The organism is Erwinia aphidicola (assembly GCF_014773485.1).
Taxonomy (GTDB): domain Bacteria; phylum Pseudomonadota; class Gammaproteobacteria; order Enterobacterales; family Enterobacteriaceae; genus Erwinia; species Erwinia aphidicola.
The window spans coordinates 685,155-742,334 of record NZ_JACXBP010000001.1; the positions used below are offsets into that span (position 1 = coordinate 685,155).

At 56.8% G+C, this 57,180-nt stretch carries 53 protein-coding genes (2 of these 53 running past the window's edge); 28 read left to right on the forward strand and 25 right to left on the reverse strand.

Features of this window, described 5'->3' with window-relative positions; translation table 11 throughout:
- On the forward strand, window positions 1–207 hold the end of the coding sequence (gene ycjG, locus ID864_RS03225; protein WP_191149384.1) for an L-Ala-D/L-Glu epimerase. Its footprint begins 777 nt before the window's first position; the window shows 207 of its 984 coding nt (coding positions 778–984); its start codon lies beyond the left edge, outside the window; it ends in the stop codon at window positions 205–207.
- Here the strand turns inward: ycjG and mpaA are convergent.
- Window positions 187–894 (reverse strand): murein tripeptide amidase MpaA, encoded by a 708-nt coding sequence (gene mpaA, locus ID864_RS03230; protein WP_099754192.1) that lies wholly within the window; start codon window positions 892–894, stop codon window positions 187–189. The two genes, ycjG and mpaA, sit on opposite strands and share 21 nt — an antisense overlap.
- Before the next feature lie 170 nt (window positions 895–1,064).
- Here mpaA and ID864_RS03235 point away from each other — a divergent pair, with 170 nt between their 5' ends.
- From ID864_RS03235 to licT, 3 genes are all read left to right on the forward strand, one after another.
- Window positions 1,065–2,681 (forward strand): ABC transporter substrate-binding protein, encoded by a 1,617-nt coding sequence (locus ID864_RS03235; RefSeq protein ID WP_099754191.1) that lies wholly within the window; start codon window positions 1,065–1,067, stop codon window positions 2,679–2,681.
- Window positions 2,682–2,778: 97 nt separating this feature from the next.
- Entirely contained in the window at window positions 2,779–3,099 is a 321-nt protein-coding gene (locus ID864_RS03240; protein WP_187498032.1) for a hypothetical protein, read from the forward strand.
- A 173-nt stretch (window positions 3,100–3,272) separates the two neighbouring features.
- Entirely contained in the window at window positions 3,273–4,136 is an 864-nt protein-coding gene (gene licT, locus ID864_RS03245; protein WP_191149385.1) for a BglG family transcription antiterminator LicT, read from the forward strand.
- Between the two features lie 30 nt (window positions 4,137–4,166).
- Here the strand turns inward: licT and ID864_RS03250 are convergent, their stop codons facing one another.
- Together ID864_RS03250 and bglF are read right to left on the reverse strand one after the other, a co-directional pair.
- Window positions 4,167–5,561, reverse strand: a complete 1,395-nt coding sequence (locus tag ID864_RS03250; protein ID WP_187498030.1) for a glycoside hydrolase family 1 protein — start codon at window positions 5,559–5,561, stop codon at window positions 4,167–4,169.
- A 20-nt stretch (window positions 5,562–5,581) separates the two neighbouring features.
- Window positions 5,582–7,465 (reverse strand): PTS beta-glucoside transporter subunit IIABC, encoded by a 1,884-nt coding sequence (gene bglF / locus ID864_RS03255; protein ID WP_191149386.1) that lies wholly within the window; start codon window positions 7,463–7,465, stop codon window positions 5,582–5,584.
- Between the two features lie 350 nt (window positions 7,466–7,815).
- On the opposite strand from bglF, the gene zntB reads away from it, so the two are divergent.
- The 6 genes from zntB to dbpA all read left to right on the forward strand — a co-directional run bounded on the left by zntB (window position 7,816) and on the right by dbpA (window position 12,295).
- Window positions 7,816–8,799: a zinc transporter ZntB gene (gene zntB, locus ID864_RS03260; RefSeq protein WP_048916001.1), complete on the forward strand. Its 984-nt coding sequence runs from the start codon at window positions 7,816–7,818 to the stop codon at window positions 8,797–8,799.
- Between the two features lie 279 nt (window positions 8,800–9,078).
- The gene (locus tag ID864_RS03265) at window positions 9,079–9,234 is read left to right on the forward strand and encodes a hypothetical protein (RefSeq protein WP_180276807.1); all 156 of its coding nucleotides are present in this window, start codon (window positions 9,079–9,081) and stop codon (window positions 9,232–9,234) included.
- 142 nt (window positions 9,235–9,376) lie between these two features.
- Window positions 9,377–10,270, forward strand: a complete 894-nt coding sequence (ttcA, locus tag ID864_RS03270) for a tRNA 2-thiocytidine(32) synthetase TtcA (RefSeq protein WP_048915995.1) — start codon at window positions 9,377–9,379, stop codon at window positions 10,268–10,270.
- Between the two features lie 53 nt (window positions 10,271–10,323).
- Entirely contained in the window at window positions 10,324–10,464 is a 141-nt protein-coding gene (locus ID864_RS03275; protein WP_166643181.1) for a hypothetical protein, read from the forward strand.
- A gap of 41 nt (window positions 10,465–10,505) precedes the next feature.
- Window positions 10,506–10,802, forward strand: coding sequence for a hypothetical protein (locus ID864_RS03280; RefSeq protein ID WP_191149387.1), 297 nt, complete (start codon window positions 10,506–10,508; stop codon window positions 10,800–10,802).
- A gap of 113 nt (window positions 10,803–10,915) precedes the next feature.
- Window positions 10,916–12,295 (forward strand): ATP-dependent RNA helicase DbpA, encoded by a 1,380-nt coding sequence (dbpA, locus tag ID864_RS03285; protein ID WP_048915997.1) that lies wholly within the window; start codon window positions 10,916–10,918, stop codon window positions 12,293–12,295.
- A gap of 109 nt (window positions 12,296–12,404) precedes the next feature.
- Here the strand turns inward: dbpA and ID864_RS03290 are convergent, their stop codons facing one another.
- Window positions 12,405–12,692, reverse strand: coding sequence for a putative quinol monooxygenase (locus ID864_RS03290; RefSeq protein WP_048915998.1), 288 nt, complete (start codon window positions 12,690–12,692; stop codon window positions 12,405–12,407).
- Window positions 12,693–12,810: 118 nt separating this feature from the next.
- On the reverse strand, window positions 12,811–13,467 hold the full coding sequence (locus ID864_RS03295) for an MgtC/SapB family protein (protein ID WP_062818256.1): 657 nt from the start codon (window positions 13,465–13,467) through the stop codon (window positions 12,811–12,813).
- A 187-nt stretch (window positions 13,468–13,654) separates the two neighbouring features.
- Between ID864_RS03295 and ID864_RS03300 the strand changes: the two genes are divergently transcribed.
- The gene (locus ID864_RS03300; RefSeq protein ID WP_048916002.1) at window positions 13,655–13,927 is read left to right on the forward strand and encodes a putative hemolysin; all 273 of its coding nucleotides are present in this window, start codon (window positions 13,655–13,657) and stop codon (window positions 13,925–13,927) included.
- 59 nt (window positions 13,928–13,986) lie between these two features.
- Here the strand turns inward: ID864_RS03300 and ID864_RS03305 are convergent, their stop codons facing one another.
- Window positions 13,987–14,979, reverse strand: coding sequence for a 2-hydroxyacid dehydrogenase (locus tag ID864_RS03305; protein ID WP_191149388.1), 993 nt, complete (start codon window positions 14,977–14,979; stop codon window positions 13,987–13,989).
- Window positions 14,980–15,168: 189 nt separating this feature from the next.
- Here ID864_RS03305 and ID864_RS03310 point away from each other — a divergent pair, with 189 nt between their 5' ends.
- The 3 genes from ID864_RS03310 to ID864_RS03320 are packed head-to-tail and all read left to right on the forward strand — an operon-like array spanning window position 15,169 to window position 18,308.
- On the forward strand, window positions 15,169–17,799 hold the full coding sequence (locus ID864_RS03310; protein ID WP_191149389.1) for a YdbH family protein: 2,631 nt from the start codon (window positions 15,169–15,171) through the stop codon (window positions 17,797–17,799).
- The gene (locus tag ID864_RS03315; RefSeq protein WP_048916005.1) at window positions 17,783–17,974 is read left to right on the forward strand and encodes a YnbE family lipoprotein; all 192 of its coding nucleotides are present in this window, start codon (window positions 17,783–17,785) and stop codon (window positions 17,972–17,974) included. Before ID864_RS03310 ends, ID864_RS03315 begins: the two co-directional genes overlap by 17 nt.
- A gap of 10 nt (window positions 17,975–17,984) precedes the next feature.
- Entirely contained in the window at window positions 17,985–18,308 is a 324-nt protein-coding gene (locus ID864_RS03320) for a YdbL family protein (RefSeq protein ID WP_099754098.1), read from the forward strand.
- 46 nt (window positions 18,309–18,354) lie between these two features.
- Here the strand turns inward: ID864_RS03320 and ID864_RS03325 are convergent, their stop codons facing one another.
- Window positions 18,355–18,960 (reverse strand): FMN-dependent NADH-azoreductase, encoded by a 606-nt coding sequence (locus tag ID864_RS03325; RefSeq protein ID WP_048916007.1) that lies wholly within the window; start codon window positions 18,958–18,960, stop codon window positions 18,355–18,357.
- Window positions 18,961–19,193: 233 nt separating this feature from the next.
- On the opposite strand from ID864_RS03325, the gene hrpA reads away from it, so the two are divergent.
- Window positions 19,194–23,093 carry an ATP-dependent RNA helicase HrpA gene (hrpA, locus tag ID864_RS03330; RefSeq protein WP_191149390.1) on the forward strand — a complete coding sequence of 1,300 codons (3,900 nt, stop codon included), beginning with the start codon at window positions 19,194–19,196 and terminating at the stop codon, window positions 23,091–23,093.
- A gap of 48 nt (window positions 23,094–23,141) precedes the next feature.
- Here hrpA and ID864_RS03335 read toward each other — a convergent pair whose 3' ends face one another.
- From ID864_RS03335 to rstA, 7 genes are all read right to left on the reverse strand, one after another.
- Window positions 23,142–24,002 (reverse strand): N-acetylmuramoyl-L-alanine amidase, encoded by an 861-nt coding sequence (locus ID864_RS03335; RefSeq protein ID WP_191149391.1) that lies wholly within the window; start codon window positions 24,000–24,002, stop codon window positions 23,142–23,144.
- A gap of 100 nt (window positions 24,003–24,102) precedes the next feature.
- Entirely contained in the window at window positions 24,103–24,909 is an 807-nt protein-coding gene (locus ID864_RS03340; protein ID WP_048916010.1) for a trypsin-like serine peptidase, read from the reverse strand.
- Window positions 24,910–25,028: 119 nt separating this feature from the next.
- Window positions 25,029–25,112, reverse strand: a complete 84-nt coding sequence (ydgU, locus tag ID864_RS23990; protein WP_455709044.1) for a small membrane protein YdgU — start codon at window positions 25,110–25,112, stop codon at window positions 25,029–25,031.
- Window positions 25,113–25,235: 123 nt separating this feature from the next.
- A complete protein-coding gene (gene asr / locus ID864_RS03345; RefSeq protein WP_099754096.1) occupies window positions 25,236–25,688 on the reverse strand; it encodes an acid resistance repetitive basic protein Asr in 453 nt (150 codons plus the stop codon).
- 228 nt (window positions 25,689–25,916) lie between these two features.
- Complete coding sequence (locus tag ID864_RS03350; RefSeq protein WP_191149392.1) at window positions 25,917–27,401, reverse strand: carboxypeptidase M32; 1,485 nt, start codon at window positions 27,399–27,401, stop codon at window positions 25,917–25,919.
- 20 nt (window positions 27,402–27,421) lie between these two features.
- Window positions 27,422–28,714, reverse strand: coding sequence for a two-component system sensor histidine kinase RstB (gene rstB, locus ID864_RS03355; protein ID WP_048916013.1), 1,293 nt, complete (start codon window positions 28,712–28,714; stop codon window positions 27,422–27,424).
- Entirely contained in the window at window positions 28,715–29,443 is a 729-nt protein-coding gene (rstA, locus tag ID864_RS03360; RefSeq protein ID WP_048916014.1) for a two-component system response regulator RstA, read from the reverse strand.
- Window positions 29,444–29,596: 153 nt separating this feature from the next.
- Here rstA and ID864_RS03365 point away from each other — a divergent pair, with 153 nt between their 5' ends.
- Window positions 29,597–30,031, forward strand: a complete 435-nt coding sequence (locus ID864_RS03365) for a hypothetical protein (protein ID WP_099754092.1) — start codon at window positions 29,597–29,599, stop codon at window positions 30,029–30,031.
- Between the two features lie 3 nt (window positions 30,032–30,034).
- Here ID864_RS03365 and ID864_RS03370 read toward each other — a convergent pair whose 3' ends face one another.
- Together ID864_RS03370 and ydgH are read right to left on the reverse strand one after the other, a co-directional pair.
- Window positions 30,035–31,426: a basic amino acid/polyamine antiporter gene (locus tag ID864_RS03370; RefSeq protein ID WP_048916016.1), complete on the reverse strand. Its 1,392-nt coding sequence runs from the start codon at window positions 31,424–31,426 to the stop codon at window positions 30,035–30,037.
- 215 nt (window positions 31,427–31,641) lie between these two features.
- On the reverse strand, window positions 31,642–32,592 hold the full coding sequence (gene ydgH, locus ID864_RS03375) for a DUF1471 family protein YdgH (protein WP_048916017.1): 951 nt from the start codon (window positions 32,590–32,592) through the stop codon (window positions 31,642–31,644).
- Window positions 32,593–33,110: 518 nt separating this feature from the next.
- On the opposite strand from ydgH, the gene pntA reads away from it, so the two are divergent.
- Together pntA and pntB are read left to right on the forward strand one after the other, a co-directional pair.
- Window positions 33,111–34,640, forward strand: coding sequence for a Re/Si-specific NAD(P)(+) transhydrogenase subunit alpha (gene pntA, locus ID864_RS03380; RefSeq protein ID WP_048916018.1), 1,530 nt, complete (start codon window positions 33,111–33,113; stop codon window positions 34,638–34,640).
- A 10-nt stretch (window positions 34,641–34,650) separates the two neighbouring features.
- Entirely contained in the window at window positions 34,651–36,039 is a 1,389-nt protein-coding gene (gene pntB / locus ID864_RS03385) for a Re/Si-specific NAD(P)(+) transhydrogenase subunit beta (protein ID WP_191149393.1), read from the forward strand.
- Window positions 36,040–36,219: 180 nt separating this feature from the next.
- On the opposite strand, the gene ID864_RS03390 is transcribed toward pntB, so the two are convergent.
- From ID864_RS03390 to ID864_RS03400, 3 genes are all read right to left on the reverse strand, one after another.
- Window positions 36,220–36,483: a DUF2534 family protein gene (locus tag ID864_RS03390; RefSeq protein WP_099754091.1), complete on the reverse strand. Its 264-nt coding sequence runs from the start codon at window positions 36,481–36,483 to the stop codon at window positions 36,220–36,222.
- Between the two features lie 23 nt (window positions 36,484–36,506).
- On the reverse strand, window positions 36,507–38,507 hold the full coding sequence (locus ID864_RS03395) for a TonB-dependent copper receptor (RefSeq protein WP_099754090.1): 2,001 nt from the start codon (window positions 38,505–38,507) through the stop codon (window positions 36,507–36,509).
- 162 nt (window positions 38,508–38,669) lie between these two features.
- On the reverse strand, window positions 38,670–39,122 hold the full coding sequence (locus ID864_RS03400) for a DUF2946 domain-containing protein (protein WP_224750365.1): 453 nt from the start codon (window positions 39,120–39,122) through the stop codon (window positions 38,670–38,672).
- 241 nt (window positions 39,123–39,363) lie between these two features.
- Here ID864_RS03400 and ID864_RS03405 point away from each other — a divergent pair, with 241 nt between their 5' ends.
- On the forward strand, window positions 39,364–40,758 hold the full coding sequence (locus ID864_RS03405) for a PTS fructose transporter subunit IIC (protein ID WP_191149394.1): 1,395 nt from the start codon (window positions 39,364–39,366) through the stop codon (window positions 40,756–40,758).
- A 41-nt stretch (window positions 40,759–40,799) separates the two neighbouring features.
- Here ID864_RS03405 and uspE read toward each other — a convergent pair whose 3' ends face one another.
- Together uspE and ID864_RS03415 are read right to left on the reverse strand one after the other, a co-directional pair.
- A complete protein-coding gene (gene uspE / locus ID864_RS03410; protein ID WP_191149395.1) occupies window positions 40,800–41,750 on the reverse strand; it encodes a universal stress protein UspE in 951 nt (316 codons plus the stop codon).
- A gap of 116 nt (window positions 41,751–41,866) precedes the next feature.
- Window positions 41,867–42,622 carry an FNR family transcription factor gene (locus tag ID864_RS03415; RefSeq protein ID WP_048916025.1) on the reverse strand — a complete coding sequence of 252 codons (756 nt, stop codon included), beginning with the start codon at window positions 42,620–42,622 and terminating at the stop codon, window positions 41,867–41,869.
- A gap of 303 nt (window positions 42,623–42,925) precedes the next feature.
- Between ID864_RS03415 and smrA the strand changes: the two genes are divergently transcribed.
- Window positions 42,926–43,486: a DNA endonuclease SmrA gene (smrA, locus tag ID864_RS03420; RefSeq protein ID WP_048916030.1), complete on the forward strand. Its 561-nt coding sequence runs from the start codon at window positions 42,926–42,928 to the stop codon at window positions 43,484–43,486.
- Here the strand turns inward: smrA and ID864_RS03425 are convergent.
- On the reverse strand, window positions 43,483–44,406 hold the full coding sequence (locus ID864_RS03425) for a LysR substrate-binding domain-containing protein (protein WP_048916026.1): 924 nt from the start codon (window positions 44,404–44,406) through the stop codon (window positions 43,483–43,485). The two genes, smrA and ID864_RS03425, sit on opposite strands and share 4 nt — an antisense overlap.
- 350 nt (window positions 44,407–44,756) lie before the next feature.
- Between ID864_RS03425 and ID864_RS03430 the strand changes: the two genes are divergently transcribed.
- A complete protein-coding gene (locus ID864_RS03430) occupies window positions 44,757–46,082 on the forward strand; it encodes an MFS transporter (RefSeq protein ID WP_048916027.1) in 1,326 nt (441 codons plus the stop codon).
- 61 nt (window positions 46,083–46,143) lie between these two features.
- Here ID864_RS03430 and ID864_RS03435 read toward each other — a convergent pair whose 3' ends face one another.
- Window positions 46,144–46,578 (reverse strand): DoxX family protein, encoded by a 435-nt coding sequence (locus tag ID864_RS03435; RefSeq protein WP_048916028.1) that lies wholly within the window; start codon window positions 46,576–46,578, stop codon window positions 46,144–46,146.
- A 164-nt stretch (window positions 46,579–46,742) separates the two neighbouring features.
- Here ID864_RS03435 and ID864_RS03440 point away from each other — a divergent pair, with 164 nt between their 5' ends.
- The gene (locus ID864_RS03440) at window positions 46,743–48,269 is read left to right on the forward strand and encodes a carboxylesterase/lipase family protein (protein ID WP_191149396.1); all 1,527 of its coding nucleotides are present in this window, start codon (window positions 46,743–46,745) and stop codon (window positions 48,267–48,269) included.
- Between the two features lie 239 nt (window positions 48,270–48,508).
- Entirely contained in the window at window positions 48,509–50,158 is a 1,650-nt protein-coding gene (locus tag ID864_RS03445; RefSeq protein WP_099754087.1) for a methyl-accepting chemotaxis protein, read from the forward strand.
- Here the strand turns inward: ID864_RS03445 and ID864_RS03450 are convergent.
- Window positions 50,155–51,006 carry a LysR family transcriptional regulator gene (locus ID864_RS03450; protein WP_191149397.1) on the reverse strand — a complete coding sequence of 284 codons (852 nt, stop codon included), beginning with the start codon at window positions 51,004–51,006 and terminating at the stop codon, window positions 50,155–50,157. The two genes, ID864_RS03445 and ID864_RS03450, sit on opposite strands and share 4 nt — an antisense overlap.
- A 116-nt stretch (window positions 51,007–51,122) precedes the next feature.
- On the opposite strand from ID864_RS03450, the gene ID864_RS03455 reads away from it, so the two are divergent.
- The 4 genes from ID864_RS03455 (at window position 51,123) to ID864_RS03470 (ending at window position 54,269) form a co-directional block, all read left to right on the forward strand.
- Window positions 51,123–52,292 (forward strand): methionine aminotransferase, encoded by a 1,170-nt coding sequence (locus ID864_RS03455; protein WP_048916033.1) that lies wholly within the window; start codon window positions 51,123–51,125, stop codon window positions 52,290–52,292.
- A 25-nt stretch (window positions 52,293–52,317) separates the two neighbouring features.
- Window positions 52,318–53,094, forward strand: coding sequence for a transporter substrate-binding domain-containing protein (locus ID864_RS03460; RefSeq protein ID WP_048916034.1), 777 nt, complete (start codon window positions 52,318–52,320; stop codon window positions 53,092–53,094).
- 43 nt (window positions 53,095–53,137) lie between these two features.
- Window positions 53,138–53,839, forward strand: a complete 702-nt coding sequence (locus ID864_RS03465; RefSeq protein WP_191149483.1) for a helix-turn-helix transcriptional regulator — start codon at window positions 53,138–53,140, stop codon at window positions 53,837–53,839.
- A gap of 61 nt (window positions 53,840–53,900) precedes the next feature.
- The gene (locus ID864_RS03470; RefSeq protein ID WP_048916035.1) at window positions 53,901–54,269 is read left to right on the forward strand and encodes a VOC family protein; all 369 of its coding nucleotides are present in this window, start codon (window positions 53,901–53,903) and stop codon (window positions 54,267–54,269) included.
- Between the two features lie 111 nt (window positions 54,270–54,380).
- On the opposite strand, the gene pepT is transcribed toward ID864_RS03470, so the two are convergent.
- A complete protein-coding gene (pepT, locus tag ID864_RS03475; RefSeq protein WP_191149398.1) occupies window positions 54,381–55,613 on the reverse strand; it encodes a peptidase T in 1,233 nt (410 codons plus the stop codon).
- Between the two features lie 128 nt (window positions 55,614–55,741).
- Between pepT and ID864_RS03480 the strand changes: the two genes are divergently transcribed.
- On the forward strand, window positions 55,742–57,180 hold the 5' portion of the coding sequence (locus tag ID864_RS03480) for an ABC transporter substrate-binding protein (protein WP_048916037.1). 154 nt of this gene lie beyond the right edge of the window; only the first 1,439 of its 1,593 coding nucleotides appear in the window; it begins with the start codon at window positions 55,742–55,744; its stop codon lies beyond the right edge, outside the window.

The window sequence follows — 57,180 nt, forward strand, 5'->3', positions numbered from 1 at the left end:
CTGGCCGCCGCCGCGCAGGCGCAGGGATTCGCCATTATGCTCGGCTGTATGCTGTGCACCTCACGTGCGATCCGCGCCGCGCTGCCGCTGGTGCCTCAGGCGCGCTTTGTCGACCTCGATGGCCCCACCTGGCTGGCGGTGGATGCCGACCCGGTATTGCCGTTCAGCTGCGGGCGCATTGAGCTGTCACGGCTGCCAGCTGAGTAAATCCACCAGGGCGCCGAGATACTGTTCGGTGGCCGCGTCGGCGGAAATCGGCGGGAACTCTGCCGTGATGCATGGCATATCCAGATCGGCGCACCAGCTGCCAAACGAACCCGGCGTGGCATAGCCCACGCTGGTGACCAGCGGCAGGCCGGTTTTGCTCGCCAGCCAGTGCCCGAGCGGGCTGCTGTCCGGGTCTTCAATACAGGCCAGCGGCTCGTGGAAGCTGACAATCCACGCCGGGGCAATCTGGTGGATCAGCTGGCACAGCGCTTTGGTTTCCGGTTCGGACGCGGCGAAATCCCCGGTCGACAGCTGGACATCGCGCTCGTCGGCCGCACTATTCCAGCGGTAAACCGTGTCACCGGGCTGCCAGTTGGCGGCAGGAAAATTACGATTCAGGTCAACCCCGTTAGCATTGGCGCGTAAGCCAAGCTGGCAGCCATCCGGATTTACCGCCAGCACCACGTGGTGACGGCGGTGGCTGTCCTGCAGCGTGCGCATAGCGCATGAGAGGGTGACCACGGCGGCGTTCTCATCGCCGTGCGTACCGGCGAGGATCAGGCCACTCTCTTCATCCGCCATGGGCGCCGGGAACCACAGCAGCGGAGCACCCAGTACCGACTGTCCATAAGGTTGCGCCACGGCATCAAGACGACCGCGCAGCGGTCTCGGGTGAAGTAACGACATCTGCAGTGCTCCAGTTATTTAGTCAGTGATTAAGCTAGCACATTGCCCGCCAGCCTTCATCGCTCACACAATGAATAAAATACTATTTACGCTGTAACAATCTGCGTTACAGTCAGCCGTGAAAATAACCCGGCCGCACATCACGTTACGTTGCTTGCAAGGATACCGTTATGAGGAAATCGTCCCCCTTTGCGCTGGCTGCTTTAGCGCTGGTTATCAGTTCTGTTACGCATGCTGCCGATGTTCCGGCGGGAACGCAGCTGGCCGCGCGCCAGGAAATTGTCCGCCACATTAAAGATGAACCGGCTTCTCTCGATCCGGTAAAAGCGGTCGGGCTGCCGGAAATTCCGGTGATCCGCGATCTGTTTGAAGGTCTGACAAATCAGGATGCCAATGGGAAAATCATTCCCGGCGTCGCCACCGACTGGCAGACCAACGATAACAAGACGTGGATTTTCACGCTGCGCAAAGATGCCCGCTGGTCAAATGGTGACACTGTCACCGCCGCCGACTTCGTTTACAGCTGGCAACGTCTGGTTGACCCAAAAAACACCTCCACCTTCGCCTGGTTTGCTGAACTGGCGGGTATCGAGAATGCCGGGGCGATTATTAAAGGGCAGATGAGCCCGGATAAGCTTGGCGTCAGCGCGATGGATGCCACCCATCTTAAAGTGACGCTCGACAAGCCGGTTCCCTATTTTGCCAGCCTGACCGCCAACTTTAGCCTGTTCCCGGTGCCGCAAAAAGTGGTCACGCAGTACGGTGACCAGTGGACCAAAGCCGGAAATCTGGTTGGCAACGGGGCCTATCAGCTGCAAAGCCGCGTGGTTAACGAGAAGCTGGAACTGGTTCGCAACCCGCACTACTGGGACAACGCCCATACGGTGCTGACTAAAGTCACCTTCCTGCCGATTAGCGAAGAGTCCAGCGCCACCAAACGCTACCGCGCCGGGGATATTGATATCACCGAATCCTTCCCAAAAGAGCTGTACGGCCTGCTGAAAAAGCAGATCCCGCATGAGGTTTACACCCCGGATCAGCTCGGCACCTATTACTATGCCTTCAATACCCAGAAAGGCCCGACCGCCGACGTGCGCGTGCGTCAGGCGCTGAGCTGGAGCATCGATCGTAAAATCATCGCCGGAAAAGTGGTGGGAACGGGGGAGAAGCCCGCCTGGCATTTCACGCCGGATGTGACGGCCGGATTCAAGCCGAAAGCCAGCTTTATTCAGCAGCACAGTCAGGAAGAGCTGAATGCCCAGGCTAAGGCGCTGCTGGCAGCGGCGGGCTATGGTCCGACGCACCCCCTCAACCTGACCCTGCTGTATAACTCTTCCGAAACGCACCAGAAGATTGCCATTGCCGTGGCCTCGATGTGGAAGAAAAACCTGGGCGTCAACGTCAAGCTGCAGAACCAGGAGTGGAAAACCTATATCGACAGCCGCAACAGCGGCAATTTCGATGTGATCCGCGCTTCCTGGGTAGGGGACTATAATGAGCCGTCTACCTTCCTCAGCCTGCTGACATCCACGCACAGCGGCAACATTGCACGTTTCAAAAGCAGCGAGTACGACGCGCTGATGGCGCAGGCCAGTCGGGAAACTGATGACAGCGCCCGCAACGATGATTACAACCGCGCCGAGCAGATGATCGCCGACCAGGCGCCGATAGCCCCGATCTATCAGTACACCAACGGCCGCCTGATCAAACCTTATGTTCAGGGCTACCCGATGACTAACCCCGAAGACGTGGCTTATAGCCGCACCCTGTATATCCTGAAACACTGACCGCCGGAAAAAGCAGCAGTTCACGCTGCTGCTTATCCCATTGGTTTACGGGTCTCACCCGCATAATTGCCCTATCGCGAACAACCCGGTATCCACGATGAAACTGATCTGCCTGCTATCCCTTACCTTGCTCCTCAGCGGCTGTGCCGTAAAACGCTATCCCGCGTCGCCACCGGTCAGTACGGTGCAGGCCGACCAGCTCGACTGCCGCGGCATTCAGCAGCAGATCGCCGCGCAGCAGCAGGTGCAGCAGAAAATCGATAAAACCGGCGAATTTGACGGCCTGACGGTGGTAGGCGCCGCGCTCGACTTTGGCATCGGTAACGGCATTGCCAAAAGCCGGGCGCAGAAAGCCGCTACCGTGCGGGCGCAGCAGCTACAGCAGCTGGCACAGGCGAAGTGCCACGCGGCGACCTGAGAAAGAGAACCCACAAATCACGAGAGCTGTATCACAGTTCCGCCGCGCCGCGCTTGAGGCGGCGGGATTATGGATTATCGTGTCATCACTGGATTGTTACTGCATTTAAGCAGGCAAAACCTGACCGCTGGAACGTCTCCGGCCGTCAGGTTTTTTTGTTTTCAGGCCGGGAAATGAAAATAGCGAAAGTACTTAATAATAATGTGGTGATCATCCACGATGCGCAGGGCCACGAACAGGTGGTGATGGGGCGCGGGCTGGCGTTTAAAAAACGCAGCGGCGACGATCTCGATCCCGCGCTGGTCGAGAAGACCTTTGCACTGAAAAGCCAGCAGCTGAGCGGGCGGCTTAGCGAACTGCTGTCCGAAATTCCGCTGGAGGTGGTGATCGCCAGCGAGTGCATTATTGTTCAGGCCCGCCAGCAGCTGAAGGCCCCGCTGCATGAGAGCCTGGCGATTGCGCTGACCGATCATGTGAACTTTGCACTGATGCGCCATCAGCAAAACTTGCCGATCCGCAACGTGTTGCAGTGGGAGATCCGCAGCCTCTATCCGCAGGAGTACGCGCTGGGGCTGGCGGCGCTGGATATTATCGAACAGCGCCTGCAGGTTCGCCTGCCGGATGATGAAGCCGGTTTTATCGCGCTGCACCTGGTTAACGCCCAGCTGGGCAGTGAGATGCCAGCGGTCATGCATATCACCAAATTTATGCAGGAGATCCTGCATATCGTGAAATATCAGCTGCAGCTCGATTATCAGACCGAGGCGCTGAGCTATAATCGGTTTGTCACCCATCTGAAGTTCTTTTCCCAGCGTATGCTGGGTAAACGCGGGGTCTACAGCGACGATGAATCACTGCACGACGTGGTGCGCGACCGTTATCCCGCCGCCTACAAGTGCGTTGAGAAGATTGACCGACACATAATGAAAAACTATCAGTACACGCTGGGCAGCGAAGAGCGGATGTTTTTGACCATCCACATTGAGCGCGTCAGGAAAGAGACGCTGTCGCTAAAGGATGAGCCGGACGAAGCGTAAAAAGGCCGGGCAGAGCTGCCCGGCGCAGCATCACTTCAGTGATTCACCGTGAGTTTTAATCACGTTCTGATACCAGTAGAAGCTTTTCTTGCGGGTGCGCGCCAGCGTGCCGTTACCCTGGTCGTCGCGGTCTACGTAGATAAAGCCGTAGCGCTTAGAGAACTCAGCTTTAGAGGCGCTCACCAGGTCGATCGGTCCCCAGCAGGTGTAGCCCAGCACCTCTACGCCATCCTCAATCGCTTCACGCACCTGCACCAGATGGTCGTTGAGATAAGCGATGCGGTAGTCATCATTGATTGAACCGTCGGCCTCCACGGTGTCGCGCGCGCCGAGACCATTTTCAACGATAAACAGCGGTTTCTGATAGCGGTCATACAGCACATTCATCAGATAGCGCAGGCCTTGCGGGTCGATCTGCCAGCCCCATTCGGAACTCGCCAGATGCGGGTTCGGCACCATATTGAGAATGTTGGCGCGCTCCTTCTGATTCTGCTCTTCGTCAGTGGTGACGCAGCCGGTCATGTAATAACTGAAGGAGATAAAGTCGATCTCGGCGCGCAGATCCAGGCGGTCCTGCTCGGTAATGTCCAGGGTGATGCCCTGTTGTTTAAAGAAACGCTGCATATAAGCCGGGTAGTAACCGCGCGTCTGCACGTCGCCAAAGAACAGCCAGTCGCGGTTCTGCTGCAGGGTTTCCATCACGTCCGCCGGGTCAGGGGTCAGCGGATAGAGCATCGCCCCCAGCAGCATATTGCCAATTTTACCCTCAGGCACAATGTCGTGGCAGGCTTTCACCGCGCGGGCGCTGGCAACCAGCTGATGGTGGATGGCCTGATATACCGCCGGTTTGCCACTCTCTTCCGGCAGACCCACCCCGGTAAACGGCGCGTGCAGCGACATATTGATCTCGTTAAAAGTCAGCCAGTATTTCACCTTGTGCTTATAGCGTTCAAACACGGTTTTGGCATAGTTGACGAAGAAATCAATGGTCTGACGACTGCCCCAGCCGCCATATTTTTGAATCAGCCCGAACGGCATCTCATAGTGGGAGAGCGTCACCAGCGGGGTGATATTGTATTTGGCCATCTCATCAAACAGGCGATCGTAAAACGCCAGGCCCGCTTCGTTTGGCTGGGTTTCATCCCCCTGCGGAAAAATGCGCGTCCAGGCGATGGACGTGCGCAGCACGGTAAAGCCCATCTCAGCGAACAGCTTGATGTCTTCCGGATAGCGGTGATAGAAATCAATAGCGAGATCCTTAATGCCAAAATCACCGTCCTTGCGCTCCACGCGCTGACCAAAGATACCCTGCGGCTGCAAATCTGAGGTGGAGATGCCTTTGCCGTCGGTCTGCCATGCGCCTTCAACCTGGTTTGCAGCGACTGCGCCGCCCCAGAGGAAATGTTGTGGGAAACGTTGTGTCATGTTGATCTCCTTATGAAAGATTATTTAATCAGCGTCAGCAGGGGTTCGCCGGCTGCGACTTCACTTTGCTGGCAGGCGGCCAGCACATCGATATAGTCATCGCTATTGCTAATCAGCACCGGCGTGGTCAGGTCATATCCGGCCGCACGAATTGCGGCAATATCAAACTCCAGCAGCAGGTCGCCGACGCGCACCGCATCGCCCTGACTGACGTGCGCGCTGAAGTGCAGACCATCGAGTTTGACCGTGTCGATACCTACGTGGATCAGCACTTCAGACCCGTCATCTGCTTCCAGCCCAATGGCATGGTGAGTGCGAAACAGCGAAGCAACGGTGCCGTTAACCGGCGAGAGTACGCGCCCCACGGTGGGCTGGATGCCGATGCCCTTACCCAGCAGGCCGCTGGCGAAGGTGGCGTCCGGCACCTTTTCCAGTGCGATTACGCTGCCGCTTATCGGGCTGACCAACAGGGATTTGTGCAGCAGCTCAGGAGTGGCAGGCGCCACCGGGACCGCCTTGCTGGCAGGTTCAGCTAGCGCTTCTTCAGGCACACCAAACAGCAGGGTGGCGACGGTGGCAAAGCTGAAAGCGATCAGCGCGCCGACCACGGCCGCCACCACGCTGGCATCAAAACCGCTAATGGGAACGACCTGGCTGAAGGTAAATATCGAGGGCAGGCCAAATGAGAAACTGGTGGTGTGGTAGAAACCGAGCACGGCAGCGCCCATTGAGCCTCCGACACAGCCGAAGATAAACGGCCGGCGCTTGGGCAGCGTGACGCCATACACCGCCGGCTCGGTAATACCAAACAGGCTGGCGCTGAAGGCGGAAGCGGCAATCCCTTTCATTCTGGCATCACGCGTGCGCAGCAGTACGCCAAGGGTAGCTCCGGCCTGGCCGAGTATGGCCGGCATCAGCAGCGGCAGCAGCGTATCGGCACCCTGTACCGCAAGGTTATTGAGCATAATCGGCACCAGGCCCCAGTGCAGGCCGAAAATAACGCACACCTGCCAGAACGCCCCCATAAACGCACCGGCAAACGTCGGGCTGAAGCTGTAAGCGTGCAGATACCCCGCTGCCAGCATCTTGCTCAGCCAGGTTGCCGCCGGGCCAATCAGCATAAAGGTCACCGGCACAACAATCGCCAGGCAGAGAAGCGGGGTGGTGAAGTTACGCACCGCCCCAGGCAGGCGATCGTGCACCAGGCGCTCAATCAGGCAGGAGAACCAGGCGGCGAAGATAATCGGGATCACCGACGAACTGTAGTTAATCAGGATCATCGGAATGCCGAAGAAGTGCAGCGGCGCCGCGCCGCTTTGTGCGGCGGTGAAAGCGGCCAGCATCTGCGGATGGACCAGGGCAGCGCCGATGATCATGGTGGTGAAGGCATTGCCGCCAAACTTTTTACCGGCGGTATACCCCAGCAGAATCGGCAGGAAATAGAATACGGCATCGCTGGCGGCGAACAGGGTTTTGTAAGTCCCGGTCGCCTCGCGGGTCAGGCCAAACGCCAGTGCCAGAGAGAGCAGCCCCTTAAGGATACCGCACGCCGCCATTACGCCGACGAACGGGGTAAAGATGCCGGAAATGATATCAATGAAGCGGGCAAACAGGGTGCTTTTCTCTGCGCTGCTATCATCACTGCGGCTCTCCTCGCCCAGTCCGGCGGCAGCGATTAACGCCTGATAGACCTCGCCGACGTGGTTACCAATCACCACCTGATACTGCCCGCCGCTCTCCACCACCATAATCACGCCGGCATTCTGCTTCAGCGCGGCGGTGTCTGCCCGGCGGCTGTCTTTCAGCTTGAAGCGCAGGCGGGTCGCGCAGTGCATCACCGAACGGATATTCTCTTTGCCGCCGACGCCCTGCAAAATTTCTTCTGATAAAACCTGGTACTTCATGGTGTGCTCCTGGTTTTGACATCTTGTCTGAGGGCCGTTGCCGAATTCAGGCCAAAAAAAAACCTAAACCGCTTCGTTAACGCCGTAGGGGCGAAAGAAGCGGTTTAGGTTTTGCCTGAGATTCAGTAACAATCCTGTTTTGCTGCGCTGATATTTCCCCAGCGGCTGGCTGTTAGCAAGGGGAGAGGGCGGGAATAACTTAATTTCGTGAGGCCGATCGCCTTTTAGCGCCCGGAGCAGGTTTGGAAATTGTCACCATTTTTAACCGCAGTCGCTAATTGTCAGATTTTGCTTAGGTGCCAGTACAGGCTAGACTGTATCGCATTGATTATGTTGAAACCGGGGTGAGCGTGGACGTTATTGCAGGTAAAGCACTACAGGTATCGGATGCCATTATTTCATGTCAGTTGGATGGTAAGGGCGGGTTAATCCCGATCAATGACAGCGAGGTGCTGGACTGTGACCGCCCATGCTGGCTGCACCTCAACTATACCCACCGTGATAGCGCCGACTGGCTGATGTCGACCCCGCTGATCCCGGACAGCGTGCGCGACGCGCTCGGCGGCGACAGCATGCGCCCGCGCGTCAATCGCCTCAGCGATGGCACAATGATCACGCTGCGCAGCGTGAATCTGAACACGGACTCACGTCCGGACCAGCTGGTGGTGATCCGCGTATTTATCAACGACAGGCTGATTGTCTCAACCCGCCGCCGCAAAGTTTTTGCCATCGATGAAGTGCTGACCGACTTAAAAAATGGCAACGGTCCAACCGATGGCGGCAGCTGGCTGGTGGACGTCTGTGATGCCCTGACCGATCACGCCAGCGAATTTATTGAAGATCTGCATGACAAAATCATTGAGCTGGAGGATGCGGTGGTGGACCAGCAAATTCCGCCGCGCGGTGAGCTCTCCCTGATCCGCAAGCAGCTGATTATCATGCGCCGCTACATGGCGCCACAGCGTGATGTCTTTTCGCGCATCGCCAGCGAGCGGCTGACGTGGATGAGCGACGACGATCGCCGCCGCATGCAGGATATCTCCGACCGGCTGGGCCGCGGGCTGGATGACCTGGATGCCAGCGTGGCGCGTACCGGCGTGCTGTCGGACGAAATCAGCACCGTTATGGCGGAAGCGATGAACCGCCGCACCTATACGATGTCGCTGATGGCGATGGTGTTTCTGCCAACGACCTTCCTGACCGGCCTGTTCGGGGTCAACCTTGGCGGCATTCCGGGCGGGGAGTGGCGTTATGGATTTGGCGCATTCTGCCTGCTGCTGGTGGTGCTGGTACTGGGCGTTGCCTGGTGGTTAAAAAAACGTAAATGGTTGTAAAAAAGCACATTGAGCCGAGAAATTGCCGGAGAAAAGGGGAATAAAGCTGATCGACGTCAATAAACGTGGTGCGCAATCGGAGCAATATCACTCCCGCAGGTGAATGCAACGTCAAGCGATGGGCGTTGCGCTCCATATTGTCTTACTTCCTTTTTTGAATTAATGCATAGCACATTTAATTCGTACGACGCCGGCATATAGCCGGCTTTTTTTTGCCCGTTTGCCAGCAGGCTGAGATGTCCTACGCTTAAGGTTCATGCAACACCTGAGGAGGAAGGTATGTTCACTGACAGCGCAAAAGCGATCCGCAGCTCGGAACCGCTGGGTGACCCGGTTCCCATTCCCGATCCCATCCCTGTTCCGCAACCGCTGCCCGATCCGCCGCCCGACAATCCCGACCCGTATCCGATTATTGACCCACCGCCACATCGTTAAAGCAGCGCAGGTCGTGTCGCGAGAGACGGCCTGCCGGACAACGGATGTTTCCTGCCTGGCAAAACTTACGTATAATGCCCGCCTTAAAATTGTTACTTAAAGCAAGTCGTTCTCAGGCTATCAGGGTCAAAATAAAGTGGTTATGAATCAAGTCGATGTAAGAAAAGAAACCCTTGAGTTTAATAAGCTCCAGAAGCGTATCCGCAGAAATGTTGGCAACGCTATCACTGATTACAACATGATCGAAGAGAACGACGTGGTGATGGCCTGCATGAGCGGCGGCAAAGATTCGTTTGCCATGCTGGATATTTTGATTGGCCTGCAAAAAGTCGCCCCGATCAAATTTGAGGTGATCGCCGTTAACCTGGACCAGAAGCAGCCCGGTTTTCCTGAGCATATCCTGCCAGCCTATCTCGATAGTCTGAATATCCCGTATTACATCGTCGACAAAGACACCTACTCGGTGGTGAAAGAGAAGATACCGGAAGGCAAAACCACCTGCGGTCTCTGCTCCCGCCTGCGTCGCGGTACGCTTTACTCCTTCGCCGAGAAAATTGGTGCCACCAAAATCGCGCTGGGCCACCATATGGATGACATCGTTGAGACGCTGTTCCTTAACATGTTCCACGGCGCGCGCATGAAGGCCATGCCGCCTAAACTGCGCTCTGACGATGGTCGTAACGTCGTGATCCGTCCGCTCACCTACTGCCGCGAGAAAGACCTGATCGCCTACGCTGAGCAGAAAGATTTCCCGATTATCCCGTGTAATCTCTGCGGCTCGCAGGAGAACTTACAGCGTCAGTCTATCAAGGCGATGCTGACCGAGTGGGATAAGAAGACTCCGGGCCGCGTGGAGAGCGTATTTAAATCGCTGCAAAACGTCAGCCCAAGCCAGCTGGCGGACCGTGAACTGTTTGACTTTGAACAGCTGCCGCTTGACCGCAGCGGTGACCGCGCCGAGTACTCGTTTACCGAAGCCACCGTCTCTTCCACCAACATCGACAAATCGCTGTATATCGACGTGGCGAATCTGTAAACATTTAACCCTCCATCTACTATGCTTAATGCACTGCACAGATGGAGGTTGTCATGTCGAAAGAGAGTCATAAAGAAGAGAGCAAGCCGCATCCGGCGAAGGATAACCCCAGCGAACACGGTGAAATACCGCGCACGCGTGACGGGAGCCAGGACGATAAAAAGGATCCTTACAAAGATCCGGCTAAGAAGTAAGCCGCGCTTAAATCATCTCAACCCTGCAAGGTTTGCACCCTGTGAACCTTGCTAATCCCCCCTTTCTGCCGTACTTTCTCCTGCGTGATGCTGAGATTAATCTGAAAATATTTGCGTTTTCGTACCTTAAAAACGCGACATTTAATACCAGCCTTGTCTATAATCCGCCTGAAGACTTCCGTCTTATACAGTTATTTAGCGATCAAATAGCTGAATCAGAACGAAAGTTCGGGAGAAGCAAAACGCATGAAATGGAATCGAAGAAATACCTGGATTGCGATGGTGGCGGGATGCCTGATCTTCTGGCTGCTGATCGCGTTGGTTTTATCTTAGTCTGACTACGCACTCCACGCGCTGTGCGGCACTGCCGCCAGCGCTTTTCTCCCTCCAGGCTCTGCTTTCTGTTACACTCTGCGCCAATTATTTTGCCGTTTTATCAGAGAACTTTCCCGTGACTGCTTTTACTACCCTGACACAACTTCCCGCCAGCCAGATTGAGAACCTCAACGAGCTGGGTTACCTCGCCATGACCCCGGTTCAGGCGGAATCTCTGCCAGCCATCCTTGCCGGGCGCGACGTGCGTGCACAGGCGAAAACAGGCAGTGGCAAAACCGCCGCATTTGGGCTGGGTGTGATGCACCGGGTGGACGCCAGCCAGTATGTGACCCAGGCGCTGGTGCTGTGTCCGACGCGTGAGCTGGCAGACCAGGTAACGAAAGAGCTGCGTCGTCTGGCCCGCTTTACCGCGAATATTAAGATTCTCACTCTGTGCGGCGGTCAGCCGTTTGCCGCGCAGCGTGATTCACTGCTGCATGCTCCGCATATCGTGGTAGGAACGCCGGGGCGCATTATGGATCACCTGCAGCGTGAAACCCTGAAGCTGGACGGCGTGAATATGCTGGTGCTGGATGAAGCCGACCGCATGCTGGAGATGGGTTTCCGTGACGATATCGACACCATTATTGGCTACTGCCCACCACAGCGCCAGACGCTGCTGTTCTCCGCGACCTGGCCGCAGGTGATTGCGCAGATCAGCCAGAATATCCAGCGCGACCCGCTGACGGTAGAAACCGGCGATGTCTCCGACCTGCCGAAAATCGAACAGTCATTCTATGAAGCCGGGGCGCGTGAAAAGCTGAGCGCGCTGATTGGCCTGCTTAGCGACCGCCAGCCATCTTCCTGCGTGGTGTTCTGCAACACCAAGCGCGAATGCGATGATATCGCCCAGGCGTTGGAGTCTGCCCAGATCAGCGCGCAGGCGCTGCATGGCGACCTGGAACAGCGCGATCGTGACCAGGTGTTGATTCGCTTTGCTAACGGCAGCTGTCGCGTGCTGGTGGCGACCGATGTGGCTGCGCGCGGGCTGGACATCAAAGCGCTGGCGATGGTGGTGAATTATCAGCTGTCGTTTGACCCGGAAGTCCACGTGCACCGCATTGGTCGTACCGCGCGCGCGGGGCAGGAGGGCTGTGCCGTCAGTCTGGTCGCGCCGGATGAGATGGTGCGTGCGCACGCGCTGGAAGATTTCCTGCAGCAGAAGCTTAACTGGCGCAGCGTGGCGGAGCTGAAGTCAGTTGCCGTGAAGCCGCTGCCGGCGGAAATGGTTACCGTGTGCCTCGACGGTGGGCGCAAGGCAAAAATTCGCCCGGGCGATATCCTCGGTGCGCTGACCGGTGACGGCGGGCTGAAGGGCGATCAGGTTGGCAAGATTGATGTTGGCCCGACTCACGCCTATGTGGCCATTCGTCGTGACCAGGCGCGCCAGGTGATGGGGCAGTTGAAGGACGTGAAGATTAAAGGCAAATCTTGCCGCGCACGCCTGCTTAAATAATCAGGCAAAACCCTGTAGGGGCCGATCTTTTATTGCGATCGGCCCGCTAAGCCGATCTTTTGTTGCGATCGGCCCGCTGTGCCGCTCTTTTCAAGAACGGCCCTGCCATTTAAATCTTGGTAATTACCGGTGGTGCTGCCAGCAGCGATTCAACCCCCGCCAGCAGAGCCTGGAAGTGTGGCTGGCTCTCGTGCAGTTCAATCGCGGCGGCGCTTTTCCAGGTTTCATGGAACAGGAAGCTGTCGCTGTTCTCTACGCTGCGGTACAGATCGTAATGCAGGTTCCCTTCCTCAAGACGGCTTGGCGCCACGCAGCGGTTTAACACCGCAAACAGCTCATCGCCTTTACCGGCTTTTGCCGTGAAAGTGGCAACAATAAGAATGGATTTATCAGACATCTGTTTCTCCTAATGAGTGGCAAAATGACGTCGTCAGCGGCGAAATACCCCTGCGGCGTGAAGTTTCGTGCTGTAAGACTAACGTGCCTGCGGCTGTTTGCCATGATCTTTTCAGGCCTCACTGAATTTCGACCGACTGCACCCCTTTGATTTGTAGCAGATCTTCATATAGCTGATGCGGTTGTATTCTGCGTGACAACGTCACCTCAACCATCATTTCACACAGGCTGTTTTCAGCATCACGGTTAACCACCGAGACATTACCCGTGCGGACATTCAGCTGCTGCAGCGTCACCAGCACCTGCGGTACGCTCTTGGCCTTGAGATGGAAGGTCAGGGTGTGGTGTCGACCGATCAGCAGGCGGCTGATGCGGCTGAAGGTCTCCAGCACCACCAGCGCCAGTACCGTGCCATAAATGCCAATTTCATACAGGCCACTGCCGATAACCAGCCCGATTGCCGCGGTCACCCACAGCCCGGCGGCGGTGGTTAACCCTTTTACAATCTGCTTTTGAATAATAATGGTCCCGGCACCGAGAAAACCCATGCCGCTCACCACCTGGGCCGCCACGCGGCTGGGGTCGAGCGCAATGTGGTTGTGCGCGAGAATATCGTCGAAACCATATTTTGAGACGATCATAAACATCGCGCTGCCGATCCCGACCAGAACGTGGGTGCGCAAACCTGCTTCTTTCGCCCGCAACTGGCGCTCAAGCCCAATCAGGCCCCCCAGCACCCCCGCCATGGCGATGCGCAGTAACATATCAGCGGTCATCACTTATCCTTTTGATTTTACATAGAGATATCATTATCTGAACGGGTAGTTATAAATTAAGAACCGGGGCTATTGATATTTCTGTTATTTTGATTTTGTAAGAATGCATGACAGCTATCGACCTGGTGTGAATCGTAGCTTATGCTGGCAAACGCACCTCAGCGCAAATCCACCCGGAGTTTACCCGATGAAAGCAGCGAGTTTTTTGCTGGTAACGGCAGCGTTACTACTGTCCGCCTGCAGCAGCGACAGTGATAATGAGCCACCTCAACAGGCTACGGCCGCCCATGCGCCAGCGCGTGTCGTGATGGGCGATTTGGCAGCCAGCAACTGCGCCAGTGCAGGTGGTACCCTGGCGTTGTCTCGTCAGTTAGATGGTAGCTCAGTGGGGATGTGCCAGCTGGCGAACGGTCGCCGCTGTGGTGAAAGTGCCTTAATGAGCGGCACCTGCGCCCGTTAACGGGCTGACCGACGAAATGTAGGGGGCGACCATTTTTTCCGGTCGCCCCGTGCCGCGAATTACACCGTTAGCACATTATCGCACTCGGCGCCGTTCTCCAGCTGACGCAGGTTATGCAGCGTGGTCTGGGAAATGCTGGTCAGGGCTTCATCAGTCAGAAACGCCTGATGGCCGGTGAACAGAACATTGTGGCAGGCGGAGAGCCGGCGGAACACATCATCCTGGATTACGTCGTTTGATTTATCTTCAAAGAACAGATCGCGCTCGTTCTCATACACGTCCATTCCCAGCGCGCCAATCTTCTGCTGCTTCAGCGCATCAATCGCCGCCTGTGAATCAATTAATGCGCCGCGGCTGGTGTTGATCACCATCACGCCATCCTTCATCTGCGCAAAGGCTTGCGCATTCAGCAGATGATAGTTTTCCTCCGTCAGCGGGCAGTGCAGGGTGATAACGTCAGACTGCGCAAACAGCGTATCGATATCTACATATTCTGCGCCCAGCTCCAGCGCCTGCGGATTAGTATAGGGGTCAAACGCCAGCAGCTTCATGCCAAAGCCTTTCAGAATACGCAGGGTAGCAATGCCGATTTTACCGGTACCGACCACCCCCGCCGTGCGGCCATGCATGTTAAAACCGATCAGCCCTTCAAGGGAGAAGTTGGCATCGCGGGTGCGCTGATAAGCACGGTGGATGCGGCGATTCAGCGTCATCATTAAACCAACCGCATGCTCGGCGACCGCTTCCGGGGAGTAAGCGGGCACGCGCACCACCTGCAGACCCAGCTCCTTAGCGGCATCAAGATCCACGTTGTTAAAGCCGGCACAGCGCAGCGCAATAAACTTCACGCCCAGCTCCGCCAGCTCTTCCAGTACCGTGCGGCTGCCGTCATCGTTAACGAAGATACAGACCGCATCACAGCCGACGGCATTTTTCGCCGTGCTCTCACTCAAAAGGAAGTCAAAAAACTCCAGTTCAAAGCCGTAGTCTTCATTGACCTGTTCAAGGTATTTCCGGTCATACTGCTTGGTGCTATACACCGCAAGTTTCATCGTGTTACTCCTGTACCCGCGCTTAAATAATAATGCAGTGTAACAACTATTGTGAACCGCGGGCGAGGCATCCCGCTCAGCTGAGCTAAAAAGCAGCGAATGAGTTGATTACTGGTGAAAAACTTCACCCGAGTGATATTCCGTGCCATCATTCAGGGATAATCACGGAGCGAACAGGGTTTTACTGCCATGAAACGGGGCTGGAAAAGGGCGCTTGCGGCGCTGCTGGCGGTGATCCTGCTGCTAACAGGACTTCTTCTTACGGTTACCCAGTGGCTGCCAAGGGTGGCTGGTATCTGGCTGCCTGCGGATACTACCATCGCACTGGACGGCAATCCGCGCTGGCGCAATGGGGCACTGTTTCTGCCCGGCATCCGCTACCGCGCGGGCGACTGTCAGCTGGCGAAAGTGGTGAATGTTTCCCTCGGCTACCAGCAAAAACAGTGGCAGCTGGCGGCGGACAGCGTGGCGATTGACAGCGCCTGCCTGGCTAAACTTCCCACATCAGATAACCCTTCCGCACCGCGCAGCCTCGCCGAATGGCAGCAAATGCTGCCCAACGCCCGCGTCAATATCCGCCAGCTCAGCGTTTCTCCCTGGCAGCAGTGGGCTGGAGCTCTGCAGCTCACCTTCGATTCCCAGCGCCAGCAGGTCAGCTATCAGAGCAAAAATCTGACGCTGGCAGCCCAACTGAGCGGACAACAGCTGGCGATCGACGCACTGACGGTTCAGGCGCCCGGCGTGGCACGGCCCGTCACGGTCAGCGGTACGCTGACGTTGCCACACCTACCCGATGGCCTGCCGGAACAGGGCGCGCTGCGTGGGCAGCTGGCGCTGGCAGGGATCCCTGACCCGCTGCAGATCACGCTTGACTGGCAGCAGCAGAGCGGCACCCTGTCCGCCATCGCTGAACACCAAAGTACGCCGCTGCTGACGCTGCCATGGCACATCAGCTCTCAGCAGATTGACATTACCCAGGGGCAGTGGAGCTGGCCTTACGCCGGGCAGCCGCTGTCAGGGGGAATAGCCCTCAGTGCCAAAAACTGGCAGCAGGGTCTGCCCGCCAGCGAGATTAGCGGGCGTCTTAATCTGCTGACCCAGGGGCGCGGGGGGAAAGGGAATGTGGTGCTGACGCTCGGCCCTGGTCATCTTGACTGGAGTGACAGCCAGCTGCCGTTTCGCCTGACGGGTGAGAGCAAACTGGCCAGCCTGCAGTTTTTCGCCGGGCTACCCGGTGAGCTGCGCGGGCCGCTGCTCGACCCGCAGTTGCACCTGCAGCCCGGCGCACTACTGCGGATGAAAGGGCGGCTGCTGTCGACGCTGGAAGTGGATGAAGCCCGCTGGCCGCTGGCTGGCGTCGCGGTTTCATCAGCCGGAATTGATGGCCGACTGCAGGCGATCCTCAGCGCCCACGACGCCGAAATGGGCCGTTTTCGCCTGCATCTGGATGGCCGCGCAACCGACTTCTGGCCCGATAAAGGGCAGTGGTTGTGGCGCTACTGGGGCGACGGCTATCTGGCTCCGCTGGCGGCGAAGTGGGATATGAATGGTAACGGACGCTGGCAGGACACGCTGATTGAGCTGCAGTCGCTGTCGACCGGATTTGACCATCTCACCTATGGCAGCGTCACGGTGGACGCTCCGCGCCTGACGCTCAGTAAGTCGGTGCGCTGGCAGCGCGACGCGCAGCATCCCGCATTTAACGGCGAGCTGAAGCTCAACGCGCAGGACACGCGCTTCAGCGCCGGGGGCTATCTGCCGCCTTCGCTTCTGACGCTGACGGTGAAAGGGCGTGACCCGGCGTGGTTCCTCTACAGCGGCAGCCTGCAGGCGCAGCGCATTGGTCCGGTGCAGGTGCGCGGTCGTTGGGACGGTGAACGCCTGCGTGGGCAGATGTGGTGGCCTCAGCAGTCGCTGCGCGTCTTCCAGCCGCTGCTCAGCCCGGACCTCAAGCTGGCGATTCTGGATGGCACGCTCAAGGCTCAGGTGGCGTTTTCTGCCGCCAGCGATCAGGGGCTGGAAGCGGGCGGCCACTTCCTGGTGCAGGACGGCAGTGCGCTGCTGCCGGATAACGAATTTAACGGCATCGATTTCTCGCTGCCGTTCCGCCTGCGCGAGCACCGCTGGTACTTCGGCACGCACGGCCCGGTCTCGCTGCGCATCAAAGAGATTAAAAACCAGTTTGCCATGCAAAACGTTACGGCAGATCTGCAGGGCTGGTATCCGTGGAGTGCCAGGCAGCCGCTGGAGCTGAGCAACGTCAGCCTCGAACTGTTAGGTGGCCAGCTGAGTATGGCCAGCCTGAAGATGCCGCAGACGCAGGCGGCCACGATTACTATTCAGCATCTGAGCGTTTCCGAACTGGTGACGGCGATGAAGCTTAAACAGATTGCCATGTCGGGCCACATTAACGGCGCGCTGCCGCTGTGGCTGAATGATTCACGCTGGCTGGTGAAAGAGGGCTGGATAGCCAACAGTGGGCCATTAACCGTGCGCATGGATAAAGATATGGCCGATGCCATCAGCAGCAATAACTTTGCCGCCGGAGCGGCGATGGACTGGCTGCGCTATATGGAAATTTCGCGCAGCTGGGCCACCCTTGACCTCGACAATCTTGGCTGGATGAAAATGACCGCAAAGGTTGATGGCACCAGCCGCTTCAGCAACCGTGACCAGCGCGTCACGCTGAACTATACCCAGCAGGAAAACCTGTTCCAACTCTGGCGCAGTCTGCGCTTTGGCGATAACCTGCAATCCTGGGTGGAGCAAAATGCCACCCTGCCGTCGCAAAAGGAAATGAGTGATGAAAGCCCGAATTAGCCTGCTGATGGCAGGCTGTCTATTGCTGCTTAGCGGCTGTATCCCCCGCATTGAGGTTGCCGCGCCAAAAGAGCCGATCACCATCAATATGAACGTCAAAATTGAGCATGAGATCCATATCAAGGTCGATAAAGACGTGGAAGCCCTGTTAAAAAACCAGAGCGGTCTGTTCTGAGGAGCAAGCAATGAAACGACTTTGCAGCGGATTACTGCTGGGCTGCCTGCTGTTGTCGCCACAGGTGATGGCGCTGACGCTTGATGAGGCTCGGCAGCAGGGGCGCGTAGGCGAAACGCTTAACGGCTACATTGCCGCGGTGCAGCAGGATGCAGAGACAGCGGCGCTGGTGAAAGAGATCAATGCCGGGCGCATGAATCAGTATCAGATACTGGCGCAGCAGAACAATTTGACCACGCGTGACGTGGCGAATATCGCCGGGCAGAAGCTGGTAGAGCGGGCAAAGCCGGGAGAGTTCGTGCGGGGGATAAACGGCCAGTGGATTAAGAAGTAGCTAAGGCACCGTCACGGTGCCTTAGCCTTTCTTTTGGCGATAAAACTCAGGCAGTCACGATCTGAGAAATCACTTCTTTCGCATCGCTGGCGGCTTTCGCTGCCACTTCAGGACCGTAACCGATACCTTCAGCAAACACGAACTGCACGTCGCTCATACCGAGGAAGCCGAGGAACAGGGTCAGGTACGGGGTCAGCAGGTCGCTTGGGGTGTCTTTATGAACACCGCCACGGCTGGACAGCACCACCACTTTTTTGCCTTTGATCAGGCCTTCAGGACCCTGCTCGGTGTAGCGGAAAGTGATACCGGCACGCGCCACCAGGTCAAAGTAGTTCTTCAGCTGGGTAGGGATGTTGAAGTTGTACATTGGCGCAGTGATCACGATGGTGTCGTGTGCCTGCAGCTCAGCGATCAGTTCGTTGGACAGGTCCAGCGCTTCCTGCTGACGCGGGGTAAGCGCGGCATCAGAAGGACGCAGTGCGCCAACCAGCTCGCCGTCCAGTACTGGAATCGGGTTAGCGGCCAGGTCACGTTCGGTCACTTCATCAGCCGGATGGGCCGCTTTCCACTCGGAAACCAGGTGATCGGCCAACTGACCAGACTGAGAATAACCGGCAAGGATGCTTGATTTCAGTACTAATACTTTGCTCATGGTTTTTTTCCTGTTTTGTCATGCGGAAGGCTATCCGCTCAATGGATAACACTTTACGGATAAATGACGGCGAGTGTAAGTGCGAGTTTTCGATATCAATGTTCGAAATAATTGAATAACAGCTCGCGGGCAAATAAATCGCTAAGTCGCTGTCTGTGCTAGAATACGCAAAAATTTTAATCCCTGATAATGCCATGTTGCCCGCATCAGGCGCGACAAAGTGAGCTTTTACCATGTCTGAATCACCACAATCTGCCCTGGCGCCGCTCTATTCACGGCTGGATTTGCTAATGTTGCGCGACCGCCAGCGCTTCCAGCGCCGCCTGCAGGGCGCGAAAAAAATTAAAAATCCGGCGGCGCTCCAGGCGCTGACCGATGAGCTGAGTGCGGAAATCGCTCAGGCCGAGCAGCGCGTGGCCGCGCGACGTGCCGCGACGCCAACCCTCCGCTACCCGGAAAATCTGCCGGTCAGCCAGAAGAAGCAGGATATTGCCGATGCTATCCGCGATCACCAGGTGGTGATCGTCGCCGGGGAAACCGGTTCGGGTAAAACCACGCAGCTGCCGAAAATCTGCATGGAGCTGGGGCGCGGCATTCGCGGGCTGATAGGCCACACGCAGCCACGCCGCCTGGCGGCACGCACCGTTGCTGACCGTATTGCAGCGGAGCTGGAAACCTCACTCGGCGGCTGTGTCGGCTGCAAGGTGCGCTTTAACGATCAGGTCGGTGAAACCACCCAGGTCAAACTGATGACCGACGGTATTCTGCTGGCGGAGATCCAGCAGGATCGGCTGCTGATGCAGTACGACACCATCATTATCGATGAAGCGCACGAGCGCAGCCTGAACATCGACTTCCTATTGGGCTATCTGCGCGAGCTGCTGCCTAAGCGCCCGGACCTGAAGGTGATCATCACCTCGGCGACCATTGATCCGCAGCGTTTCTCACGCCATTTCCATAACGCACCGGTGATTGAAGTCTCCGGCCGCACTTATCCGGTGGAAGTTCGCTACCGTCCGGTAGTGGAAGATGCTGATGATACTGACCGCGACCAGCTGCAGGCCATTTTTGACGCGGTGGATGAGCTGGGGCGTGAGAGCCGTGGCGATATCCTGATCTTTATGAGCGGTGAACGCGAAATTCGTGACACCGCCGATGCACTGATGAAGCGCGACCTGCCGCATACTGAAGTGCTGCCGCTGTATGCGCGCCTGTCGAACGCCGAGCAGAACCGCGTGTTCCAGTCCCATGCCGGGCGCCGCATCGTGCTGGCGACCAACGTGGCGGAAACCTCGCTGACCGTACCGGGCATCAAATACGTCATCGATCCGGGCACGGCACGCATCAGCCGCTACAGCTTCCGTACCAAGGTGCAGCGCCTGCCGATTGAGCCGATTTCTCAGGCCTCCGCTAACCAGCGTAAAGGGCGTTGCGGACGCGTCTCGGAGGGTATCTGCATCCGTTTATACGCGGAGGAGGATTTCCTCAGCCGCCCGGCGTTTACCGACCCGGAGATCCTGCGTACTAACCTGGCCTCGGTGATCCTGCAGATGACGGCGCTTGGCCTCGGCGATATTGCCGCTTTCCCGTTTGTGCAGGCACCGGACCAGCGCAATATCCAGGACGGGGTACGTCTGCTGGAGGAGCTGGGTGCCATCACGCTCGCTGACAATCAGCGCTATCAGCTCACCCCATCGGGCCGTGCACTGGCGCAGCTGCCGGTCGACCCACGCCTGGCGAAAATGGTGCTGGAGGCACAGAAATATGGCTGCGTGCGCGAGGTGATGATTATCACCGCCGCGCTGTCGATCCAGGATCCGCGCGAGCGCCCGGCGGAGAAGAAACAGGCATCCGATGAGAAGCACCAGCGCTTTGCTGATAAAGAGTCTGATTTCCTCGCCTTTGTAAACCTGTGGAACTACCTGCAGGAGCAGCAAAAAGCGCTCTCCTCCAGCCAGTTCCGGCGCCAGTGCAAAACCGAATACCTGAACTACCTGCGCGTGCGCGAGTGGCAGGACATCTATACCCAGCTGCGCCAGGTCGTGCGCGAACTCGGGCTGCCGGTGAACAGCGCACCGGCCGAAATGCGTGAAATTCACACCGCCTTACTCACCGGGCTACTGTCGCATATCGGTCAGAAGGATGCGGACAAACAGGAATTTACCGGAGCGCGCAACGCCCGTTTCGCCATCTTCCCCGGCTCCGGTTTATTCAAAAAGCCACCGAAGTGGACCATGGTCGCCGAACTGGTGGAAACCAGCCGCCTGTGGGGGCGCATTGCGGCGCGCATTGAGCCGGAGTGGATTGAACCGGTGGCGCAGCACCTGCTGAAGCGCAGTTATAGCGAGCCGCACTGGGAAAAAGGTCAGGGCGCGGTGATGGCCAGCGAGAAAGTAACGCTGTACGGTCTGCCGATCGTCGCTGCCCGTAAGGTGAATTACGGCACGATTGACCCGGTGCTATCGCGCGAGCTGTTTATCCGTCACGCCCTGGTGGAGGGCGACTGGCAGACGCGCCACGCCTTCTTTAAGGCGAACCTTAAGCTGCGTGCCGAAGTTGAAGAGCTGGAGCACAAGTCGCGCCGGCGCGACATCCTGGTGGATGATGAAACGCTGTTTGCATTCTACGACCAGCGTATTGCCCACGACGTGGTTTCCGCGCGCCATTTCGACAGCTGGTGGAAAACCGTCAGTCGCGAAGAGCCGGATCGCCTTAACTTCGCCAAAGAGATGCTGATCAAGCAGGGCGCGGAAAACGTCAGCAAGCTCGACTATCCGAACTTCTGGCATCAGGGCAATCTGAAACTGCGCCTGAGCTATCAGTTTGAGCCAGGGGCAGATGCCGATGGCGTGACGGTGCACGTACCGCTGCCGCTGCTCAACCAGGTGGAAGAGCGGGGTTTTGAGTGGCAGATCCCCGGTATCCGCCGCGAGCTGGTGATTGCGCTGATCAAATCACTGCCTAAGCCGTTACGCCGTAACTTCGTTCCCGCGCCGAACTACGCCGATGCATTCCTTGGCCGCGCGACGCCGCTTGAGCTGCCGCTGCTGGAGTCGCTGGAGCGCGAATTCCGCCGCATGTCAGGCGTAACGCTGGAACGCGAAGCCTGGCAGTGGGATCAGGTGCCCGATCATCTGAAAATGACCTTCCGCATTGTTGACGAAAACAACCGCAAGCTGGCGGAAGGGAAAGATCTGACGGCGTTAAAACTGCAGTTAAAAGGCAAAGTCCAGGAAACCCTGTCGAAAGTGGCTGATGACGGTCTGGAGCAGAGCGGGCTGCATATCTGGAGCTTTGGCGATCTGCCGGATCACTTCGAGCAGAAGCGCGGTAGCTATAGCGTGAAAGCCTGGCCTGCGCTGGTAGACGAAAAAGAGAGCGTGGCGATCCGCCTGTTTGACTCGCAGCACGAGCAGCAAAAAGCGATGTGGCGCGGCCAGCGCCGCCTGCTGCTGCTGAATATCCCGTCGCCGATTAAGTATCTGCACGAAAAGCTGCCAAACAAGGCCAAGCTGGGGCTGTACTTCAACCCTTATGGCAAAGTGCTGGATCTGATCGACGACTGCATCGCCTGCGGCGTGGATAAGCTGATTGCCGAACACGGTGGCCCAAGCTGGCAGGAGCAGGGCTACATGCAGCTGCATGATAAAGTCCGCGCCGAACTGAACGACACGGTGGTCGAGATTGCGAAGAAGGTCGAACAGATCCTCACCTCGGTGTTCAATATCAATAAGCGGCTGAAAGGGCGCGTGGACATGACGATGGCGCTGGCGCTATCGGATATCAAAGCGCAGATGGGCGGCCTGGTGTATCGCGGATTTGTCACCGGCAACGGCTGGAAACGCCTCGGCGATACCCTGCGCTACCTGCACGCCATTGAGCGGCGCATGGAGAAACTGGCGGTTGATCCGCACAGCGACCGTGCGCGCATGATGAAGGTCGAAACGGTGAAGCAGGCGTGGAATACGTGGTTCAACAAGCTGCCGCTTGAGCGCAGGGATGATGAGGAAGTACAGGATATCCGCTGGATGATTGAGGAGCTGCGCGTCAGTTTCTTCGCGCAGCAGCTGGGAACACCTTACCCAATCTCCGAAAAGCGTATTTTACAGGCGATGGAGCAGATTACTGTCTGACAGTGGTCGGGGGTTGATGGCGCACCGCAGCGGGTCGCCATCGGTTGTTTAATCCCCATACTCCTCCGTGAGAAGACTGCGGCTCGCCGGACGATATTTTGCCACCAGTGCTGCGGCAATCGCTTCAGTCTCTGCATCCGCAACCCCAGTGTAGTTCGAGGGGCGGAAATGCATCTGGAATACGCTGATAGCCTGCCTGGTTGCGGCGTCGTTCACGCCAGTTTGTGGAATAGTGTAACCGTAGCTGGCGAGATCGGCCTGAATTTTACTGACCGAACCCGCGGCGGCAAATGAGCGACCGGCAAGGTAGTGCTGCACGGTATGTTTGTCGGGCCAGGCGCCGATTCCCTGTTCAGCCAGCTGTTGCCAGGGAAACAGTGGGCCGGGGTCAACCTTGCGCGTTGGCGCAACATCACTGTGTCCGAGAACGTTATAAGGGGTAATGCCATAACGCTGGATGATATCTTTCGCCAGGCTGGCCACCAGCCTGATTTGCTGCGCATCCCAGGGATACCAGTATCTGTCCAGCGCGTCCTGACGGTAACCCAGGTTGACAATCTCCACGCCGATAGAGCTGTCATTGAGATTGCTGCGGCCATGCCAGTTGCTGAGGCCGGCATGCCAGGCACGCTTATCCTCAGGGACCAGCTGGTAGACCATTTTTTTACTTAATGCCGGATCGGCGGCCGAGGGGACAAGGTAATGCGCGCTCACTGAACCCCGGGTTAATGACGCCATGGATGCGGCATCGTCTTCTGCGGTGTAGTGAAGGATGAGAAAACGAACGCGTTCATTCTGACTTTGCGAAGGGTGCTGAGTATTGACCTGGTAACCTGGCCGTGAAACGAGGTTACCGGTTGAACATCCGGTCAATGCTATGGCGAGGATCGCCGTGAGGGCTTTATTCATGATTTCCGTCCGTGAAGTGAATTAATACAGGCGCTGACAGTATTATTTAATTCACCCCGGCGGAACATCGTTAAAACGGCTATCAGATTGACGATAGATGCTACTGCGCTAACGCTTCCAGGCTGTCGCGGAAGGCAGTCACAGCGATAGCGCGGTTGTCTGCCAGGTAGCGGTCTTTCGCCGCCGGAGCAGAACTCTGCACCGCGATCAGCTGCCAGTCGCCGTTCACTTTCAACATCAGCGGGGAGCCACTGTCGCCGGGCAGGGTATCGCACTGGTGCGACAGCACGGTTTTCTGCGCCCAGCCGGTAATCAGGCAGTCGCTGTGGGAGTAAAGCGTTTCAAGATGGTCTTCAGGATAGCCCGCCTGGGTAACCCGACGGCCAGTCTGCTTCAGTGCGGCGGTCAGTTCTGAACGCGAACCGGCGAACAGCGGCACCGGAACAATCCCGGAAGGGGGATTACGCAGCACAATCAAACCAAAATCATAAGGCGCAGCGGAGGCGGGTACGATCCAGCCATCGCCATCCGCTTTTAGCTTCCTGCCCAGAGCCGGATCAACCCGCGCTTCAATATCGTGGATCTCATAGCGCCAGCCGCCTTTACCATTGGCGATAAAACGCAGCGCCACGGCTTTATCCAGTTTTCCCGGGGGATTAAGCAGGCAGTGTCCGGCGGTTAACGCCAGGTTTGGGGCAATCAGGGTAGCACTGCAAAGGTTACCGCTCTCTGTTTCCAGCTGGCCGATGGCTTCCCACGGTGGCGTAGCGGTCTGGCTTACCGGCAGGCGATCGTCCTTGCCAAAAAATAGCGTTTTTACGTCGGCTTCACTCGGGCCGTCATCATCGGCGTAAGAATAGAACGAAAAGGCTAAGCAACCCATTAATAACACAGCAGTCAGGCGCATATTTTTCTCAGGCTGGAGAAGCATTGTAATTTGTGGTTACGCTAATGCAGTAACTATAGACGGATAGTGCCAGAAAAGGGAGTTTAATTTGGAATATCAGCACGCTACAGAGACTGCATTTAAAGATAGAAGCTGGCGGCAACAACGCCACAGACGATCATCACAACCAGAATGATTTCGAATAAATAGCGACGCACCATCATCCGAAACTCCTTAAAAAAACACCCGGTAAAACCGGGTGTTTGAGTTTATGGGCCAACCCCTACAATGTCTCAAGGAGTGGACCGCTTTTTGGCTCCGCCCGAGGGCGGAGCTCGGCTGAAGAGTTAAGCCTTAGGAGCGACTTTCTTAGCTTTGTGGTGTTTTTTAGCAGCCTGCGCTTTCTGAGCTACAGGTTTTTTAGCCGCTTTGTGATGCTTTTTAGCCGCCTGCGCTTTCTGGGCTACAGGTTTTTTAGCTGCTTTGTGGTGCTTTTTAGCGGCCTGCGCTTTCTGAGCGGCAGCTTTCTTGGCTTTGTGGTGCTTTTTAGCAGCCTGCGCTTTCTGAGCGGCAGCTTTTTTAGCTTTGTGGTGCTTCTTAGCAGCCTGAGCTTTCTGAGCTACAGCTTTATGATGTTTTTTCACGTGCTTAACAGAGGCTTTAGCTGGAGCCGGTGCAGCAGTGGTGGTGGTAGCAGCTGGAGCAGCAGTTGTTGCTGGAGCAGCGCTGGTTTCAGCAGCGAAAGCAACTGAAGACAGACCCATTGCAGCGGCGACAACCAGAGCGAATAATTTTTTCATTGTGAAACCCTCAAAGTGTTTAGTTCATGTATCAGCCCACTGCGGGGCCGGTGAAGAGACTATAAGGGAATGCGAGGCGGGCTTCCGTGAGTGATTGGTATCGGCGTGTAACCGATTGTACAAGCAGGGGGGCGACGTGATAACCGGTCGAGGCATGCCTCGACCCTACCGAATCAATGTAGGGGTCGGGCATGCCCTACCCACTATGTCCGACCCAGTATGCAACAGTTATTTAAGGTAACGGTTTTCCAGATGCTGGCGGAAATAGCGCGGATTGAGGTCTTCGCCGGTAGCATTTTCAATCAGCTGGCGCGTGCTGAAGCGGCAGCCGTGCTGCCAGATGTTCTGCTGGAGCCAGTCAAACACCGGCTGCAGGTCGCCCGCGCGGATCTGCTCGCTGACCTGTGGGATTGCCCGTTTAACTGCCTGGAACAGCTGTGCCGCATACATTGCACCCAGCGTATACGTCGGGAAGTAGCCAAACGCGCCGTCGGTCCAGTGGATATCCTGCATACAGCCATCGCGATAGTTGCCCCGGGTATCCAGGCCCAGCCACTGCTGCATTTTCTCATCCCACAGCGCCGGGATATCCTCAACTTCAATCTCCCCGGCAATCAGCGCTTTTTCAATTTCGTAACGCAGAATGACGTGCGCCGGATAGCTGACTTCATCGGCATCAACGCGGATCAGACCCGGCTTGACGCGCTGATTTAAGGCAATAAAGTTGTCTGCGGCCATTGCAGGCTGATCGCCCAGCAGGCGCACGGCCAGCGGCTGAACCAGGCTGAGGAACTCCGGGCTGCGGCCCAGCTGCTTCTCAAAGAACAGGCTCTGCGACTCGTGGATGGCGGTCGAGCGCGCCAGCGCCACCGGCTGGTCAGCCCAATGCTGCGGCAGGTTCTGCTCATAGCGGGCGTGGCCGGTTTCGTGGATCACCCCCATCATCGCGCTGATAAATTCGGCTTCGTTGTAACGGGTCGTGATGCGCACATCCTGCGGCACGCCGCCACAGAACGGGTGCGCGCTGATATCCAGACGTCCGCCATTAAAATCAAAGCCGAGCTGCTGCATAATCGCCAGCCCCAGCTGCTGCTGCTGCGCCTGGGGGAACGGGCCAGCGGGAACGGCAACGTTCTCCTGCGACTGCTGCGCGACGATTTTTTGCAGTAAATCCGGCAGCCACTGTTTGAGGTCAGCGAAGGTAAGATCGAGCTTTGCACTGGTCATCCCAGGTTCAAAAACATCCAGCAGGGCATCATAGCGCGAGCAGCAGTTGGCCTGAGCGCGGATTTCCGCCTCCTGGCGGCTCAGCTTCACCACCTCTTTCAGGTTGGCGGAGAAACCCTGCCAGTCGTTGTTCGGGCGCTGGCTGCGCCATGCGTGTTCACAGCGAGAACCAACAATCGATTTGGCTTCAACCAGAGAAGCGGGCAGCAGGGACGCCTGCTGCCAGGCGCGCTGCATCTCAAACAGGTTGGCCTGCGCCACATCATCCAGATCTTCCTGCTGCGCCTGCTGCAGCCACTCGCCAACCTGTTTGGCCGTCAGGATTTCATGGCGCAGCACGCTCAGTTCCGCCAGCGCCGCACCGCGTGCGCTGCTGCCGCCTGCGGGCATCATGGTCATCATATCCCAGCCGGCAATTGCCGACAGGTGGCCAAAGCGTGACAGACGCTGGAAAGTACGGGTCAGATTAGCGTAAGCAGAAGACATAAAGTTCCTTATCAGTTGAGTCAGGTAGCGCGTAATGGGTGATCGATCGGCCAGCAAAAGCGCACGCTGGCACCGCCGAGCGGGCTGCTGTCAATGGTCACATAGCCGCCAAAAGCCTGCGAGACGGAGTGCACAATCGCCAGCCCAAGCCCGCAGCCGCCGGTGGCACGGTCACGGCTGGGATCGAGACGGACAAAAGGTTCAAACACCCGCTGGCGTTCATCGAGTGGAATACCGGGGCCGTCATCCTCAACCTGTAAGCAGGCGAGGTTACCATCAAACCACAGTCCAACGCGCAGGTGATGATCGGCATAGCGCAGCGCGTTATTCACCAGATTATCCAGCACGCGCTCCATCAGGCGCGCATCGGCCACGCCAATATTTTCGCGCTGCGGCGTATTCAGTTCGAGGGTAAATTCCGGATGCACCGAGCGGATATCCTCCAGCCGTTCGTGCAGCCAGGCGGCGAGATCCAGACTTTGCAGATTGAGGTCGACCTTCGGGCGATCGAGGCGCGCATAGGTCAGCAGCTCCTCAATTAACGCTTCCAGCTGGCCGATGTCGCGGTTAAGCGCCGCCGATTCAGCCTCGGTGAGGTTATCACTCATCTCCAGCCGATAGCGCAGGCGCACCAGCGGGGTACGCAGCTCATGGGCAATACCGTCGATCAGCTGCTTTTTGCTGGCGACCAGCGTGTTGATGTTATCGGCCATCTGGTTAAACGCCACGCCAAGGCGCAGCAGGCTGGAGGCGCTGTCGAAATGGATGCGTTCGTCCAGATGCCCCTGGCCTAAACGCTGAGCCGCGTACTCCAGCTTCAGCATGTCCTTCCAGTGCGGGCGCATCCAGATAAACACCGGCAGCGCCAGGGAGATACCGATAAAGGCCAGCAGGGCGATATCGAGTATGCGCATTTCGTGCAGGAAGAACAGGTACGGGATGGGGCCAACGGCCAGCACGTAGTGGCTGCGCGGAATGTGCTGTAAGAAGGTGTACTCCTCATCCAGCGCGACAATTTCCCCTGCGCGCAGGCGGTGCATGGTGACCGGGTCGAGCTGATATTTGCTCATCGGTTCAATATGTAGCTTAAACGACAGGTTAAGGTCGAGGTTATCGATGGTCTTGTTCCAGTCGCGTGGCGGGATCTCGCGCAGTTCGCTACGCATCAGGTAGAGCGAACTTTTCATCAGGTCATCCATCGACTCGCGCCCGGCACGCTCGGCGGTGAATTTGTACACCAGACCGACCAGCATCGCCATCACCAGAAAGCAGACGAATAGCAGCAGATAAAACTGAATAAACAGCTTCTTCATTTATTGCGCATCCCACGCGTGTGGAGCAAACAGATAGCCTTTATTACGGATGGTTTTGATGCGGTAGGGTTCGGTCGCACTGTCCAGCAGCTTTTTGCGCAGGCGTGAGATCGCGACATCAATGCTGCGATCCATGCCGTCATAGCTGACGCCGCGCAGGGTTTTCAGCAGCGCGTCACGGTTGAGAATGGTTCCGGCATGGGTTGCCAGCTCCCACAGCAGGTCAAAATCGGCGGTCGACAGAGCGACAATCTCATCCGATAGCGTGACCTGGCGGTTAACCGGGTCGATGCTCAGCGTGCCGAAGCGCAGCATCTTCTGCCCGGCCACGCTGGGCGCAATCTCCTCGTGCGGACTGCTAACGCCAGCCTGGCGCAGGTGTAACCTGAGTCGGGCCAGCAGCACCGCAGGCGGCGTCGTTTTAAGAATGTAGTCATTGGCCCCCATTTCCAGCGACAAAATATGGTTCATATCACTGTCGAGCGAGGTCAGCAGCACGATGGGGCCCGACCAGCTGCTGCTGTTGCGCAGATCGCGGCACAGCGTCATGCCGTCTTTACCCGGCAGCATAATGTCGAGCATCACCAGGTCAGGGCAGGCGGCGGCAATGGTCTCTTCTGCCCGATCGCCGCGTGATTCGACAATGACCTCGATATCGTGACGCCCGAGATAGGCGGCGATCAGTTCGCCCACATCTTTATCATCTTCAACGAATACAATTTTGTTCATAGTGCCGGTTCATCGCTAGAGAGAAACGTAGCTTATCCTTATCCGACCATTTATCAACGCCAAATATTGGGCTTATGTAGTATAATCCCGGCCGAATATGTCATGATACCCCTCTAAATTGAAGGTGCATCAGCGTCAGGTCAGTGGTTGAAAATGGATAAGGAGAGAAGAGTGCCAGAAACAAAGCGGGTCGCAGCAGAGCACAGTAACCCCATCTGCCTCAACTACATTGATTTTCTCTCCGCATCATGCAAAAAGCGCTGGAGTTTTGTCGACGCCATCTACGGGGTCATTCCGTTTTTTGGCATGATTACCCGCAAACCGGCCGATCTGCCGCGTGCCTCATCGCCGGAGCGTTTGAAAGATCTGGCGCTGCAAATTATTTCCACCCAGGTCAGTGATGAAATCAATATTGCCCGCCTGATCACCCTGGCCCAGCAGCAGCAGATCGATCATTTCGATATCCTGCTGCCTTATCCGCTTTCCGAACAGCAGATGGTGACTATCCGCCAGGAGTACGCCCGGCCGCTGCAACTCGCACAGTATGACGACCGGCTGAACGTGATCATTCCGGTCGTACCGCACTAATCCTCAGCGCGCCAGCAGCCATGCGGCGGGCAGCGCCGCCAGCACCAGCGCCACCATCATCGATTTTTCCGCCCGGTTTAACGACTGCGTTGCACGCCCACCGCGGCGGGCAAACAAAAACAGCGCAATGCCCGGTGCATACAGCACCACCGACAGCAGCAGATGCAGTGGACCTGAAGCGTACAGTAGCCACACGCCGTAGGCGCTGGCACCGATGGCGACCACCCTGGCAGGCGCGTGCTTACGCTCACGCGCCACCTTAAACAGATAGATACCCACCAGCAGGTAAGGCACCAGAATCATCTCTGAGGCAATAGTCAGCAGGGTGTTGTAGTCGGAGCCGGTCAGCCAAATCAGGATTAGACAAAGCTGTACGCAGCCGTTAGTTAGCCACAGCGAGGCGGCAGGCGCACCGCGAGCGTTCTGCTGGCTGAGCAGGCGCGGAAATGCACCATGCTGCGCCGCCACCAGCGGGACTTCGGCGGCCATAATGGTCCAGCTCAGATAGGCACCGCATACCGAAACGATTAACCCGACCACGATCACCAGATTGCCCCAGGAGCCCAGCAGGGCAGTCATCAGCCCGGCCATCGAGGGGTTGCGCATTTCCGCCAGCTGGTCTCTGGGCACGATGCCGAGCGACAGCAGCGTCACCAGCAGATAAACCACCAGCGCGGCGACCACCGCCAGCAGCGTGGCGCGCCCCACATCTTTTTTATCCCGGGCGCGTGAGGAGACCACCACGGCACCTTCCACGCCGATAAACACCCACAGGGTGATCAGCATTGTATCCTTCACCTGCTGCCACACCGGTTTACCCAGCGCGATGCCGGTAAAATCAATCCTGAAGCGGTCGTAATTGAACGCTGCAATCGCCAGCAGCACAAACAGCCCGAGCGGCAGCAGCTTGCCCAGCGTCGCGACCATGTTAATGCTGGCGGCGGTCTGCACGCCGCGCAGCACCAGGGCATGCACCAGCCACAGCAGCGCCGAGGCGCCGAGCATCGCCTGCCAGGTATTGCCGTCGCCGAAGATCGCGTGGCCCGGTGAGTCGGTGAAAAAGCTCATGGCAGAGAAGACAATCACCAGGTAGGAAACGTTGGCGATCACCGCACAGAGCCAGTATCCCCAGGCAGAACAGAATCCGGTCAGCTCACCAAATCCCGCCCGGGCGTAGGTAAAGATACCGCCATCCAGCTCCGGCTTCAGGCGGCTGAGCAGCAGCATCGCCAGTGCGAGAAAGATGATGCCAACCCCGGTCACTGCCCAGCCGATCAGCAGCGCGGCCGGGCTGGCCACCGCCGCCATATTTTGCGGCAGGCTGAAGACGCCCGCACCGAGCATGGAGCTGAGTACCAGCGCGGTCAGCGCGGTAAGACCTAACTTTTTGTCCAAAAAATACTCCACTTGCAGAATAAAATGCCAGTTTGATCGTCAGCGTTAGAGTTAATACTGGTTGTCAGGGTGTAAAGGGAAACGAACCCCTGAAAGGCGGGCGATTTTACGGAGTGATCGGGCAGGATGCAATGCTTACTCAGCGTTACTTATGCAAACAGAGAAGGGAATTATTCAAAGAGGCGGGGCAGCTGAGCGCTACCCCGCAGCAAAACTTATTTGAACAGGTCAGCCGAGACGGTCAGGTTACCGCCGCTCTGGTTAGACCATTGGCGGGTAACATGATAGTACTTGGCGCCTTTATCAATCGCCCGGCGGCCCACTTCCTGAGAAATCTCAGTCGGGGTGCTGAAGTGCCCGGTAAAGGTGATGCTGTCATACGGCTGCATCTGTGCGGCGGTGATGGCATTCACTTCCTGCACGCTTTTACCGTTCGGAGTGGTTACAGTGTAACGCTGACCGGTTGAGCTTTGCGTTTCAAAGAAACGTCCCACTTTATTGCTTGGCGTTTCAGCTGAAGCCACGCCCGGGATCTCGACCTGCTTCGCGGCGGTGCCACCAGCGGCCAGCGCGGCTTTACCGGCAGCAGAATCCGCAGGGATCAGGTCAGGGGACTGAACTTTGCGCTGTGGCGCATCGGCTTTATACACGTAGGCGGTAATGATCTGATTGCCGCCGCTGTTGGTATCAATCTGACGCACGATAAAGAATGACGCCGCGCCTTTTTCTTTAGCGGCTTTGGTGATGGCATCATTGACATCAGGCTGGCTGCGGAAGAAACCGCTGGCGCTGACGGTGTCGTAAGGCTCAAGAGAGTAAGCTTCTGATTTAGTCAGTTCGCGTACGCCGTTAATAATACGGTCTTTATTTTTTGGCGCTGCGGGTGCATCGGCATGATAAACATCCGCCGTCACGCTCCAGTTACCGCCGTTGCCGTTGGTATCATTGATGCCCTGCACATAATAGGAAGCAGCGCCCATTGAATCAGCACGTTTAGACACGGCATCGTTGGCATCGCCAATGGAATTGAAACGGCCATTGATGGTGATGCGGTCGAATGGCTTCAACGCCGCCGCTTTCTCCGGGGTCAGTTCCTGGGCCGCGTGGGCGCTCAATGCCGTCATCGACAACAGGGCTGAGGCCAGAATGGTGTTCTTCAGCTTCATAAAAATTAATCCTTCGCCTTACGCAAAAATTGAGTACGAAAACGTGCTGGACTCTTGATGTGTAACAGATTAGCGCCCGATTATTACATGTAATAATGCGCGCTGTCTCAGCGATTTTGTGTGCAGGAAGACCAGCGATAATTCTTTATTTCAGAATAACCAGGAAAGCTGGCTGAATCGTGTCATTTGCAGACGGTTAACCACTTACGGTGGTAATAATTACCACTTAACCCGTTAATGCATTGTTAAACAATACTTTTTTGCTACATATTTACTCTAATTGTTAAAAAATATCGTAGCACATTATGCGTTTGATTGGCTGTGATTCAGGTCCAAAATAGTGCTTATTGGGCTATAAACTGAATTTTTATAGGTTAGTCTACGAAAAGCCTGATGGTGGCTGGATCGAAATAAATATTTTCAGTAGGTTATAAGCAGTTTGCAACAGTTAGCGTTTCGGTCATATCGATCGGGATCTTGAGAACAAACCATCGTACTCTCTGAAGAAAGGGAAGATTATGCTTATTGGTATTACCAAAGAGCGGTTGGCCAATGAAGCCCGCGCAGCAGCAACGCCGAAGACGGTTGAACAGCTGCTCAAACTGGGTTTCAGCGTTGCGGTTGAGAGCGGCGCCGGTAAACTCGCCAGTTTTGAAGATGCAGCCTTTGAGGCGGTAGGGGCAACCATTACCGACTCCGTCACTGTCTGGCAGTCCGATATCGTGTTGAAAGTTAACGCACCAACCGATGAAGAGATCGCCTTAACGCGCGCGGGTAGTACGCTGGTCAGCTTTATCTGGCCAGCGCAGAACCCTGAGCTACTTCAGAAGCTGGCAGCGCGCAACGTCACCGTGATGGCAATGGACTCGGTGCCGCGTATTTCACGCGCGCAGTCGCTGGATGCCCTCAGCTCAATGGCTAACATTGCAGGCTATCGTGCCATTGTTGAAGCCGCTCACGAGTTTGGCCGTTTCTTCACCGGGCAGATCACCGCCGCCGGTAAAGTTCAGCCAGCCAAAGTGATGGTGATTGGCGCCGGCGTTGCTGGCCTGGCCGCTATCGGCGCGGCTCGCAGCCTGGGTGCTATTGTGCGCGCCTTCGATACGCGTCCGGAAGTCAAAGAGCAGGTGCAAAGTATGGGCGCCGAGTTCCTTGAGCTCGATTTCGCAGAGGAAGCGGGCAGCGGTGACGGCTATGCCAAAGTGATGTCTGAAGCTTTTATTAAAGCTGAAATGGCGCTGTTTGCCGCTCAGGCTGAAGAAGTGGACATTATTGTCACCACCGCACTGATTCCAGGTAAACCGGCGCCGAAGCTGATCACGGCTGAAATGGTCGCCTCAATGAAACCGGGCAGCGTGATTGTCGATCTCGCCGCGCAAAACGGCGGGAACTGTGAGCTGACCGTAGCGGATACCGTGACCACCAGCCCGAACGGGGTGAAAATTATTGGCTATACCGATCTGCCAAGCCGCCTGCCAACGCAGTCTTCCCAGCTTTACGGCACCAACCTGGTGAACCTGATGAAGCTGCTGTGCAAAGAGAAAGACGGCAACATCGTCATTGATTTCGACGATGTGGTGGTGCGTGGCGTGACGGTGATCCGCGAGGGTGAAGTCACCTGGCCTGCGCCACCGATTCAGGTTTCTGCCGCGCCGAAAGCCGCAGCGGCCCAGGTACAGGTGGAAAAAACCGCAGCTAAACCCGTATCACCGATGCGCAAGTACGGTCTGATCGTGCTGGCTATCGTGCTGTTTGGCTGGCTGGCAAACGTTGCTCCGCCGGAATTCCTCTCCCACTTTACCGTGTTCGCGCTCTCCTGCGTGGTCGGCTATTACGTGGTGTGGAACGTCAGCCACGCGCTGCATACGCCGCTGATGTCGGTCACTAATGCCATTTCCGGCATTATTGTGGTCGGCGCGGTGCTGCAAATCGGTCACGGCGGCTGGGTCAGCTTCCTGTCCTTCGTCGCGGTGCTGATTGCCAGCATCAATATCTTTGGTGGCTTCACCGTCACCCAGCGCATGCTGAAAATGTTCCGTAAAAACTAAGGGGTAGTCCATGTCTTCCGGATTAGTGACTGCAGCATATATCGTTGCTGCAATCCTGTTTATTTGCAGCCTTGCCGGGCTGTCTAAACATGAAACCTCTAAGCAGGGGAATATTTTTGGCATCAGCGGGATGGCGCTGGCGCTGGTGGTCACCATCTTTGGCCCGGACTCTGGCAACGTTGCCTGGATCCTGCTGGCGATGGTGATTGGCGGCGCCATCGGCATCCGTCTGGCGAAGAGAGTCGAGATGACTGAAATGCCAGAGCTGGTGGCGATGCTGCACAGCTTTGTTGGCCTGGCGGCGGTGCTGGTTGGCTTTAACAGCTACCTGGACCACGGCCCGGGCCTGCTGCCGGTGATGGAAAACATTCACCTGACTGAGATCTTCATCGGTATCTTTATCGGTGCAGTGACCTTTACGGGTTCCATCGTGGCGTTTGGCAAGCTGTGCGGCAAGATCTCCTCTAAACCGCTGGCCCTGCCGCATCGCCACAAGCTGAATCTGCTGGCGCTGGTGGTGTCACTGGCGCTGCTGATTATCTTCGTGCGCAGCGACAGCGTTGGCGCTCAGACCTTTGCGCTAGTGGTCATGCTGCTGATCGCGCTGGCATTTGGCTGGCACCTGGTAGCATCAATCGGCGGGGCGGATATGCCGGTGGTGGTTTCCATGCTGAACTCCTATTCGGGCTGGGCAGCGGCGGCAGCGGGCTTTATGCTCAGCAACGATCTGCTGATTGTGACCGGTGCGCTGGTGGGTTCAAGCGGTGCGATCCTCTCTTACATTATGTGTAAGGCGATGAACCGTTCCTTTATCAGCGTGATCGCCGGGGGCTTCGGCACCGACAGCAGCTCAACCGGTGAAGGTGAAGAGATGGGCGAATACCGCGAAATCGACGCCGCAGGCACCGCAGAAATGCTGAAAAACTCCACCTCGGTGATCATCACGCCGGGCTACGGCATGGCGGTAGCGCAGGCTCAGTATCCGGTGGCGGATATCACCGCCAAACTGCGCGAGCGCGGTATCAAGGTGCGTTTTGGTATTCACCCGGTTGCCGGTCGCCTGCCCGGTCATATGAACGTGTTGCTGGCGGAAGCTAAAGTGCCGTATGACATCGTGCTGGAGATGGATGAGATCAACGATGATTTCACCGACACTGACACCGTGCTGGTTATCGGCGCCAATGACACCGTTAACCCGGCAGCGCAGGAAGATCCGCGCAGCCCAATCGCAGGCATGCCAGTACTGGAAGTGTGGAAAGCGCAAAACGTAGTGGTGTGTAAACGCTCGATGAATACCGGTTATGCCGGGGTGCAGAACCCGCTGTTCTTTAAAGAGAACACGCAGATGCTGTTTGGCGATGCGAAAGAGAGCGTCGAGGCAATTCTGAAAGCGCTGTAACAACAGGGGCAGGCATGCCTGACCCCTACGATCTGTGTTTGGGGAATGACATGCCTGACTCCTACGATCTGCGTCTGGGCGATGACATGCCTGACTCCTACACAGATCGTAGGGGCGGGGCATGCCCCGCCCGGATGTGTTCTGTAAGGGCTGACCGCTAGCTGGGTCAGCCCTTTTTTATCATTTAGCGGACGGATCCTGCTCGCCAATAAACCAGTACCACAGCGGCACTGAAAGCAGCAGGGTGAAGACCACGCTATAGATGGTAATCATAAAGAACTCTGAAACATACAGCTCAACAGGCCAGGTGGAAAACGGCATATTGTACTCGTTGATCGCTCCGCCAATCATCGCCTTGGTCATCACAATGATGGCGCAAACCAGCACGCAGGCCTGAGCGGTAAAGAACTGGCGGCGTTTCTTGCCCGGTGGAAATAGTGACATGTTATGTACTCCTGTACGGTGATTCAGAATTTAACGTTAACTTTTGCCCACCAGGTGCGGCCTGGCTCATTCACTGGGGTACTGGCGGAATAGCCAAAGACGCTGTTGCCTGCCAGATTCAGGTGCTCGCTGTACGCTTTATTGAAAATATTGTCGACGCCGCTGCTAATCTTGACGTTTTTCGTCACTTCATACGCGGCATTGGCGGAAAAGATGCTGAACCCGGCGCTGCGTTCGAAATCTTTGCCGACCACGTTGCCTTCATTTAACGCGATACGGTTTTGTGGCCCCACCATACGCAGCAGGCCGGTCGTGCTCCAGCTTCCCTGTTTCCAGGTCAGACCCAGTCGGCTCTCCAGCGGCGGCATCTGCGGCAGCGGGCGACGATCCGAGCCGTTCTGCCCCCATGAATATGCCAGGCTGCCGTCTGCAGTCAGGCTCTCCGTTAATTTATAACTCAGGCCCGCTTCACCGCCCATAATTGTGGCGTTGACATTATCGGCGCGGCTGACATAAGCGTTGTTCGGATCGTAGCTGAAGAGAATAAAGTCTCTGACGTGGCCCAGGTAAGCCGAAACCCAGCCATCCATGCGCTTGCCGGAATATTTGGCGCCGATATCCAGCTGGGTGGTTTTCTCCGCTTTCACTGTGTCAAACGCCGCGCTGTGCCCGTCTGCGCCGTAGCTGGGGGAGAACAGCTCCCAGTAATCCGGGAAACGCTCCGTATAGCCCACCCCGGCATACATCATCAGCGGCAGGCTATCCAGCGTATGTTCCAGCCGCATAAACCCGGCGGGCATTGTATCGCTCCTTGCACCCTCGCCGGAAGCGCTAAAATTGTCCACCCAGCTGCGGTCGAGTCGCGCACCGCTCACCAGCTTATTGCGCGGGTCAATGCTCCAGCTCAGTTCACCAAAGGCGCCAACATCGTGAAAGCGGGCATCTTTGCGCCAGTCGTTATTCCTGCGGTTACGATGGGTGCTGGTTTGCATATCCATCCCGCTTTTCAGTTCAAAGTCAGACCATAACCAGGTACCCATAAAGCGGCCACCAACGGTGCGGCGATCGAGCTGCATCGCCATCGGCATGCTCATATCCATATGGCTGGACATTCCCGGCATGCTGCCCGGGCTGCGCAGGCTGTAATTATCCATGATGTGATTGGCATAGTTGTAGTACATCTGTGCTTCAAATTTGTCGAGTACCTCGCCGATGTTCGATTTCTCCACCCGCATGCCGAGGCTCTCACGCTTAAACTGGGAGCCATCCATGCTGCGCCCGGCGTAGCGTGCTTCACCGTTGCCGCGCCCCGCAGTCAGCTCAACCAGCGTATCTTTATCCGGCGTCCAGCCCAGCGCGACGTCGCTGTTCCATTTGTTCCAGCGCGACGGCACGCGGTCACCGTTGCCGTCCTTGTAGTCCTGCGAAATAGAGTGGTTGCCAATCACCCGCAGATAACCCTGTTCGCTGCCCACGCTGAGGTCAGCACTCTGATCCCAGCGATTGTTCGACGCGCCCAGCAGGCTGGCGTTGCCCTGAATGCCGGGCTGGTCGAAGCGGGGCGGTTCACGGTCAAAGCGCACGGTGCCCGCCGAATTGCCCGGCCCCCAAAGTACGGTTTGCGGGCCTTTGGTGATGCTCAACAGGTCGTAACTCTCCGGGGAGATATATGAACTGGGGGCATCCATGCGCGCCGGGCAGGCACCGGGCATTTCACCGCCGTCGGTCATGATGCGCATGCGCGAGCCGAACATGCCGCGAAATACCGGGTCACCGTTGGTCCCACCGTTACGAATCTGCGCAAAGCCCGGAATGGTTTTCAAATAGTCGGAGCCGTCGCTGGCAGGTACCGGCTGGCGCGGGGTTTTTGGCGAAGTGACAATCTCCAGCGGGGAGGTCAGCGGCGCGGTGACGGTCATCACGCCCGTCTCATCCGGCACGACAGCATGCGCCGCGGCCAGTTGTGGGCAGGCAGCAATAATCGCCACGCTTAACAGCGACAGCGGCAGGTAAATGACTTTCATGCTTAATTCCTTTTTAAACGGTAGTTCTGTCTAAATAACTCGTCTGGATACCCGGAATAATATTCAGGCGTGCGTGGTCCTGTGCAGGGCACATATAAAAAGGACAACGCTTTCCGACGGAGTTATCCGCAGTAAAATAATTGTATTAATCAGCGAAAGGAATTAAAGCAGCGGCGGGGCGCGAGGCTGGCAAATACCGGGGAAGAAAGTGACGTGATAAGCGGGAAGAATTAACGCGGGCGGGGTGCAGGCAATCAGGCATATCAGCCAGAAAAAGGCGATAAACAGGCAGAGCAGCAGCGGCATATGGACCAGAAGCTGGCAGTAACCGCAGGCAAATTCGCCCATCATACCCATCTCGCTGCCCATATCATGATGCATGGCTTCACCAGAACCGGCGTGCATCATCATCGCGGCGTGGCTGGACATCACGGGCATGGACATACCATCCATCATCATCTCTACAGGGTGATGCGCACTCATTTCGCTGCCGGCGGAGGTGCGATAACTCTCCAGCGTTTTGGAAACATCCGGCGCAATAAACAGCAGCAGTACCGCCAGAATAGCGATCAGAGCGGGCAAGCGGCGCTGTGACAGGCGATAGAATGAAACCAATCTGGCAATCCCTGCAGAGTGAATGAAAGGCGATAGTTTAGCGACTTTATTTGGCAATGTTAATGCGAACTTGAATTAATCATTATTAATTTAAGGCAAATAAAGGTCTCCCGCTGTTTTTTTGTGAGAGTACAGGTGTTGTCCACCGCCCGGGACACTATTTGGTAGTGTTTTCCAGTTTTGCCTCTGCTTAGATAAGACTCCGGCCGGACCCTACACCAATAATTACCGGAGAACATCCATGAATATCATTGCCATCACCGCCTGTCCTACCGGTGTGGCCCATACCTATCTGGCCGAAAGCAATCTGAAAAAAGCGGCGAGAAAACTGGGCCTGTCCCTGCGCGTGGAAACACAGGGTGCCATTGAGAGTCAATACATCCTTAGCGCGGAGGATATCGCGGCCGCCGACATTGTGCTGATCGCCGCAGATAAGAGAGTCGAAATGGGGCGCTTCCAGCATAAAAACATTATCGAGGTTCCGGTGGCGCGTGCGGCCAGAGATGCTGAAGGACTACTGAATGCGATAACCGGTGGCGAACTGGTGCCGCATCGCCTGGAAACCCTGAGCGAAGAGCCGGTGCCGGGTGCAGCAGGCAACAGTTCGCTGCTCTCCTCAGTCTATGTCCATTTGATTACCGGGGTGAACCTGATGATCCCGTTTGTGGTGGCAGGAGGGATACTGATCGCGCTCAGCTTCTCTTTTGGCATTACTGCAGCCACGCCGGGGGACGCCAGTTTTAGCCCGCTGGCGAAAATGCTGGCGGATATTGGCGGCGGCTCGGCATTTGCCCTGATGTTGCCGATACTCGCGCTGGGCATTAGTCAGTCAATCAGTGGGAAAATGGGCATTGTCTCCGGCGCAGTGGGCGGCATGATGGCTATTCACACCGGTTCCGGCTTTCTTGGGGCGCTGATTGCCGGGTTTATTGCCGGCTACGTGACGCTGCTGATTGTGCGCCATATTAAACTGCCGCAGGCGATAGCCGGGCTGAAGCCGATCCTGATTGTCCCGCTGCTGAGCGTGCTGATCACCGGTGCGTTGATGGTGTGGCTAATTGGCGAACCCATCAAGCTGCTGCTGGGCTGGCTGACCGATTTCCTGAATGCGCTCGGGCACACCAACTCCGCGATACTCGGCTTACTGTTTGGCATGATGGTGGCTTTTGATATGGGCGGTCCGCTGAATAAAACCGTTTGTATGTTCGCCATCGGGCTGATGTCGAGCGGCGTCTACGGGCCTATCGCGGCCTGCATGGCGGCGGGAATGGTACCTCCACTCGGTATTGCCCTGGCGACGCTGCTGTTCCGCCGTAAGTTCAGCCGCAGCGAGCGGGAAACGGGTAAAGTGACCTGGGTTCTGGGGCTGTCGTTTATCACCGAAGGGGCGATCCCTTATGCGGTCTCCGACCCGTTACGCGTGATCCCGGCTATCGTGGCGGGTTCCGGACTGGCCGGGGCACTCTCGATGGCGTTTGGCTGTGCCTCACGCGCGCCGCACGGCGGGATATTTGTGATGTTTATTCCCAATGTCATCGTCAACCTCGCTGCCTATCTGCTGGCGATTGCGGCGGGATCGCTGCTGACGGCGCTGATCCTGGGATTGCTGAAAAAAGAGCTGCCGGAAACGGCATAAAAAAGGCGGCCTGCGGGGCCGCCTGAACCTTTTAAGCAAGCTTAATCGTCTTCGTCGTCATCCAGTTCAACCGGTGAGGTGAAGCCGTCGGGTTTGATCGCCAGCAGATCGCAGCGCAGGTGGTCAATCACCTGTTCGGCGGTATTGCCAAGGAAGGCCGCGGACAGCCCGGTGCGGCCAATCGTTCCCAGCACCACCACACCCGCATCCAGATGTTCCGCCAGGTCAGGGATGACTTCCTCCGGCAGGCCTTTTTCAACATGAGTAAATTTTTCATCAATGCTGAAGGACTGGCGCAGCGCTTTCATCGCCACTAAATGCTGACCGCGAATCGCATCGTTATACACGCTGGGATCGAAGTCCGGCAGTTCAATCGCGATGTTAATTGGCGTGACGGGGTATGCGCCAACCAGATGCACTTCGGTATGGTTGACGCGTTCCGCCAGTTCCAGCGTCTCTTTCACCAGCTTGGTATTCAGCGGATCGTGATGAGGTTCTTCACTGGCAAGGTTAACCGCTACCACCGCTTTACCGCCTTCCGGCCAGGCCTGGTCTTTGACCATCCAAACCGGGCAGGGGCACTTGCGCAGCAGGTGCCAGTCAGTCGGGGTGAAGACCACCGCCTGCAGGCGGTCGTGCTGGTGGGCCATCTTGATCACCAGGTCATGCTGGTTGTTCAGCACCTCCTGGATAATGGCTTCGTACGGGCGGTTATGCCAGATCACTTTGATATCAATCTGCACTCCGGCCGCGAGGTAGGCATGCGACTGCTCGCGGATCCACTCAGTGCGCTGGCTGATCACCCCTTTACGCATGGTGATGCGTTCATCAGGGGAAAGCAGGGTAGTCATCTCGTAGGAGAAGTCGTAAATAGGAAGAAAACAGGTAATTTTACCGCCAAGGCGCTGATTCAAATAGACAGCACGGCGAAGTGCAGGCTGATCGTCCTGCTGTGGGTCGATAGCCACAAGAATGTTTTGATACTGAGCCATAACGATTTCTCCTTACACTGAGCGTGTCAGTTTAAAGATAGCCCAATCGCGGCAAAGGAAAAAGAGGAAAAGTTGTTGCCGGATCAATAAAATAACAAATATTGACCCGGCAATTATCAGGCCACCGTGTGGCTCTGGCCCGCAAGCTCCGAGAGGATTTGATGATTTTCAATGGTGATGTATTTGCCTTTCACTGCCAGCATGCCGCTTTTCTGGAAGCGACCGAGCAGGCGGCTGATGGTTTCAACCGTCAAACCGAGGTAATTACCGATATCGCCACGGGTCATGGTCAGGCGGAATTCACGCTGCGAGAAGCCGCGCTGGCCAAAGCGACGTGACAGGCCATAAATAAACGCAGCCAGACGCTCTTCGGCATTTTTCTTCGACAGCAGCAGGATCATTTCCTGGTCACCTTTAATCTCACCGCTCATCAGGCGCATCATCTGTTGGCGCAGGCTGGGCATTTTACCGGAAAGGTCGTCCAGGGTTTCAAAGGGGATTTCACACACCATGGCGGTTTCTAACGCCTGGGCAAAGCTGGGGTGAGAACTGGCGCTAATGGCGTCAAATCCAACAAGGTCACCGGCAAGGTGAAAACCGGTAATCTGCTCATCACCCTGTTCGGTGATGGTGTAACTCTTAATGGTTCCTGAACGGATCGCATAGAGTGATTTCAGTTCATCACCGGCTTTAAACAGCGTCTGGCCTTTCTGAATCGGTTTTTTTCGCTCGATGATATTATCGAGCTGATCCAGTTCGTGCTCGTTAAGCGTGAAGGGAATGCATAGCTGACTGATGCTGCAATCCTGGCAGTGAATAGCACAACCACCTGATTGAATGCGTCGGGTAACAATTCGCTTTTCCTGAATCATGATGTACGCTCGATGATAATTGACTGACATCAATTTTACATTTTTCGCTTACAGAATGAAACTCATCTGAGCAGTTTTAGGCACAATAAAAATGGGGATGTTATTGTCAAGGAATATCAATGTGAACGCGGTGTAAAATACCCGGGTTAAAGGGGGTATTATCGCCAATTCTCTCGCCCTTATGCCCTTTTGCATCATTTTATCCCCTGAACAACAGAGGTGACCGCGGGCGGATTTTTGCTAAACTCACAGCTCTGGCCGAATAGGGTCACGACTTGATAATGACCGGGGGTGAGTATGACCATCAACCTTGATGAGCTGGATCTGTTTAAAAACGCGATGGAAGACGTCAAACCGCTGAAAGAGTGCAGCAACGTCGTGTGGATGAAGAGCCCTAAGCCCACCGCACCGCGCAAGCAGGATCTGCAGTTAGACAACCCCCTGACCAGCGGGCTGCTGGATATTGTTCCGCTTACCGTGCCGCTGGAATATAAGGCGGAAGGCATCCAGCAGGGGGTGCTGGATAAACTCTACCTCGGCAAATACCCGCCGCAGGCCAATCTCAATCTGATTCGTCAGAGCGTTGAGCAGTGCCGCCAGGCGCTGTATCTGTTTATTCTGCAGGCGGAGCATCACGGGCTGCGTAATCTGCTGATCGTTCACGGCAAAGGGCGTGACGATCGTTCGCACGCCAATATTATTCGCAGCTATCTGATGCGCTGGCTACCGCAGCTGGAGCAGGTACAGGCCTTTTGCTGTGCGCGCACTCATGATGGCGGCGAGGGAGCCTGCTATGTCGGATTGCGTAAAAGCGAGCAGGCGCGGCTGGAAAACCGCGAGCGTCACGCCAAACGCAGCCGTTAGCCGGAGTGGGATTTACGGATGGTCGCCAGCATAATCTCTGCACACAGCGTCAGACTGCTGCCGGAGCGGGTCATAATGCCGACCGGTTCCCCCGGGCCATGTGGGGCAATGGGCAGTGCGGCCAGCGAGTTGTGCAGCAGATCCTCTTTGATGGCGCCGGATGGCACAAACCAAACATAGTTGTAGCGCAGCGCCAGCTGGCGTGCGAGGGAGGTCGAAGAGGTTTCGACCAGCGAGCCGGGCAGCTGGCAGCCTTGCTCCTTCAACATTGCTTCCGCCACGCGCCGTGGTGCTGTGCCCTCCGGAGAGATGACCACCGGCCACGACAGCGCCTTCGACAAGGTGACGTTGTCACTTAATAGCGGGTGATCGGGACGCACAACCAGCCGCATCGACTCCAGGAACAGCAGTTCATAGGTTAACCCGGTCATCAAATCCGGATCGGCCATGCGGCCAATGCCGACATCAAACTCTCCCGCCTTAATTGCCGCAATCAGCACATTATTGTGCAGCGTTGCCACTTGAACGATAGCCTGCGGCTGCTGCTGGTGAAAACGATCGAGAATTGACGGTAGCATGCCCAGCGCCACGGTGGTCAGAACGCCAACGCGTAACACTTCGGGGTCTTGCTTCACCGGCAGATTAAATGACTGCCCGGCATGATTGAGCGCATCGAGCACGCGCACCGCATGGGTCAGAAACTGTTCCCCCATGGTGGTGAGCTGGGCACCGAGACGCCCGCGTTCGAACAGACGCACGCCCGCCAGCTCCTCAAGCTCATTGAGCGTCTTTGACAGCGCAGGCTGGCTGAGAGACAGGGTTTCGGCGGCACGGCCCAGCGTCCCCTGTTGAGCAACAGCGACGAAAGTATGCAGATGGCGCAGACGAATGCGCTGATTAAACTGATATTTTTTGTCCATAACGCAGAGTAATGAGGGCGGCGATAAACTGGCAAGATCTATCTGAGCGTTTTGTTAACCTTATTGCAAATTTTAATTAACATTTACCGGCTATATGGCCGTATTCATCACTTTTTATGCGGGTAAGCCCTGGGGGTTATATCGGCAGATTATAAAACCGCAGAAAAAACAGGCGAACTGCCTTTTTGCGGTTAACCAGGCTTTTTGTTCGTATTACCGTGAAAAAACGAACAAAACTGGCAGGAGAATTCCATAACAATCCGTTATGATAGCCGCCACTTTTTTAAGTCAAACCTCAGCGAGTCGACATCATCTGGCGGGGTTGACCCAGGCCAGCTATGGAGTGCGATGTGGACAGTAGCGCAGCGATCGATATCCGTGCGTTGATTAATCAGGGGGCGTTGAGTCGCTATCAGAAACGGATTATCGCCCTGAGTTTTGCCGTGGTTGCCATGGATGGTATGGATATCGCGCTAATGGGCTTTATCGCCCCTGCGTTGAAAACTGCCTGGGGCGTGACCAATCACCAGCTTGGCGCGGTGATCAGCGCTGCGCTGATCGGTCTGGCGCTGGGGGCAATGTTTGCCGGGCCGCTGGCAGACCGTTTTGGCCGCCGGGTAATTATCATCAGCAGCGTCTTCTTTTTCGGCCTGTGGACGCTGGCGACCGCGTTTTCGCAAAACCTCGACCAGATTATGCTGTTTCGCTTCCTGACCGGGCTTGGGCTGGGCGCAGCGATGCCTAATGTCGGTACTCTGGTGGCCGAATACTCCCCGGAGCGCAAACGCGCCTTCCTGATCACCGTGGTGTTCTGCGGCTTTACCTTTGGTGCGGCGACCGGCGGGTTTGCCGCCTCGTGGCTGATCCCGAATTTTGGCTGGCACGCGGTGCTGGTGCTGGGTGGGGTTCTGCCGCTGTTGCTGGTGCCTCTGCTGCTACGCGGGCTGCCGGAATCGGTGCGCTTTATGATGACGCGCAACGCACCCGCCGCTGAGATCCGCGCCATTGTGCAGAAGATGCATCCTGGCTGCGTGAACGATGAGAGCCGCTTTACGCGCAGCGAAAGTGTCGCCAGTGAAGGGGCGATAAAAGTGGTGTTATCGCGCCGCTACGCTTTTGGCAGCATGATGCTGTGGGGCAGTTACTTTATGGGGTTGTTCCTCGTCTATCTGATCGGCTCCTGGCTACCCTCGCTGGTGAAGGATGTGGGAATGACGGTGACGCAGGCAGCGCTGGTTACGGCGATGTACCAGGCGGGGGGGACCGTCGGGTCACTGTTTGCGGGCTGGATGATGGACCGTTTTAACGCCAACTTGGCGCTGGCGGCTATCTATTTTACCGGTGCGATTGCCACGGTCTGTATCGGCTACGCTCCGCCGGACGCATGGGTGCTGAGCGCTATCGCTTTCTGCAGCGGCTTCTGCCTGAACGGTGCTAATACCGGGATGAATGCATTATCCGCCAGCTACTATCCTACCCATGCCCGTGCGACCGGTTCCAGCTGGATGCACGGCGTTGGTCGTGTCGGGGCTATCCTCAGCGCTTTTGCCGGGGCACAGATGCTGTCGATGGGCTGGAATATCACCGATGTCTTCTCATTCCTTGCCATTCCGGCGGTGCTCACCACGCTGATGCTGGTGGCGAAATATCTGTATGGCTATCAGCGGTCAGATTAACCCTGGGGCGACACAATAAATCGGTGGGGCTGACCCTCTTTTTCGGTCAGCCCGCCTCACATCACTGCAAACTGCTGTTTTTCACTAAGGTAAAACGGCCAGCCCCTAAAAACATGACCGCCAGCGCGCCGAAGAAATAGAGCGCTTCACCTTCCAGTGCCCATGCGCCAACGCTGGTTCTGTCCCATACCGCACCGGTTTTTACCAGCAGCGTTGCCACCACCAGATTGACTGCGATAACAAACGCCGCCGGGCGGGTCAGCAGGCCAACGATAATCATCACCGGTGCAACGACCTCGCCGAAATAGGCGCCATAGGCGACAAACCCCGGGATGCCGTGCGCGTGCAGCAGGCGTGCAATCCAGCCTACGCCGTGCTGGATCTTAAATACCCCATGAAACAGCAGCAGCGCCCCGAGTGAAACGCGTAACACCAGCTTGCCCAAATCGGGGTGGTCGCCGAGGCGGGAAAATCCATTATTGATAGCGGAAAACATAAAGTGGTCCTCAACGTTATGGCAAATAATCCTGCATCGCAGCCGCGGATCATCGCATTGTGAAAAACTCATCACCTATCAGCATAATCTGCAAATAAGCTGGCGTTATGGACTTTCTGCCTGCGGATGCAAATAATTAATGCAGGCCAGTTTTGGATGAACTAATGAGAAACGATCGTTTATTACGGATTAATACCGCAGAAGGCTGTCTGCGAGGAAATGTGGAAGAGGGTGTATTTGTTTTTAAAGGGATCCCTTACGCCGCTCCGCCCGTCGGCCCGCTGCGCTGGAGAGCGCCTAAACCGGTCCCGCCCTGGGAAGGGGAAAAGGATGCCAGCGCATGGGGCTTTGCCAGCTGGCAAAGCCGCGAATACTGCCTCGCCGTTGGCGGAGGCGACCCTGGCACCTTCAGCGAAGATTGCTTATATCTCAACGTCTGGACACCCGATGTCGAGCCATCTTCACCGCTGCCGGTGATGGTGTGGATCCACGGTGGCGGCTACGCCGTCGGTTCAGGTGGGCTGACGCCGTACATTGGCGCACCGCTGGCACAGCGCGGCGCGGTAGTGGTGACGATCAACTATCGCCTGGGTCATCTGGGCTTCTTCGCCCATCCGGCGCTGGACCGCGAGTACGCCAAAGGTGAAGTGATAAATAATTTCGCCTTGCTCGACCAGATCAGCGCCCTGCAGTGGGTGCAACGTAACATTCATGCCTTTGGCGGCAACCCGCACAATGTCACGCTGATGGGCGAATCCTCGGGTGCCCGCAGCGTCCTGTCACTGTTTGCTTCGCCGCTGGCGCAGGGTCTATTCCACAAAGGCATTGCGCAGAGCGCTTACTCTTTACCTGACGTCCCCCGTACCGAAGCGTTAAAGAAGGGCGAGGCGCTGGCCAGCCATTTTGCACTTGGCGAAGCGACGGCAGAACAGCTGCGCGCGCTGCCCGCCGAAGCCTTCTGGTCGCTGGACAGTTCGCTGGGAACCGGGCCAGTCGCCATCAGCGGTGACTGCGTATTGCCTCAGCCAATGCTTAACGTATTCAATGCTGGCAAACAGCAGCGTCTGCCGCTGATGATTGGCAGTAACAGTGATGAAGCCAGCGTGCTGAACTATTTTGGTGTCGATGCCGCGAAGGTGATCGCCAGGCTGCGCGCCAAACAGCCCCTGACGCTGCGCTTGATTAAGCTGTTATATCCCGGCGTCTGGGATGACATTGAGCTGGGCCGCCAGGTCGCGCGCGATATGAGTTTCACCACCCTGGGCTATGTTATGGCCCTGGCACAGCACCGCATTGGCATTCCGGGCTGGCGCTACTACTTCGATTATGTTTCCGAAAATGCCCGCGATATCTACCCGCACGGCACCTGGCACGGCAATGAAGTGCCGTACGTTCTCAATACGCTGGGGCAGATGCCGCCGGGCGAAGCCGATCACGCCTTTACCGCAGGTGACCACCAGTTCGCCCGGCGCGTCAGTGAATACTGGCTAAGCTTTGCCCGCGATATCACCGAGTTTTCCCATCAGATCGGCGGTGAGGTGAGCTGGCCTGCCTGGCATCCTTCACAGGATGTTACCCTGCGCTTCGGTCAGGACGGGTTGGCCGATATCCATATTGAAAAACGTTTTATGCGCCGCCGCATGCAGGTTTTCCGCCTGCTGATGAAGGCCCTTGTCCATCTTAAACACTAAACAATAATCACGCAGCGGTAATAGTTAATGATTACTGCTGTGTTTTAAATAACTTAAAAAAGTTAAATATCGCTTCATAGCAATCACTTATATTACATCAGCACTAAAAACAGGCTGCGGAATCAACAATATTAATCGTGTATTTTTCTTAACTGTTTCTTCGTAATTTGCCGATAACTCTCTTGATAGCCCACTTATGTCATCACTTTTATTCGGTATCACCAGGTTACGGAGTCCCTATGAACTTATTAAAGAACTACACGATCCGCGCCATTATGCTGTGGATCCTCGGCCTGTTTTGCCTGCTTTGGGGAGGCGTTGGCGGCTACAGCGTCTATTCTCTGAACCAGCTGGCGAAGGGTAACGACGTTGACCGTCACCTGGTAAGCCAGATGACCACGCTGAGTAAGGGTAACGACCAGTATTTTCGGGTGATTACTCGTCTGTCGCGGGCCATCGAATCTAAAAAGCCAGAAGATATGGCCTCCGTGCAGAAAGCGCTGGATAGCATGACCACGCTGCTGGCCGATTTTAAAAAACAGTCTCCCGGCCCGCTTGATGCCCGGTATGCGGCGGGCGCCATTGATAGCTGGCAGAAGCTGCTGGATGAGGGCGTTTCTCCGCAGGTGAACCTGGCAAAGCAGGGCAGCCTTGATGATTTCCGCCGCCAGGCCAGTAGCGTAACGCCTGCGCTGAGCCGCGCATTTGGCGCCAGCGTGGAAAAGTTCAACAGCGCGGCGGGTGCCAAGCTGGATGACACGCGCATCACCGTTGATCACCTGACCAACGTCACCAAAAGCGTGCTGGTGATGGCGGTGATTGCCGGGCTGCTGATTTTACTGTTCACCGACCGCTATCTGGTGGTGATGCTGGTGCGCCCGCTCGACACCATCCGCGAACACTTCCGCGTCATTGCCGAAGGTGACCTTAGCCAGCCGGTGAATGACTTTGGCCGTAACTGCGTCGGCAAGCTGGTGCCTTTACTGCGCGCGATGCAGGACAGCCTGCGCGAAGCGGTCAGCTCAATTCGCAGCGGCACCGAAAATATCTATCGCGGCGCAGCGGAGATCTCCTCGGGTAACAACGATCTCTCTTCGCGTACCGAAGAGCAGGCCTCCGCGCTGGAGCAAACTGCCGCCAGCATGGAGCAGCTCACGGCTACGGTGAAGTTCAACGCCGATAACGCGCGTCAGGCCAGCGATCTGGCGGATACCGCCTCAGCAACCGCGGGTAAAGGCGGCAAGCTGGTGGGTCAGGTGGTCAGCACCATGGAAGGCATTGCCGGCAGTTCGAAGAAGATTGCCGAAATTACCACGGTGATTAACAGCATTGCTTTTCAGACCAACATTCTGGCACTTAACGCAGCGGTCGAAGCCGCACGCGCCGGTGAGCAGGGGCGCGGTTTTGCCGTGGTAGCCAGTGAAGTGCGCAACCTGGCGCAGCGCAGTGCTAACGCGGCCAAAGAGATTGAAACCCTGATTGCCGACTCGGTCAGCCGGGTTGACGATGGGTCGAAGCTGGTGAACGCGGCGGGCAGCACCATGAACGATATTCTGCACTCGGTAGGCGAAGTGACCGAGATCATGAAGCAGATCGCCTCGGCATCGGAAGAGCAGAGTAAGGGCATTGCGCAGGTCGGCACCGCCATTTCCGAGATGGACAGCGTGACCCAGCAGAACGCCTCGCTGGTTGAACAGGTCTCCGCCGCTGCCAGCGCGCTGGAGCGCCAGACGGAAGAGCTGACGCTGTCGGTGGCTAAATTCCGCCTGTCGGCGACCGAGCCTGCGGTGAAAAGTGCGGCGCTGAAATCGCCAGCGCGCGCCGCATCACCTTCGCCTGTCCTGGCAAAAAGCCCGGCGGCTGGCGCTGATGACTGGGTAGCGTTCTAATTCCCCGCTGATAACCACGCCACCAGCTCATCCAGCAGCGGTGGCGCTTCCTCAGGCGGGCGGCGGAGCAGGCTGTAAACCGCCCCCGTTTTCACACTGCCGCTAAACGGCGCCACCAGGCGCTGCATCGCCAGATCTTCCGCAATCAGCGTCACATCCGCCACCGTCACGCCAAACCCCTGAATGGCCGCACTGATCGCCAGATCCATGGTGGCAAAGTGCTGGTTACGCTTCATGATCGGCGGCTGGCGGTTGGCCTGGAGCCAGAGCTGCCAGTCACGGCTGTCGGCGGTGGGATGCAGAAAAGTCATCGCGGCCAGCGACGCGGGCGTGACGGCCGGTTCGGGCAGCAGCGCGGCGGCCATCACCGGAGTTAATGCCTCTTCAAACAGCAGCACGCCGTGGCGCGGCATGCTGCCGTAAACAATGGCGGCATCAAAATTTTCCAGCTGGCCGCTGTGCTCAACGGTGGTGGTGAGGGAGACATGCAGTTCCGGGCGCTGCTTCTCCAGCGCCACCAGTTTTGGCACCAGCCAGCGCATCGCACAGGTTGGGGCTTTCAGGCGGATCACCGCGTGCTGACGGCTCGCCTGCTGCGCAGCGTCGTGCATCTGCTGATAGCCGCTTTGCAGCGCGGGCAACAGGCTGGCCCCCTGCGGGGTCAGATGCAGGCCGCGCGCGTGGCGGTCAAACAGGGTAAAGCCAAGCCACGCTTCCAGCGCCGCAATTTTACGGCTCACTGCACCCTGAGTAATGTACAGCTCGCTGGCCGCACGCGTCAGGTTAAGGTGACGGGCAGCAACGATAAAAGCATGAATGGCATTTAACGGCAGCGGACGCTGGGGCATAGAGGCTCTCTGAGCTATGTTAAAAAGTCATGGCTATTATGACAACAATTCGCTTGTCGCCTCAAGTGCCGCCAGGTAGAACTGGCATCATTACTTTTCTTCCGACTGGAGCTTCTATGACCATCACCTCAGCGGTGCAGCAGCGCTCAAAACTCCCCGATGTTGGCACCACCATTTTCTCGGTGATTGGCCAGCTCTCCGCGCAGCATAACGCGATAAACCTGTCGCAGGGCGCACCAAACTTCCCTTGCGACCCGCTGCTGGTTGATGGTGTCACCCGCGCCATGCAGCAGGGGCATAACCAATATGCACCGATGACGGGGCTGGGCGCGCTGAGAGACGTGCTGGCGGAAAAAGTCCACACGCTTTACGGCCAGCAGTATGACGCGGGCAGTGAAGTGCTGATCACCGCCAGCGCCAGCGAAGCGCTCTACTCAGCGATTGCCGGGCTGGTGCATGCGGGCGATGAGGTGATCTTCTTTGAACCCGCGTTCGACAGCTATGCGCCGATTGTGCGCCTGCAGGGGGCGAAAGCCATTGGCCTGAAGTTACAGGTGCCGGAGTTTGCGATTAACTGGGAGGAAGTCAGCGCCGCGATCACCTCGCGCACGCGGATGATCATCATCAACACACCGCACAACCCCAGTTCACAGGTGCTGAGCCGCGAAGATCTCGACCGGCTGGCAGCGCTGACGCGCAACACCGATATCGTGGTGCTGTCCGATGAAGTGTATGAGCACATCCTGTTTGACGGCCGCAAGCATCACGGCATGGCAACCCACCCGGAGCTGGCGCAGCGCAGCGTGATTGTCTCTTCCTTCGGTAAAACTTTCCACGTGACCGGCTGGCGCGTCGGCTATCTGTTAGCCCCGGCGCAGCTGATGGAGGAGGTGGTTAAAGTGCATCAGTTTATGATGTTCTCCGCCGATACTCCCATGCAGGTGGCGTTTGCCGACTATCTGCGCCAGCCAGCTAACTATCTGGCACTGGGCGAATTCTATCAGCGCAAGCGCGACACCTTAGCCACGCTGCTGCAGGATTCGCCGTTCAGGCTGCTGCCATCGGCGGGATCGTTCTTTATGTTGGCCAGCTATGCTGATTTCAGTGACGAGACGGACAGCGAAATGGTAAAACGTCTGATTGTTGATCATGGTGTGGCGACCATTCCGCTGTCGGCATTTTATACCGATGGCACCGACAATAAATTAATCCGTCTCTCTTTCGCAAAAGACGAAGCCACTTTGCAGGCGGGCGCACGCGCACTCTGCCAGGTCAAGCCTCGCTAACTTAATCACACTTGAGGGGAAGTACATGAAGAAGCTGAACGCGTTGTTGGTGGCGGTAGGCCTGTTGAGTTCTTTGTCCGCGCTGGCGCAGGAGACGCTGCGCTACGGGCTGGAATCGCAGTATCCACCTTTTGAAAGCCGCAATGCCTCCGGGGAGCTGGAAGGGTTTGATATTGAACTGGGCAAAGCCATTTGCCAGGCGGGTAACTTCAAGTGCAGCTGGGTTGAGAGCAGCTTTGACGCCTTAATCCCGGCACTGGCGGCGAAGAAGTTTGATGCCATTAACTCGGCGATGAATATCACCGAAGCACGCATGAAAAGCATCGGCTTCACCAAGCCTATTTACCGTATTCCCAGCATGCTAATCGTGAAAACCGGTTCTGGCCTGCAGCCAACCGTGGAGAGCCTGAAAGGTAAAAGCGTCGGCGTACTGCAAGGGTCCGTACAGGAAACCTTCGCTAAGAAGCACTGGGAGCCGCAGGGGGTGACCGTAACCTCCTATCAGGACCAGAACCAGGTGTACAACGACATGGATGCTGGCCGCCTCGACGGTACGCTGGTCATGTCTGCTGCCGGTCAGTCCGGCTTCCTCGACAAGCCGCAGGGCAAGGGTTACAGCTTCGCCGGTAAAGCGGTAGAGGATGAGCAGGTGCTGGGCGTGGGAATCGGTTTTGGCCTGCGTAAAGACGACGCTAAGCTGAAGCAGGATCTCGATGCGGCGATTGCTAAAGTACAGGCTGACGGCACCGTCACCAGGCTGGCTGCCAAGTTCTTCCCCGGCATTGATGTGTCAGTAAAATAATCAGGGTGGGGCGGGCATGCCCGCCCCCTTTGATTCACCGGCTATGTCACGCGCTCAACGCCTGCTCGACCTGCTGCAGATACTGCGTAATCATCGTTTCCCGGTGACGGCGCAGCATCTTGCCAGCCAGCTTTCAGTCAGCTGCCGCACTCTTTATCGCGACATTGCCACGCTGCAGCAGCAGGGCGCCAATATTGTCGGTGAAGCCGGGCTGGGCTATGTGCTGCGGCCGGGATTTACCCTGCCGCCGCTGATGTTCAGCGAGCAGGAAATCGCTGCACTGGTGCTGGGCTCGCGCTGGGTGGCGCGTCGAGCCGATAGCGAACTGTCCACGGCGGCACACTCCGCGCTGAGCAAAATCGCTGATGTTTTGCCGGATTCGCTGCGTACCAAGCTGGAACTCTCTGCACTGATGGTCGGCCCGGCGTCGTCGGCCAGCATCATCGCCCTGGATGTAGTCGCGTTGCGCCGGGCTATTGACCAACAGAGCATTATTCTGATCGACTATCTGGATTTGCAGGGCGTGGCATCACAGCGCACGCTATGGCCAATTGCGATTGGTTTTTTTGATCAGGTACAGCTGCTGGCGGCCTGGTGCGAACTGCGTCAGGACTTTCGCCATTTCCGCCTCGACCGCATTGTTAAGATGCAGGTCACTTCGCAGCGTTATCACCGTTCCCGCACCTTACTGGTCAAGCAGTGGCGCACCCAGCAGGGGATTGAAGCCCAGGGTTTTGGCTACTGACAAAAACTGTCAGTAAGGTGACTTAGGCTCTTCCTGTCGAATCAACTAAACGGGAACCCCTATGAACGCGCTTCAATTTACCATCCTCTATGTTACTAATCCGGCAAGTAGCGCTAAATTTTACCAACGAATTCTCAATGTGAGTCCGGTCGAGCTATCCCCGACCTTCGCCATGCTGGCGCTGCCCTCAGCCTGCCGCCTGGGATTATGGGCGCGCTCGGGGGTAGAACCGGCGGTAGCCGCGGGCAGCAGCCAGGCAGAGATCGTGCTGGCCGCAGCAAGCCGTAGCGAAGTAGATGACTGTTTCAGCCAGTGGCAGCAGTGGGGGATTGAGATCCTGCAGGTGCCAACGGAGATGGACTTTGGCTATACCTTTACCGCCTGTGACCCGGACGGGCACCGTATACGCGTGTATGTCTTCCAGCAGTAATGTGAAGCGGGTCGGGCATGCCCGACCCCTTTGATAATGTTGCTGGATGCCCGACCGGCTACGGATCGCAGGGTCGAGGCATGCCTCGACCGTATTTCTTTCCGCCGACTATCACTCCGCTGCCAGCAGGCATATTTTCTCTGCCAGCAGGTAAGATTTCACAAACGACGGGATCGGCAGGAACTCAAATTTCGAGTGGAAGTTATGCGCCCCGGTAAAGAAGTTCGGCGTTAACAGACCCTTGGCCGACAGTGCTGCGCCATCGGTGCCGCCGCGCATTGGGATCACCTTCGGTTCAATCTCTAACTGCTTCATCGCCTCAAAGATCAGTTCGATCGGGCGGCGATCGTCGCCAATAGCATTGCTGATATTGCTGTAGGTATCGCTGATGCTGACTTCAACTTTTCCGGTTGGGTAGGCCTGACGGATTTTCTCCGCCACGTCATGCATCTGCTGTTTGCGTGCGGCAAAACTGGCGAGGTCAAAATCACGAATTGAAGCCTTCAGACGCGTCTCGCTGGCGTTGGCCTGCATGTCGTTAAACCAGGTGTAGCCTTCGCGCCCCTCGGTATGCTCCGGCGTCTGCTGACGGTCGAAGTGGCTGATAAAGTCCCACGCCATCAGCAGCGGATTGACCAGCACCCCTTTGCCCGACATCGGGTGTGCTGTTACACCGGTCAGGCGGATTTCAGCGGCAGCGGCGTTAAAGTTCTCATAAACCACTTCGCCCAGCTCGCAGCAGTCGATAGTGTAGGCAAAATCGACGTCAAAACGGGCTTTTAAATCCAGCGCCTTCGCACCGCGCAGGCCGATCTCTTCATCCGGCACAAACGCCACCACGATATCGCCGTGGGCGTGCTGCGCATTCAGGTTTTCCATCAGCGTCATCACCACCGTGACCGCCGCTTTATTGTCGGCGCCGAGCACGCTGGTGCCGTCGCTGAAGATGATTTCCTGGCCGTGATAGGCGCGGATCTCCGGGTGTTCCGCGCTGCGCAGCCAGATATCCTGCGCTTGGTTCAGGCACAGATCCTCACCCTCATAGCGCAGCGTCTGCGGATGAATATGCGGTGACAGCCCGACGTCGACGGTATCGATATGGGTGATAAAGCCAATGCGCGGCGCATCAGGGCGGGTGCCGGGCTTAACGGCGGTAACGGTAGCAAACTCATCAATCACCACCTTTTCCAGCCCGAGCTGGCGCAGCTCGTCAGCCAGCATTTGCGCCATCTGATGCTGTTCCGGCGTGCTCGGCAGCACGGTTGCTGCGGCATCACTCTGGCTGGTAACGGCCAGATAACGATAAAAACGCTGAGTCAGCTGGCTCGCCAGGTTGTCGGTCATAACGTTTCCTTATTTGTCGCGAACTATAAAGGTTCTGTAGAGTTGCCAATCGTGTTATTTATTAAACAGATATCTTTTTGTTTTACGCATCACCCCCTGACAAAGTCAAATAAAAAGCGAGGATGGAGATGAAGAAAGTGGTATTACGCACGGTACTGGCGGCTCTGGCGCTCACCGTGGCCTCTGGGGCAGCGGCAAAAACGCTGGTGTTCTGTTCGGAAGGGTCGCCGGAAAACTTTAACCCTCAGCTGTACACCTCCGGCACCAGCGTGGATGCCAGCGCGGTGCCGATTTATAACCGCCTGGTGGATTTCACACCGGGCACCACCGACCTGATCCCGAGCCTCGCCGAGAGCTGGGATATCAGCCCGGACGGCAAGATTTATACCTTCCACCTGCGCAAAGGCGTCAAGTTCCACAGCAGTAAAAGCTATAAGCCGACGCGCGATTTCAACGCCGACGACGTTATCTTCTCGTTTATGCGGCAGAAAGATCCGGCTAACCCGTATCACAACGTCTCTAACGGCAGCTACACCAACTTTGAAAGCCTGGAGTTTGGCACGCTGCTGCAAAAAATTGAGAAGGTGGACGACCACACCGTGCGCTTTACGCTGGCCCATGCCGAGGCGCCATTCCTCGCCGATCTCGGCTGGTATTTTGCTTCGATCCTCTCCGCCGAATATGCCGATGCGATGCTAAAGGCCGGCACGCCGGAGAAAGTGGACCGCGACCCTATCGGCACCGGGCCATTTGAGCTGGTACAGTACCAGAAGGACGCGCGCATTCTGTACCGTGCCTTTCCGGACTACTGGCAGGGCAAAGCGAAACTGGATCGTCTGGTATTCAGCATCACCCCTGATGCCTCGGTACGTGCTGCCAAGCTGGAGAAAAACGAATGCCAGGTGATGCCATTCCCAAACCCTGCCGACCTTAAGCGACTGGGCGAAGACAAAAATATCACCCTGATGCAGAAGGCCGGGCTCAACACCGGTTTCCTCGCGTTTAACACCCAGAAAGCCCCGCTGGATAACGTCAAAGTGCGCCAGGCGCTGAGTATGGCGATTAACAAACCGGCGATTATCGAAGCGGTATTCCAGGGCACCGGCACCGCAGCGAAAAATCTGCTGCCGCCGGGGGTGTGGAGTGCTGACCAGGACCTGAAGGATTACGATTACGACGTAGAAAAAGCCAAGGCATTGCTGAAAGAAGCCGGAATAGCTCCTGGCACCAGCATTGACCTGTGGGCGATGCCGGTGCAGCGCCCTTATAACCCGAACGCGCGACGCATGGCCGAAATGATCCAGGCTGACTGGGCGAAAGTGGGCATCAAAGCGAATATCGTCAGCTTCGAATGGGGGGAGTACCTCAAACGGGTGAAAAACGGCGAACACCAGGCCGCGCTGATGGGCTGGACCACCGCGACCGGCGATCCAGATAACTTCTTCGGTCCGCTGTTCAGCTGTACTTCGGCCAACGGTGGGTCAAACTCGTCGAAGTGGTGCTACCAGCCCTTTGACCAGCTGATTAGCAAAGCGCGCGCCGAGCAGGATCACGACAAGCGCGTGGC

Coding starts and splice junctions, on each gene's coding strand:
- mpaA (WP_099754192.1), bottom strand. CDS start 894: ATGTCGTTACTTCACCCGAGACCGCTGCGCGGTCGTCTTGATGCCGTG.
- ID864_RS03235 (WP_099754191.1), top strand. CDS start 1,065: ATGAGGAAATCGTCCCCCTTTGCGCTGGCTGCTTTAGCGCTGGTTATC.
- ID864_RS03240 (WP_187498032.1), top strand. CDS start 2,779: ATGAAACTGATCTGCCTGCTATCCCTTACCTTGCTCCTCAGCGGCTGT.
- licT (WP_191149385.1), top strand. CDS start 3,273: ATGAAAATAGCGAAAGTACTTAATAATAATGTGGTGATCATCCACGAT.
- ID864_RS03250 (WP_187498030.1), bottom strand. CDS start 5,561: ATGACACAACGTTTCCCACAACATTTCCTCTGGGGCGGCGCAGTCGCT.
- bglF (WP_191149386.1), bottom strand. CDS start 7,465: ATGAAGTACCAGGTTTTATCAGAAGAAATTTTGCAGGGCGTCGGCGGC.
- ID864_RS03265 (WP_180276807.1), top strand. CDS start 9,079: ATGTTCACTGACAGCGCAAAAGCGATCCGCAGCTCGGAACCGCTGGGT.
- ttcA (WP_048915995.1), top strand. CDS start 9,377: ATGAATCAAGTCGATGTAAGAAAAGAAACCCTTGAGTTTAATAAGCTC.
- ID864_RS03275 (WP_166643181.1), top strand. CDS start 10,324: ATGTCGAAAGAGAGTCATAAAGAAGAGAGCAAGCCGCATCCGGCGAAG.
- ID864_RS03290 (WP_048915998.1), bottom strand. CDS start 12,692: ATGTCTGATAAATCCATTCTTATTGTTGCCACTTTCACGGCAAAAGCC.
- ID864_RS03295 (WP_062818256.1), bottom strand. CDS start 13,467: ATGACCGCTGATATGTTACTGCGCATCGCCATGGCGGGGGTGCTGGGG.
- ID864_RS03300 (WP_048916002.1), top strand. CDS start 13,655: ATGAAAGCAGCGAGTTTTTTGCTGGTAACGGCAGCGTTACTACTGTCC.
- ID864_RS03305 (WP_191149388.1), bottom strand. CDS start 14,979: ATGAAACTTGCGGTGTATAGCACCAAGCAGTATGACCGGAAATACCTT.
- ID864_RS03310 (WP_191149389.1), top strand. CDS start 15,169: ATGAAACGGGGCTGGAAAAGGGCGCTTGCGGCGCTGCTGGCGGTGATC.
- ID864_RS03315 (WP_048916005.1), top strand. CDS start 17,783: ATGAAAGCCCGAATTAGCCTGCTGATGGCAGGCTGTCTATTGCTGCTT.
- ID864_RS03320 (WP_099754098.1), top strand. CDS start 17,985: ATGAAACGACTTTGCAGCGGATTACTGCTGGGCTGCCTGCTGTTGTCG.
- ID864_RS03325 (WP_048916007.1), bottom strand. CDS start 18,960: ATGAGCAAAGTATTAGTACTGAAATCAAGCATCCTTGCCGGTTATTCT.
- hrpA (WP_191149390.1), top strand. CDS start 19,194: ATGTCTGAATCACCACAATCTGCCCTGGCGCCGCTCTATTCACGGCTG.
- ID864_RS03335 (WP_191149391.1), bottom strand. CDS start 24,002: ATGAATAAAGCCCTCACGGCGATCCTCGCCATAGCATTGACCGGATGT.
- ID864_RS03340 (WP_048916010.1), bottom strand. CDS start 24,909: ATGCGCCTGACTGCTGTGTTATTAATGGGTTGCTTAGCCTTTTCGTTC.
- ydgU (WP_455709044.1), bottom strand. CDS start 25,112: ATGATGGTGCGTCGCTATTTATTCGAAATCATTCTGGTTGTGATGATC.
- asr (WP_099754096.1), bottom strand. CDS start 25,688: ATGAAAAAATTATTCGCTCTGGTTGTCGCCGCTGCAATGGGTCTGTCT.
- ID864_RS03350 (WP_191149392.1), bottom strand. CDS start 27,401: ATGTCTTCTGCTTACGCTAATCTGACCCGTACTTTCCAGCGTCTGTCA.
- rstB (WP_048916013.1), bottom strand. CDS start 28,714: ATGAAGAAGCTGTTTATTCAGTTTTATCTGCTGCTATTCGTCTGCTTT.
- rstA (WP_048916014.1), bottom strand. CDS start 29,443: ATGAACAAAATTGTATTCGTTGAAGATGATAAAGATGTGGGCGAACTG.
- ID864_RS03365 (WP_099754092.1), top strand. CDS start 29,597: ATGGATAAGGAGAGAAGAGTGCCAGAAACAAAGCGGGTCGCAGCAGAG.
- ydgH (WP_048916017.1), bottom strand. CDS start 32,592: ATGAAGCTGAAGAACACCATTCTGGCCTCAGCCCTGTTGTCGATGACG.
- pntA (WP_048916018.1), top strand. CDS start 33,111: ATGCTTATTGGTATTACCAAAGAGCGGTTGGCCAATGAAGCCCGCGCA.
- pntB (WP_191149393.1), top strand. CDS start 34,651: ATGTCTTCCGGATTAGTGACTGCAGCATATATCGTTGCTGCAATCCTG.
- ID864_RS03390 (WP_099754091.1), bottom strand. CDS start 36,483: ATGTCACTATTTCCACCGGGCAAGAAACGCCGCCAGTTCTTTACCGCT.
- ID864_RS03395 (WP_099754090.1), bottom strand. CDS start 38,507: ATGAAAGTCATTTACCTGCCGCTGTCGCTGTTAAGCGTGGCGATTATT.
- ID864_RS03405 (WP_191149394.1), top strand. CDS start 39,364: ATGAATATCATTGCCATCACCGCCTGTCCTACCGGTGTGGCCCATACC.
- uspE (WP_191149395.1), bottom strand. CDS start 41,750: ATGGCTCAGTATCAAAACATTCTTGTGGCTATCGACCCACAGCAGGAC.
- ID864_RS03415 (WP_048916025.1), bottom strand. CDS start 42,622: ATGATTCAGGAAAAGCGAATTGTTACCCGACGCATTCAATCAGGTGGT.
- ID864_RS03425 (WP_048916026.1), bottom strand. CDS start 44,406: ATGGACAAAAAATATCAGTTTAATCAGCGCATTCGTCTGCGCCATCTG.
- ID864_RS03435 (WP_048916028.1), bottom strand. CDS start 46,578: ATGTTTTCCGCTATCAATAATGGATTTTCCCGCCTCGGCGACCACCCC.
- ID864_RS03440 (WP_191149396.1), top strand. CDS start 46,743: ATGAGAAACGATCGTTTATTACGGATTAATACCGCAGAAGGCTGTCTG.
- ID864_RS03445 (WP_099754087.1), top strand. CDS start 48,509: ATGAACTTATTAAAGAACTACACGATCCGCGCCATTATGCTGTGGATC.
- ID864_RS03450 (WP_191149397.1), bottom strand. CDS start 51,006: ATGCCCCAGCGTCCGCTGCCGTTAAATGCCATTCATGCTTTTATCGTT.
- ID864_RS03455 (WP_048916033.1), top strand. CDS start 51,123: ATGACCATCACCTCAGCGGTGCAGCAGCGCTCAAAACTCCCCGATGTT.
- ID864_RS03460 (WP_048916034.1), top strand. CDS start 52,318: ATGAAGAAGCTGAACGCGTTGTTGGTGGCGGTAGGCCTGTTGAGTTCT.
- ID864_RS03465 (WP_191149483.1), top strand. CDS start 53,138: ATGTCACGCGCTCAACGCCTGCTCGACCTGCTGCAGATACTGCGTAAT.
- ID864_RS03470 (WP_048916035.1), top strand. CDS start 53,901: ATGAACGCGCTTCAATTTACCATCCTCTATGTTACTAATCCGGCAAGT.
- pepT (WP_191149398.1), bottom strand. CDS start 55,613: ATGACCGACAACCTGGCGAGCCAGCTGACTCAGCGTTTTTATCGTTAT.